This is a genomic window from Aporhodopirellula sallentina SM41 (assembly GCF_000346505.1).
GTDB lineage: Bacteria > Planctomycetota > Planctomycetia > Pirellulales > Pirellulaceae > Rhodopirellula > Rhodopirellula sallentina.
This window is the reverse complement of sequence record NZ_ANOH01000443.1, coordinates 1-57671: the sequence shown is the minus strand read 5'-3', so window position 1 is coordinate 57671 and position 57671 is coordinate 1. Positions and strand designations below refer to the sequence as shown.

General features: G+C 57.0%; 49 protein-coding genes and 2 tRNA genes (1 of these 51 running past the window's edge). 23 read left to right on the top strand and 28 right to left on the bottom strand.

Going from position 1 to position 57671, the window contains the following annotated elements:
• The 4 genes in view from RSSM_RS28915 to pdeM are tightly spaced (at most 44 nt apart) and all read left to right on the top strand, a layout consistent with a single transcriptional unit that may run on beyond the window.
• On the top strand, window positions 1-603 hold the 3' portion of the coding sequence (locus tag RSSM_RS28915) for a ligase-associated DNA damage response exonuclease (protein ID WP_008688224.1). 447 nt of this gene lie to the left of the window's left edge; the window shows 603 of its 1050 coding nt (coding positions 448-1050); its start codon lies beyond the left edge, outside the window; it ends in the stop codon at window positions 601-603.
• On the top strand, window positions 600-2201 hold the full coding sequence (locus RSSM_RS28910; protein WP_008688222.1) for an ATP-dependent DNA ligase: 1602 nt from the start codon (window positions 600-602) through the stop codon (window positions 2199-2201). The genes RSSM_RS28915 and RSSM_RS28910 overlap by 4 nt, the downstream gene beginning before the upstream one ends.
• Before the next feature lie 14 nt (window positions 2202-2215).
• The gene (locus RSSM_RS28905; protein WP_008688220.1) at window positions 2216-4705 is read left to right on the top strand and encodes a ligase-associated DNA damage response DEXH box helicase; all 2490 of its coding nucleotides are present in this window, start codon (window positions 2216-2218) and stop codon (window positions 4703-4705) included.
• A gap of 44 nt (window positions 4706-4749) precedes the next feature.
• Window positions 4750-5415, top strand: coding sequence for a ligase-associated DNA damage response endonuclease PdeM (pdeM, locus tag RSSM_RS28900; protein ID WP_008688218.1), 666 nt, complete (start codon window positions 4750-4752; stop codon window positions 5413-5415).
• A 6-nt stretch (window positions 5416-5421) separates the two neighbouring features.
• Here pdeM and RSSM_RS28895 read toward each other — a convergent pair whose 3' ends face one another.
• Both RSSM_RS28895 and RSSM_RS28890 read right to left on the bottom strand, forming a co-directional pair.
• Window positions 5422-5640, bottom strand: a complete 219-nt coding sequence (locus tag RSSM_RS28895; protein ID WP_008688216.1) for a hypervirulence associated TUDOR domain-containing protein — start codon at window positions 5638-5640, stop codon at window positions 5422-5424.
• Between the two features lie 337 nt (window positions 5641-5977).
• Window positions 5978-7111 (bottom strand): aminotransferase class V-fold PLP-dependent enzyme, encoded by a 1134-nt coding sequence (locus RSSM_RS28890; protein WP_236621459.1) that lies wholly within the window; start codon window positions 7109-7111, stop codon window positions 5978-5980.
• 178 nt (window positions 7112-7289) lie between these two features.
• Here RSSM_RS28890 and RSSM_RS28885 point away from each other — a divergent pair, with 178 nt between their 5' ends.
• On the top strand, window positions 7290-8183 hold the full coding sequence (locus RSSM_RS28885) for an SDR family oxidoreductase (protein WP_008688212.1): 894 nt from the start codon (window positions 7290-7292) through the stop codon (window positions 8181-8183).
• Here the strand turns inward: RSSM_RS28885 and RSSM_RS28880 are convergent.
• Together RSSM_RS28880 and RSSM_RS28875 are read right to left on the bottom strand one after the other, a co-directional pair.
• The gene (locus RSSM_RS28880) at window positions 8174-9610 is read right to left on the bottom strand and encodes an alkaline phosphatase D family protein (RefSeq protein ID WP_236621458.1); all 1437 of its coding nucleotides are present in this window, start codon (window positions 9608-9610) and stop codon (window positions 8174-8176) included. The two genes, RSSM_RS28885 and RSSM_RS28880, sit on opposite strands and share 10 nt — an antisense overlap.
• An 88-nt stretch (window positions 9611-9698) precedes the next feature.
• Window positions 9699-10493, bottom strand: coding sequence for a hypothetical protein (locus RSSM_RS28875; RefSeq protein ID WP_008688207.1), 795 nt, complete (start codon window positions 10491-10493; stop codon window positions 9699-9701).
• A gap of 278 nt (window positions 10494-10771) precedes the next feature.
• On the opposite strand from RSSM_RS28875, the gene RSSM_RS28865 reads away from it, so the two are divergent.
• Entirely contained in the window at window positions 10772-11311 is a 540-nt protein-coding gene (locus tag RSSM_RS28865; protein WP_008688204.1) for a hypothetical protein, read from the top strand.
• Between the two features lie 539 nt (window positions 11312-11850).
• On the opposite strand, the gene gmd is transcribed toward RSSM_RS28865, so the two are convergent.
• The 3 genes from gmd to RSSM_RS28850 form a co-directional block, all read right to left on the bottom strand.
• Complete coding sequence (gene gmd / locus RSSM_RS28860; RefSeq protein ID WP_008688199.1) at window positions 11851-12969, bottom strand: GDP-mannose 4,6-dehydratase; 1119 nt, start codon at window positions 12967-12969, stop codon at window positions 11851-11853.
• A gap of 486 nt (window positions 12970-13455) precedes the next feature.
• Window positions 13456-13529: transfer RNA gene (locus RSSM_RS28855), tRNA-Lys, on the bottom strand.
• 121 nt (window positions 13530-13650) lie between these two features.
• Window positions 13651-13739: transfer RNA gene (locus tag RSSM_RS28850), tRNA-Ser, on the bottom strand.
• Window positions 13740-13942: 203 nt separating this feature from the next.
• On the opposite strand from RSSM_RS28850, the gene RSSM_RS28845 reads away from it, so the two are divergent.
• From RSSM_RS28845 to RSSM_RS28825, 5 genes are all read left to right on the top strand, one after another.
• Window positions 13943-14809: a polyphosphate kinase 2 family protein gene (locus RSSM_RS28845; protein WP_008688197.1), complete on the top strand. Its 867-nt coding sequence runs from the start codon at window positions 13943-13945 to the stop codon at window positions 14807-14809.
• 96 nt (window positions 14810-14905) lie between these two features.
• Window positions 14906-16060 carry a (E)-4-hydroxy-3-methylbut-2-enyl-diphosphate synthase gene (gene ispG, locus RSSM_RS28840; RefSeq protein ID WP_008688195.1) on the top strand — a complete coding sequence of 385 codons (1155 nt, stop codon included), beginning with the start codon at window positions 14906-14908 and terminating at the stop codon, window positions 16058-16060.
• An 11-nt stretch (window positions 16061-16071) separates the two neighbouring features.
• The gene (locus RSSM_RS28835) at window positions 16072-17334 is read left to right on the top strand and encodes a glycosyltransferase (RefSeq protein WP_008688192.1); all 1263 of its coding nucleotides are present in this window, start codon (window positions 16072-16074) and stop codon (window positions 17332-17334) included.
• 158 nt (window positions 17335-17492) lie between these two features.
• Window positions 17493-18329 carry a hypothetical protein gene (locus RSSM_RS28830; protein ID WP_008688190.1) on the top strand — a complete coding sequence of 279 codons (837 nt, stop codon included), beginning with the start codon at window positions 17493-17495 and terminating at the stop codon, window positions 18327-18329.
• Window positions 18307-18522 (top strand): hypothetical protein, encoded by a 216-nt coding sequence (locus tag RSSM_RS28825; RefSeq protein ID WP_008688188.1) that lies wholly within the window; start codon window positions 18307-18309, stop codon window positions 18520-18522. The genes RSSM_RS28830 and RSSM_RS28825 overlap by 23 nt, the downstream gene beginning before the upstream one ends.
• Window positions 18523-18776: 254 nt before the next feature.
• On the opposite strand, the gene RSSM_RS28820 is transcribed toward RSSM_RS28825, so the two are convergent.
• From RSSM_RS28820 to RSSM_RS28810, 3 genes are all read right to left on the bottom strand, one after another.
• Window positions 18777-19109, bottom strand: coding sequence for a hypothetical protein (locus RSSM_RS28820; protein WP_008688186.1), 333 nt, complete (start codon window positions 19107-19109; stop codon window positions 18777-18779).
• 94 nt (window positions 19110-19203) lie between these two features.
• Window positions 19204-20010: a tRNA (adenosine(37)-N6)-threonylcarbamoyltransferase complex ATPase subunit type 1 TsaE gene (locus tag RSSM_RS34010; protein WP_008688184.1), complete on the bottom strand. Its 807-nt coding sequence runs from the start codon at window positions 20008-20010 to the stop codon at window positions 19204-19206.
• 9 nt (window positions 20011-20019) lie between these two features.
• Complete coding sequence (locus RSSM_RS28810) at window positions 20020-20214, bottom strand: hypothetical protein (protein ID WP_008688182.1); 195 nt, start codon at window positions 20212-20214, stop codon at window positions 20020-20022.
• Window positions 20215-20530: 316 nt separating this feature from the next.
• On the opposite strand from RSSM_RS28810, the gene RSSM_RS28805 reads away from it, so the two are divergent.
• On the top strand, window positions 20531-21067 hold the full coding sequence (locus tag RSSM_RS28805; RefSeq protein ID WP_144060206.1) for a malate synthase: 537 nt from the start codon (window positions 20531-20533) through the stop codon (window positions 21065-21067).
• 23 nt (window positions 21068-21090) lie between these two features.
• On the opposite strand, the gene RSSM_RS28800 is transcribed toward RSSM_RS28805, so the two are convergent.
• The gene (locus RSSM_RS28800; RefSeq protein WP_008688177.1) at window positions 21091-22395 is read right to left on the bottom strand and encodes a prepilin peptidase; all 1305 of its coding nucleotides are present in this window, start codon (window positions 22393-22395) and stop codon (window positions 21091-21093) included.
• 594 nt (window positions 22396-22989) lie between these two features.
• Here RSSM_RS28800 and RSSM_RS28790 point away from each other — a divergent pair.
• Complete coding sequence (locus tag RSSM_RS28790) at window positions 22990-24453, top strand: sulfatase-like hydrolase/transferase (RefSeq protein ID WP_081613920.1); 1464 nt, start codon at window positions 22990-22992, stop codon at window positions 24451-24453.
• A gap of 72 nt (window positions 24454-24525) precedes the next feature.
• Window positions 24526-26001, top strand: a complete 1476-nt coding sequence (locus RSSM_RS28785; protein WP_008688172.1) for a sulfatase family protein — start codon at window positions 24526-24528, stop codon at window positions 25999-26001.
• 285 nt (window positions 26002-26286) lie between these two features.
• On the opposite strand, the gene RSSM_RS32785 is transcribed toward RSSM_RS28785, so the two are convergent.
• Window positions 26287-26484, bottom strand: a complete 198-nt coding sequence (locus RSSM_RS32785) for a hypothetical protein (protein WP_081613919.1) — start codon at window positions 26482-26484, stop codon at window positions 26287-26289.
• A gap of 269 nt (window positions 26485-26753) precedes the next feature.
• On the opposite strand from RSSM_RS32785, the gene RSSM_RS28775 reads away from it, so the two are divergent.
• The 3 genes from RSSM_RS28775 to RSSM_RS28765 all read left to right on the top strand — a co-directional run bounded on the left by RSSM_RS28775 (window position 26754) and on the right by RSSM_RS28765 (window position 29019).
• On the top strand, window positions 26754-26987 hold the full coding sequence (locus RSSM_RS28775) for a hypothetical protein (protein ID WP_008688164.1): 234 nt from the start codon (window positions 26754-26756) through the stop codon (window positions 26985-26987).
• A 137-nt stretch (window positions 26988-27124) separates the two neighbouring features.
• Window positions 27125-28468 carry a hypothetical protein gene (locus RSSM_RS28770; protein WP_008688162.1) on the top strand — a complete coding sequence of 448 codons (1344 nt, stop codon included), beginning with the start codon at window positions 27125-27127 and terminating at the stop codon, window positions 28466-28468.
• 134 nt (window positions 28469-28602) lie between these two features.
• Window positions 28603-29019: a hypothetical protein gene (locus tag RSSM_RS28765; protein WP_144060205.1), complete on the top strand. Its 417-nt coding sequence runs from the start codon at window positions 28603-28605 to the stop codon at window positions 29017-29019.
• Between the two features lie 317 nt (window positions 29020-29336).
• Here the strand turns inward: RSSM_RS28765 and RSSM_RS28760 are convergent, their stop codons facing one another.
• The 3 genes from RSSM_RS28760 to RSSM_RS35075 are packed head-to-tail and all read right to left on the bottom strand — an operon-like array spanning window position 29337 to window position 30855.
• Window positions 29337-29804: a DUF1569 domain-containing protein gene (locus RSSM_RS28760; RefSeq protein ID WP_008688159.1), complete on the bottom strand. Its 468-nt coding sequence runs from the start codon at window positions 29802-29804 to the stop codon at window positions 29337-29339.
• Window positions 29801-30400 carry an NAD(P)-dependent alcohol dehydrogenase gene (locus RSSM_RS35080; RefSeq protein ID WP_236621456.1) on the bottom strand — a complete coding sequence of 200 codons (600 nt, stop codon included), beginning with the start codon at window positions 30398-30400 and terminating at the stop codon, window positions 29801-29803. The genes RSSM_RS28760 and RSSM_RS35080 overlap by 4 nt, the downstream gene beginning before the upstream one ends.
• On the bottom strand, window positions 30358-30855 hold the full coding sequence (locus RSSM_RS35075) for an alcohol dehydrogenase catalytic domain-containing protein (RefSeq protein WP_008688155.1): 498 nt from the start codon (window positions 30853-30855) through the stop codon (window positions 30358-30360). The genes RSSM_RS35080 and RSSM_RS35075 overlap by 43 nt, the downstream gene beginning before the upstream one ends.
• A 151-nt stretch (window positions 30856-31006) precedes the next feature.
• On the opposite strand from RSSM_RS35075, the gene RSSM_RS28750 reads away from it, so the two are divergent.
• Both RSSM_RS28750 and katG read left to right on the top strand, forming a co-directional pair.
• Window positions 31007-31666: a TetR/AcrR family transcriptional regulator C-terminal domain-containing protein gene (locus RSSM_RS28750; protein ID WP_008688153.1), complete on the top strand. Its 660-nt coding sequence runs from the start codon at window positions 31007-31009 to the stop codon at window positions 31664-31666.
• 350 nt (window positions 31667-32016) lie between these two features.
• Window positions 32017-34380 carry a catalase/peroxidase HPI gene (gene katG / locus RSSM_RS28745; protein ID WP_044303930.1) on the top strand — a complete coding sequence of 788 codons (2364 nt, stop codon included), beginning with the start codon at window positions 32017-32019 and terminating at the stop codon, window positions 34378-34380.
• Between the two features lie 331 nt (window positions 34381-34711).
• Here the strand turns inward: katG and RSSM_RS28735 are convergent, their stop codons facing one another.
• The 4 genes from RSSM_RS28735 to RSSM_RS28720 all read right to left on the bottom strand — a co-directional run bounded on the left by RSSM_RS28735 (window position 34712) and on the right by RSSM_RS28720 (window position 39813).
• Window positions 34712-35797 carry a hypothetical protein gene (locus RSSM_RS28735; protein ID WP_008688145.1) on the bottom strand — a complete coding sequence of 362 codons (1086 nt, stop codon included), beginning with the start codon at window positions 35795-35797 and terminating at the stop codon, window positions 34712-34714.
• A gap of 239 nt (window positions 35798-36036) precedes the next feature.
• The gene (locus RSSM_RS28730; protein ID WP_081613918.1) at window positions 36037-37467 is read right to left on the bottom strand and encodes a M14 family metallopeptidase; all 1431 of its coding nucleotides are present in this window, start codon (window positions 37465-37467) and stop codon (window positions 36037-36039) included.
• A gap of 308 nt (window positions 37468-37775) precedes the next feature.
• Window positions 37776-39128 (bottom strand): Gfo/Idh/MocA family protein, encoded by a 1353-nt coding sequence (locus tag RSSM_RS28725; RefSeq protein WP_008688141.1) that lies wholly within the window; start codon window positions 39126-39128, stop codon window positions 37776-37778.
• A gap of 262 nt (window positions 39129-39390) precedes the next feature.
• On the bottom strand, window positions 39391-39813 hold the full coding sequence (locus RSSM_RS28720; RefSeq protein ID WP_044303929.1) for an RrF2 family transcriptional regulator: 423 nt from the start codon (window positions 39811-39813) through the stop codon (window positions 39391-39393).
• 202 nt (window positions 39814-40015) lie between these two features.
• Between RSSM_RS28720 and RSSM_RS28715 the strand changes: the two genes are divergently transcribed.
• Entirely contained in the window at window positions 40016-41338 is a 1323-nt protein-coding gene (locus tag RSSM_RS28715) for a hypothetical protein (RefSeq protein WP_008688135.1), read from the top strand.
• Window positions 41339-41403: 65 nt separating this feature from the next.
• On the opposite strand, the gene RSSM_RS28710 is transcribed toward RSSM_RS28715, so the two are convergent.
• Complete coding sequence (locus tag RSSM_RS28710) at window positions 41404-41682, bottom strand: hypothetical protein (RefSeq protein WP_008688133.1); 279 nt, start codon at window positions 41680-41682, stop codon at window positions 41404-41406.
• Window positions 41657-42412 carry a TIGR04283 family arsenosugar biosynthesis glycosyltransferase gene (locus RSSM_RS28705; protein WP_081613917.1) on the bottom strand — a complete coding sequence of 252 codons (756 nt, stop codon included), beginning with the start codon at window positions 42410-42412 and terminating at the stop codon, window positions 41657-41659. The genes RSSM_RS28710 and RSSM_RS28705 overlap by 26 nt, the downstream gene beginning before the upstream one ends.
• A gap of 583 nt (window positions 42413-42995) precedes the next feature.
• Between RSSM_RS28705 and RSSM_RS28695 the strand changes: the two genes are divergently transcribed.
• Window positions 42996-46322: a response regulator gene (locus RSSM_RS28695; RefSeq protein ID WP_008688126.1), complete on the top strand. Its 3327-nt coding sequence runs from the start codon at window positions 42996-42998 to the stop codon at window positions 46320-46322.
• Between the two features lie 9 nt (window positions 46323-46331).
• Window positions 46332-47591, top strand: coding sequence for a protein kinase domain-containing protein (locus RSSM_RS28690; protein ID WP_008688124.1), 1260 nt, complete (start codon window positions 46332-46334; stop codon window positions 47589-47591).
• Between the two features lie 37 nt (window positions 47592-47628).
• Here RSSM_RS28690 and RSSM_RS28685 read toward each other — a convergent pair whose 3' ends face one another.
• Window positions 47629-48339 (bottom strand): ZIP family metal transporter, encoded by a 711-nt coding sequence (locus RSSM_RS28685; RefSeq protein ID WP_008688121.1) that lies wholly within the window; start codon window positions 48337-48339, stop codon window positions 47629-47631.
• Between the two features lie 515 nt (window positions 48340-48854).
• On the opposite strand from RSSM_RS28685, the gene RSSM_RS28680 reads away from it, so the two are divergent.
• Window positions 48855-50399, top strand: a complete 1545-nt coding sequence (locus RSSM_RS28680; RefSeq protein ID WP_008688118.1) for a sulfatase family protein — start codon at window positions 48855-48857, stop codon at window positions 50397-50399.
• On the opposite strand, the gene RSSM_RS28675 is transcribed toward RSSM_RS28680, so the two are convergent.
• The 6 genes from RSSM_RS28675 to RSSM_RS28655 all read right to left on the bottom strand — a co-directional run.
• Entirely contained in the window at window positions 50374-51390 is a 1017-nt protein-coding gene (locus RSSM_RS28675) for a patatin-like phospholipase family protein (protein WP_008688117.1), read from the bottom strand. The two genes, RSSM_RS28680 and RSSM_RS28675, sit on opposite strands and share 26 nt — an antisense overlap.
• Window positions 51391-51479: 89 nt before the next feature.
• A complete protein-coding gene (locus RSSM_RS28670) occupies window positions 51480-53321 on the bottom strand; it encodes an acyl-CoA dehydrogenase family protein (protein ID WP_008688115.1) in 1842 nt (613 codons plus the stop codon).
• Window positions 53302-53469, bottom strand: coding sequence for a hypothetical protein (locus RSSM_RS35070; RefSeq protein ID WP_236621455.1), 168 nt, complete (start codon window positions 53467-53469; stop codon window positions 53302-53304). Before RSSM_RS35070 ends, RSSM_RS28670 begins: the two co-directional genes overlap by 20 nt.
• Before the next feature lie 114 nt (window positions 53470-53583).
• The gene (locus tag RSSM_RS28665; protein WP_044303927.1) at window positions 53584-55809 is read right to left on the bottom strand and encodes a 3-hydroxyacyl-CoA dehydrogenase NAD-binding domain-containing protein; all 2226 of its coding nucleotides are present in this window, start codon (window positions 55807-55809) and stop codon (window positions 53584-53586) included.
• A 99-nt stretch (window positions 55810-55908) separates the two neighbouring features.
• Window positions 55909-57213, bottom strand: a complete 1305-nt coding sequence (locus tag RSSM_RS28660; RefSeq protein ID WP_008688111.1) for a thiolase family protein — start codon at window positions 57211-57213, stop codon at window positions 55909-55911.
• A partial coding sequence (locus tag RSSM_RS28655) for a class I adenylate-forming enzyme family protein (RefSeq protein ID WP_008688110.1) occupies window positions 57210-57671 on the bottom strand: 462 nt, incomplete at its 5' end. The genes RSSM_RS28660 and RSSM_RS28655, both read right to left, overlap by 4 nt.

The following is a 57671-nucleotide window of genomic DNA, read 5'->3' as shown; positions in this document are numbered from 1 at the left end:
ACCTCTGGGCAAATCAATCAGTGGTGGCGAGAGAGTCGCGACGCTGGGCTGTGTTGTGTTCTCTATGGTTATGCCGTTGGGAAGAGTCAACGACTGCTCGCCGGTCTCGATCCGTCGATCGGCACGATCTACACGCACGGCGCGGTCGAAAAAGGGAACGAGGCTTACCGGCGCACCGGAGTCAAACTTCCTGAAACGGTGTTCGTCGGTGACCTCGACCGAAAGCACAACTTCACCGGAGGCATGGTGGTCGCCGTGCCGAGTGCGAACGGAACGCCGTGGTTGCGTCGGTTCGGAAAGGTCAGCACCGCGATGGCGAGCGGATGGATGGCGGTGCGGGGTGCCCGTCGCCGACGTGCGGTCGACCGCGGATTCATTGTCAGCGACCACGTCGATTGGCCGTCACTGCTCGAGGCGGTTCGCTCGTGTGATCCGGATACGGTGTGGGTGACCCACGGTTATACCGCAGCGGTGGCGCGTTACCTGCAGGAAAATGGTCGAGACGCAGTGGCGATCGATTCACGGTCCCGCAGTGAAAGCGACGAGGATCGTTCGCAGGATTCCGACGACGCACCGAGCGAAGATGGGGCGGACGATTCATGATCCGATTTGCCGATTTGTATCACGCCCTCGATTCGACAACGAAAACGAACGTCAAAATTGCCGCGATGGCAAAGTACTTCGAATCCGCTTCGTCGAGTGATGCCGCGTGGGCGACCTACTTTCTGTGTGGCAACAAACTGCGGCGGATCGTTCCAACGAAGCTTCTCAGGATATGGGCGGCCGAGGAAGCAGGCATTCCCTCGTGGTTGTTTGACGAGTCATACCATGCCGTCGGCGACTTGGCTGAGACTTTGTCGTTGGTCGTTCCACCGGGAGACATCAAGGACGACGACTCATTGGCGTTTTGGGTGAACGAGCGGTTGGAGCCCCTGCGCAAAATGGATGAAGAAGCCCAACGGCAACATGTCGTTGAGATTTGGAATCAAACGCCGGCACAACTCCGTTTTGTCGTAATGAAATTGATCACCGGCGCGTTCCGTGTCGGTGTCAGCAAACGGCTCGTGACTCGCGCGATCGCGCAGCAGTCCGGTGTTTCGGCTGACGTGGTTTCGCACCGCTTGATGGGAAATTGGAAACCGACGCCGAGCTTTTTCGAAAGTCTCGTTGACCCCAATGTCCAAGACACGCTCGCGAGCCAACCGTATCCGTTTTGTTTAGCCCATCCGATCAACGTCGAGGACGGACCGCAGGCGATCGGTGACGTCTGCAATTACGAGGCAGAATGGAAATGGGACGGAATCCGCGGGCAAGTCATTCGCCGATCCGGGCAGACGTTTATCTGGTCGCGGGGCGAGGAGTTGATGGAAAACCGATGGCCGGAGATCGAATCCGCCGCTGAGTCTCTGCCCGATGGCACGGTCCTGGACGGCGAAATCTTGGCCTCCCAAAGTGACGGCACGGTGCTACCGTTCGCTCAGTTGCAGCGGCGGATCGGCCGTAAGACGGTGGGCAAGAAGTTGTTAACTGAGGTTCCCGTTGTCTTTCACGCATTTGACATTCTCGAGTGTGCTGCGGAAGACGTGCGCGAAGAGCCTTTCGCCGAGCGTCGGGGACGTCTCGAAAAACTGTTGTCCGATTGCGATCATCCGCACCTGCGTGTGACCGAATTGATCAGCGGTATGTCGTGGGACGAACTCGCAAAAGTTCGTGAGAAAAGCCGAGAGATGAACGCCGAAGGGTTAATGCTCAAACACAAAGACGCCACGTACGATGTCGGACGCGTTCGCGGAACATGGTGGAAATGGAAAGTCAAACCGTTCACGATTGATGCCGTGTTGATTTACGCGCAGAAAGGCCACGGCAGGCGAGCGAGTTTGTTTACGGACTACACGTTTGCCTTGTGGGACGGAGATCAATTGGTGCCCTTTGCGAAGGCGTACAGCGGATTGGACGATCAGGAAATCCGAAAAGTGGATCGCTTTGTCAGGCAAAACACACATGACACGTTCGGCCCGGTTCGCAGCGTCACGCCGAAGTTGGTGATGGAGTTGGCGTTCGAGGGACTGCAGCGTTCCAAACGGCATAAGAGTGGCGTTGCGACACGGTTCCCTCGCATCCTGCGTTGGCGGCATGACAAGCAACCTGAGGACGCCAACCGGCTCAGCGAGTTGCTCGAGATGCTCGGCGATCAGGAATAGGATTTCGTCGCAACATGCACTCCACACCAACACTCACGCCATCCAAACAAGTTGATTCCTATTTCGAATCGATCGGATGGAAGCCCTTTCGTTTTCAACGTTCGGTTTGGCGATCGTACCAGAAGGGCGAAAGCGGATTGATTCACTCCGCGACCGGAACCGGGAAGACGCTCGCTGCCTGGATGGGGCCGATTCTCTCGTGGCTAAAACAAAACTCGGACCAATCCCGTTGGAACCCCAAACGTCCACCATCGGTTCGTGTGTTGTGGGTGACCCCTTTGCGTGCGCTCGCTGGTGATACGGAGTCATCGCTGCGTGGCCCGCTCGACGGTTTAGGATTGCCGTGGAGTTTGGAATCGCGGACCGGGGACAGCAAAGCAGGTGCGAAGGCGCGTCAGCTCAAGCGGTTGCCGACGGCATTGGTCACGACGCCCGAAAGCCTCTCGTTGATGCTGACTCACGAGCGGTTATTGCCTCAGTTGGCGGGCGTCGAAGCCGTGATCGTTGACGAGTGGCACGAGTTGCTCGGGACAAAACGAGGGATCCAAACCGAGTTGGCGTTAGCTCGACTGCGTCGCCTGAATCCGCATTTGCGAACCTGGGGACTATCCGCCACGCTGGGCAATCTCGAGGAGGCACGCGATTCGTTATTGGGCGTGACCCCGACGACTCCGGCACGAATCGTGGAAGGATACAAAAAGAAACGCATGAAGTTGGAGTCGATCATCCCGCCGCGGGTCGATCGGTTTCCGTGGTCGGGACATATCGGGACCAAGATGGTTCCTCAGGTTGCGGAGCGTTTGGAACAGGTAACGAGTGCTCTGGTGTTCGCGAACACGCGTTCCCAGACGGAGATTTGGTATCAACACCTACTCAAGCAACGTCCCGACTGGGCCGGCAAGATCGCGTTGCATCACGGATCGCTCGACACGTCGGTTCGACGATGGGTGGAAGACGGGTTGAAAGACGGGACGTTGCACGCGGTTGTTTGTACGAGCAGTCTGGATCTCGGTGTCGACTTCACCGCTGTTGATTTGGTGTTGCAAATCGGGAGTCCCAAGGGGGCCGCGAGGTTGTTGCAACGCGCCGGACGCAGCGGGCACCGACCCGGCGCCGAAAGCCGTTTGGCGTTCGTGCCGACCAACGCGATCGAACTGATCGAACTCGCCGCGGCACAGGATGCAATTCGAAAAGGGCATCTCGAATCACGTCCGCTCATGAACAAGCCACTCGATGTCCTTGCCCAGCACCTTGTCACGGTTGCGATCGGGGGCGGATTCGATTCGGAGGAGTTGCTCGAGGAGGTTCGTTCTTGCCTAGCCTACGAATCTCTCACCGATGCCGAATGGCGGTGGGTTTTGGACTTTGTGGTTCACGGAGGCAGTTCGCTCTCGGCGTATCCCGATTTTCACCGGGTTGAACGTGACGGCGATCTTTATGTTGTCAAACAACGTCGCACGATGACGATGCACCGGATGAATATTGGAACGATTGTTTCGGACGCATCGATGAAAGTGAAGTATCTCAAAGGTGCCACGCTCGGCAGTGTTGAAGAGAGTTTCCTCTCCAAACTGAACGAAGGCGAGCGGTTTCTTTTCGCAGGCAAACTGGTTTCCTTGGTGCGGGTCAAAGACAACGTGGCCTACGTCAAACGAGCCAAGGGACAACCCGATTCGGTTCCACGCTGGATGGGCGGCAGAATGCCGTTGTCGAGCGAACTGAGTGCGGAGTTGCGACTGAAGTTACAGGAGGCGGCCGAAGGGAAATTAGTCGGGCGTGAGATGCGGGCGTTGAAACCATTGTTTGAGATCCAGGAACGCTGGAGTGCTCTCCCGCTGACGAACCAGGTGTTGATCGAACAAATCAAGACTCGCAACGGTCATCAACTCTTTGTGTTCCCTTTTGAGGGACGTCTCGTGCATGAAGGAATGGCAGCGGTGCTCGCCTATCGGATTTCGCAACTGCAGAAGACAACGTTCAGCATGGCGTGCAACGACTATGGCGTTGTGCTGCAATCTCCCCATCCTGTTGAAGTAAACCGAATGGTTGACGAAGGCGTGTTTGCAACCGGAGACCTCGTGGGGGACATCCTCAGCAGTATGAACTCGACAGAAATGGCGAAGCGACAATTTCGACAAATCGCACGCGTCGCCGGCCTGATCCATCCCGGCTATCCTGGCCAACGAAAAAGCACCAGCCACGTGCAAGCGAGCAGCAATCTGTTCTTTGACGTGTTCCAAGAATACGACGCAGGGAATCTCTTGCTGGAACAGGCTCGCCGTGAGGTGTTGGAATTTCAACTCGAATCAACCCGTCTCGCCACCGCTTTTTTGCGGATCGAAAACAGCGAACTGTTGTCAAGAAAGCCGGCGAAGGTCACTCCTCTGGCGTTTCCTCTGTTGGTCGACAAACTGCGAGAGCGTGTCAGCAGTGAATCCCTCTCTGAGCGTATCGCTCGCATGCAACAACAGCTAGAGAAAGCCGCTGATCAGACGGCGGGTTAGAGAGGAAATTGCCGTCGGCGGACACACCTTGAGAAGGAGCGAATATGGCGAACCGGATAAGCATCAAACTCAATGGGATTGAAGTGTGCTTGCATAGCGACGGTTCGGTCGAGTGGCCAGATCGCCAAACCCTCTTCATTGCCGACCCGCATTTCGGGAAAGAAGCAACGTTTCGAAGGCACGGAATCCCCGTGCCGATGGGCAGCACGCAAGGAACGCTGCAGAAGATTCAACGTCGCGTCTGTGAAACAGGCGTGTCCCGGTTGGTCATCTTGGGCGACATGTTTCATGCCCGGTCATCGTTATCGCGAGATGTTGTTGAATCGATCGAGGATTTCTTCTCTGCGTTCATCGACCTATCAACGGTTCTCGTGCGAGGCAACCATGATGCTCACGTCGGACAGTTGCCATCGTCCTGGCCGATTGAGATCGTCGATCCGTTTGAACGAATTGACGACTTGGTTATGACGCATCATCCGGAAGAGGTGCCCGAGGACGCACGCGTTCTGCTATGCGGGCATGTCCACCCGGCGGTCAAGGTAGGCGATGCGATCGGAAAGCTGCCCTGTTTCTTCTACCGTAATCGCATGTTGATGTTGCCAGCGATCGGGCAATTCACCGGCACGCACGTCGTTAAAATTAACTCCGGCGATCTCGCGTGGGCGATCGCCGAGAATGAAGTGTTTCCGGTCCATAGCGAGCGGCCCTGATGACCTCTACGCGTCGCTCAGTTCGCTTTCGCTTTTGAGTGCTTGATCGCCATCTTCCTGCTCAACCAAGTACGCCGGTTCATCATCGCTCGCGTTGCGGGTAACCTCGTTTCCTTTGATCGTCTTGGTCACTTTTTCCTTGTAGGATTCTTTGATCTGACCTTCTGCGGTTCCGTTGCCATAGTTCCATTTGACGTATTGATTGACTTGAAATTTTTGTGCCATCGTTTGTTTTCCGTTGTGTTGGAGCAGTTTAATGTTTTGAAAAGTCCAACCCTTGTATCCGGGCTCGCTACAATTCAGACGCTGACGTCAGGTGACATCCCTCTTTCCGGGGAATGGATCCTGTTAAAAATCCTCATGCAGCAGGATCTTTAACAAGATCCGCTACCGCCCACCCGATAACCAAGCAGCCTCGGGCCAGAATTCAAGCCAAATCGAGAACGTATAAGAGTTGGATGCATCATGCGACGTACGACACGCCGACTACCCAACTCATTGCAAACAGTGCGCCAGTTCCAGTCCGGATCTCAGCGAGCGAGGCTGAAGCGATCGATCGCGGCTAGCGTTCAACTTCTTTCAACGCTGCATTGATTCCCTCGATGGCGCGATCGATGTCATCCTCGGGCTGATCGATACCCACGGAAATTCGTACGACCCCGTTTGCTTGAGTGCCAAGCGATTGGTGGGATTGGGGTGAGCATTGAAAGCCACCCGATGTGATTACGCGGTGTTGCTTAAGCACGTTGGCTACTGTGCCGCTGGAGTGTCCTGCAACGCCGAACGCGATCGAGGGCAGTCGAGCGGTTTCGTCGGGATGGCCGTAGCAAAGTGCTTTTGAGTGTTGTTCAATCGCCTGTCGCAGACGTGTGATTTGTTGGCGAGCGATTGACAATCGATCCTCTCGGGCAGGATCGGAAAGCCATCGGCACGCAGCGGAGAGTCCTGCGAGTGAGAATTGGTCAACCGAACCGACGTCGCAGTACTCGAGCTTGGTCGAGAATCGTTGGTTGTCGTTCGATTTCGATACCGATCGTTGAGGCAACTCGCACTGCGAGGAAACGCAGTCCATGGGAACGTTCGAATTGACGAACAAGCCGCCGATGCCCCACGGAGTTTGCATCGCCTTATGACCGCCAAAGGCAACCAGGTCGGCGTCGATGTTGTTCAAATCTAGATCGACCCATCCGGCAATTTGGGCCGCGTCGATCAAAGTCATGCTTCCGTAACGACGGGCGAGATGGATAGTTTCCTTGTAAGGCAGCAAATCTCCGGTCACATTGCACGCCGCGGTGATCGCAACCAATTTGACGTTTCCGGCTTTGAGGCTTTCTTCGAGGTGCTCCAGATCAAAGGGACAGGAATTGTTCGCACGTACCATTTCAACCCGAATGCCACGGTTCTCCAGCTTGATCAGTGGAGCGTGCAATGCATGATGTTCCCAGCAACTCGTCAGGACACGATCCCCAGGTGACAATGGGACGTTGGCGATCGCCGTGGCTAATGAGGAGGTACAGCCCGGCGTGATCAGGAGTTGATCGACGGAGCCGACTCCGAAAAAACGGCAGATCGTCGCGTGCGCCTGTTCGAACAATTCTGGCCATTGATCCGGGGATGTGTGGATCGCCTTTTCAACCGCGCAAGCGACCGCGGGAGGTTTGGGCCAACTTGTGCCGGCATGGTTGAGGTAAGGCATTTTGATGATGGGTTTGAAATGTTCATTTGCGGACGTCAGAGAGAACCGATGTCCATGCGACGTCGCATGCTGAACTGCGAACATCGGATGGTCGAGCAACATCACCGTGTCCCCCTTCGAAATTTTTCCTGCGACGATATGGTATCGCTGTCATGTTTCGCGGACAGGAGTATCGAAAGTGTCACCCGACAGAGAGAATCAATCGCGTCCCAAAGTACTCGTCGTGGGAGCCACCGGATACCTCGGCAAACACATGATTCAATGTTTGCACCGGAGAGGTTATTGGGTTCGTGTGTTGGTCAGGGACGAGAGCAGACTCGCCGACGTGAAGGATCTGGTCGATGAAGTGTTCGTCGGGGAAGCGACCAAGCCGGAGTCGCTCATAGGGGTATGTGACGGGATCGAGATTGTGTTTTCTTCCCTGGGAATCACACGCCAAAAGGATGGCCTAACCTATCAAGACGTTGATTATGGGGCAAACAAGAATGTTCTCGATTTGGCGATCCGGTCGGGAGTTGAAAAGTTTTTGTACGTCTCGGCACTCAACGCCGACAAACTGCCTGACGTGAAGATCCTCGCCGCCAAAGAACATTTTGTATCAGAGCTTCGAGAGAGTTCCATCGACAGTATTGTCGTGAGGCCCAACGGCTTCTTTTCCGACATGAAAGAGTTCTTGTCGATGGCGCGTGGTGGCCGAGTTTATCTTTTCGGCGATGGCGAGTATCGTTCCAACCCGATCGACGGAACCGATTTGGCAAACTTCTGCATCGACCAATTCAGCTTTCGCAACACCTGTGTCGATATCGGCGGCCCGGATGTTTTGACTGCCAATGAGATCGCCGATTTGGCGTTTGCCGCGACCGGCCAGAAGCGACGTGTTACCTATATCCCGCTTTGGATCACGAAGGCGTTATTGTTTGGCATGCGAAAGTTTACCGGAGTGGAGACTCACGGTCCGATCGAGTTCTTCCTGACCGTGTTGACCATGGACATGGTCGCGCCGAGCACAGGGACTCGGCGGTTGGCAGACTTCTTTCAAGATGAAGCAAAGACAGAGCAATCTCAGCGATGACTCAATTCGCTCAGTTTTAACGGGAACTCTTTGACAACCTTTCCGCTGATGTCGACGCATTTGAACGTCATGACAGGATCCTCAGGTCGCAGGTCGAACGAGAGTTGTCCCCAAAAGTTGCCTTCGTTGTAGGACCACACGGCGTTGTCAAACGTTTGATGTGTGTGTTCGTTGGTCACTTTCGCGGAAACGAACTCATACAACGGGTAACCGTTCGGGCGGTCAATTCTCCAGATGTCGGTGCGGTGGCGGTCACCTGAGATAAGGATCACACCATCAATTTGGTGCTCGTTGATCCGGTCAAAAATTTCGTTGCGTTCATCACGTGACCAGGTGCCCGCCCATGAGTCTTTACCGTCCTTGTCGGCCCCGTCGGACCACATGGTTCCGGAAGCGAGGACTTTGAATTTGCCTTTGGCGTTTGCGAGTTGTTCGAGAAGCCACTCTTTTTGGTCGGGGCCGAGCATCGTTTTTTGTTTTTTGTCGCGGTAGAAGCGACCGTCTGTCATGAAGAAGTCGACATCGCCGAGAGAGAACGAATGCCACGTGCCCGGCATTTTGTCACCGCCGCCGTAGTGCGGGTTATTCCAATTCTGTCTGAACACGTTCCAATTGGGCCGTTTCCATGGCGCTGTCAATCCTGAACCGCCGGACGAATCATTCATCGCCATGTCATGGTCGTCCCACACGGCATAAATCCCAGTGCTGGCGGCGAGTTCGCTGAACGCAGGGCTGAGGTAACGACGGTAGTAGAACAAGCGTTGAGCTCCGCGGCGGTTCATCACGTCAATGTAGACGTTGTCACCCAGGCCTAGGTACGCGAGTGGTTGCGATTTCGCCACGTTGCTCCAGGCGTACTCGTTCACGGGAACGTAACGAGCACCGGACCCAAACGTCACATCGAACTGTACTTTCTGGCCGGATTGTGGAGCGGTGCGAAATTGAAAACTGTCGCGTCGGATCGGCTCGCCATCAACGACGACGTCGTATGCATACGTTGTAAATGGTTTCAAGCCATCGACTGTCATGACCGCGGTGAAGTCGTTTCCCTTGGTTGTTTTGACCGTGTTTGAATGAAGGTTGTCGATTTGAATCTCGACAGTTGCCGGTCCGGCTGTCCGCACCCAAAATTTCACCGACGTCGGCTTCAGGTCACCGACCATTGGGCCGTTGAACAGTTTCAGGTCGTGCTTTTCGATCAGCTGAACGAAGCCCGGTTCTGACAGCAGTTCCGACATGCCGCCCTCGGCGCCATGCCGGCCGGTCTGTCCTTGTGGATCGCTACCGTAGAGAGCGTCGATCATGTACGGATCGAGATCCTTCATCACCTCAGAGGTCTCGCCTTCGGTGATCGGCGGTTTCGCGGAAACGTTTGCTTGAAATAGCGTGATCAGAGCGAGGATGGCAACCCAGGAGACGGTTGCCAATGAATAGGATCGGATTCGCATCGTGATGAAAGGTGGGAGAGGTGGGGAGATTTTCGATACCAGGGGAGATTGCCCCAATGATAATCGATCACGAGGCCGGGGAAATCAGTAGACGGGCGCGTCCACCTTCGAGTTGTGACTGTTCTTCGCAGAACATGCGGATCTTTCCATGTTGACTCGCGTTCGCACGCAGCGACCACATCGCGGCACCTTTGTTCGCGATGTGCACGCGTTGCTCTTCGTTCATCAGTTCGAAAAACTGAACACAGGTCGGAATTTGGTCTTTGATTCCAAACCACAGAAGAACATCGATATCGCCGGGAGAAACGATCTTCCACTGCCCGTTGGTTTGCCCCAAGACGATACCGATCTTGCCGAGTTCACCGATGGCGTTGTCATCAACCGTGACCGGCGAATCGGTTTCCTTGGACAACAAAGTGTCGATGGTGTGGCGGGATCGGTCTTCTCGGTCCAACACCGCGACCACTTTTTCAATGGGCGATAATTCGCCGGTCACGAGAAACTCGCTCCAACACAAATCCATTTCGCCCGGTGATTCGATTTCGTCGGGCAGATACTCTGCGTTGCGAATTCCTGTGGGCGGATCGAGGATGAGTGCCATCGCGGATCGTTCAGGGCCTGTCGCTTCCGGCAGTTTGCTCGATAGGAATGCGTGAACATTGTCGTAAACTTCGGCGATGCGAACGAACATCATCATGATGGTCGGGTTCTTCGCCGGCAGTTCATGTCGAACCGCGAAACGAATCGCTCGCCAAACGGATTCGGGAACCACGTTGCGGTAGATTCCGTTGGTCACTTCGGCAAAGCAATCGGCATCCGGATCGGAGGTGGTTGAAGACTTTGCGTAGTTAGGATCTGACATGGACGTGATCGGATTGGGAAGTGCGGACGATGGAAGCAGCATAACGCAAACCCTCGGGATCGATGAACCGGTTGTTCGCGGCAGACGTGGTGCGTTTGGCGGTGCAGCGAGACTGTCCGGGAGCAGACACCTGGGCCTGCGGGGCTTTCAGGTTCTCTTGCCCGGTGGGAGCGATATTGATATAGACCGCGTCGACATCACCACCGTCGCCGACTCATCCGCAGGCTGCCGATGAAGCCAAGGCGGTTTTCTCTTTTTCGCATCGAGCCAGATTCACTATGGCGACTGAAACCTCGCAATCCGAAGCATCTCCGCAAGCACCCGACGCAGCACTTGAGGAGGAGACTCAGGCCGCTTCGTCGGATCCGCAAACTGAGGCACCGAAGCAGTCCGAAAAGACGCCCAGTGAGGTGGATGAGAAAACCGCGGCGTCGAAAACGGACGACACGAAGACGCCTTCTGCTGACAAAAGTAAAACGCCCTCAGCCAAAAGCAAACCCGCCAAGGACGCCGCTCCGCCGAAGTCCAACGCTTCTGCCGGCAAATCAGCGGGCACAAAGAAAGAAACGACCGCGAGGGCAAAGAAGGCTTCGGCGGGCGGAAAAAACGCTGCAGGTAAAAACTCGGCCAACAAGGGTGGGGCCGGAATGCTGCCCACGGAAGAACAACTCGAGAGCCTCAAGGCTGCCGTGGACGCGGCAGGCGGAAGCGAAAACCTGCTCGAGATTCTTCAGCACGTCGAAGACGCGGGTGGCCGAGAACAGGTCGAAGAAAGTATCGAAGCCTATCGCGTTTTGAAAACGGTGTTGGAGGAATAAGCTCGCGTTCAAACAGCGATCAACGTTTTCTGAATGACAGATTCCACCGCATTCGCCATCACCACTCTGTTTCCGGATGCCGACGTATTGCGGACCATAGTCATTGAACCGCCAATCAAAGGCTGATGTTTAAAACTGTTTCGCTGCCTCAATGTCGTTGGCTGAGAGATCCATGTAGTTTATCTCGTGGTGGACGCTGGCGGCATCGGTCATTTGTTATCAGTGGTGGTTGAGTCGGTTGATAGCGAAACGATGTTTCCACCAGGGAAAACGTGGATTCAATCGGATTCTCCAGAGAGGGCAGTCGCCATGGAAGACAAGCCATCGCAGTCTGCCGAATCCGGTTCACCAGTCAAGCTCGACCTGCGTTCAGATTCGAGGTTTGGTCGCCAGAGACCGCCTCGATAGTCGTTTGCATGGTTGGCTGCGCAAAGAACCAAACGATGCACTGGAGCGGGTGTGGGTGATCGCTGCCGACCCACCAAGCGAAAATAGATCCATGCGATCCATTCCCGCTAAGCTCTTTTGGGAAGGTGTTGTTATTCGATCGAGACGCTCACATCGTGTCCGTGGAGTTTCAACAGTGCGTGACGGCGGGCTTTGTCGAGGTCGCTGGCGACCATTTCCGCACACATCTCTTCGACGGTAATCTCACATTCCCAGCCGAGTTTGTCTTTGGCTTTGGATGGGTCGCCGAGAAGTGTTTCCACCTCCGCAGGGCGGAAGTAACGCGGGTCGACTCGGACGATGACATCTCCCACCGACACCTCGGGGGCTTTCTCGGTATCGGTCACATTGGTGACTGTTGCGATCTCGTCAACGCCTTCACCGCTGAATTCAACTTCCAAGCCCGCTTCGGCTGCGGACATTTTGACGAACTCGCGGACCGTGATTTGCTGACCGGTCGCGATGACGAAATCTTCCGCGGATTCTTGTTGCAGCATCATCCACTGCATTCGCACATAATCTTTTGCGTGTCCCCAATCTCGAAGAGCGTCCATGTTGCCGAGGTACAGGCATGGCTCGAGTCCTTGAGCGATGTTGGCGAGGCCACGCGTGATTTTACGGGTCACAAATGTTTCACCGCGTCGAGGCGATTCGTGGTTGAAAAGAATCCCGTTGCACGCGTAGATACCGTACGACTCTCGGTAGTTCACCGTGATCCAGTAGGCGTACATCTTCGCACACGCGTATGGTGATCGCGGATAGAACGGAGTGGTTTCTTTCTGCGGAATCTCTTGTACCAATCCAAACAGTTCGGAAGTGGACGCTTGGTAGAAGCGAGTTTTCTTCTCGAGGCCGAGGAAGCGGATCGCTTCGAGCAGACGGAGGGTTCCGATCGCATCGACGTCTGCGGTGTACTCGGGCGACTCGAATGAAACGGCGACGTGCGATTGGGCACCCAGGTTGTAGATCTCGTCGGGTTGGACTTCCTGGACGATTCGCGTCAGGTTGGAGGTGTCTGTCAAATCGCCGTAGTGCAGTTGGAAGCGTTTGTTTTCTGCGTGAGGCGATTGATAGATGTGGTCAATCCGCTCGGTGTTGAACGAAGACGCCCGGCGTTTAATGCCGTGGACTTCATAGCCTTTCTCGAGAAGAAGTTCGGCGAGGTAAGATCCGTCTTGCCCAGTGATGCCGGTGATGAGTGCGCGTTTCATGTTGCAGATGAAAAAGAGAGGCGTTGAGTTGAAGGACGAAGAGTCGGAGGACGGAGTGTTGAAGGATGAACCGGTGTGGTGGTAGATGAAGGCTCCTGGGGTCGAGCCCTCGTTGAGCAGATTGCCGATAACCTACAGCATAACTCTTCTCGAGAGATGCTGTTTTAGTTGTTTGTCGATCCGTGAAAAGGTCGCTAGTGAATTTGCGACTGTAGGCAATGTGAGGATGGCGCCGCGTGTGTCGAGTGGACAGGCTCGACCGCGATCAACGCTCCGCATCCATAGATCCATCGCCAACGTTCTGCGTAGTGCATCGGTCGAAGCGGTATCGGCCGGCGATGGCAGGTTGTCTGCCCGTGGCTGGCTCGGAGAGGAGGGCCCGCATGGAGATTGCCGGTGGCGGTCATCGGCTTTGGGGGCGGTGGACACCGCCGAGGGTCCGGCAACGCGGCGTGCGAGATCGACACCGCGGGGAAAGAAAAGAAGTGGAAGTGCTGGGACTCGAACCCAGGACCATCCGATTAAAAGTCGGATGCTCTAACCAACTGAGCTACACTTCCGGGGTGGTCGCTGAAAACAAAAACAGCACCGTCTGTTAGCACGGTGCTGCATTGCGATCAGCCAACCTTTGTACTCACCAGTATCTCATTCTGACAACTGCGTTTGGCAGTTGTTACAAAGCGGAGCGGACAGGATTCGAACCTGCGGACCCAGTTGCCCGGGTCACCGATTTAGCAAACCGGCGCTTTCGACCACTCAGCCACCGCTCCTCTGGTGGACTTTCGTCAGTGCGGAATTGTGCTGTATTGCCGCTCCCTTGGCAACCCATGTTCACAGGCACTTTTTGGGGACTTTGGACGGCTCGGATACCGCACGTTACACTGCGGCATTCTGACCGCGGTGATTCCGGTGACGACCCGATCGTTTTCGGCCGGAAGTCCGATCCACGTTCACTTTTTCTGGATTTAATTTGATGCAGCCGACTGAGTGGGATTTGAATCCAAAGTTCGACTTTCGCGACGAACACATGGTGCGCGAGGGGGAAAAGGTTTCGCTCGCCAAAATTCCGACTGAATTCGAAGGCCCATTTCGCGGTAAAGAGCACGGAAGAGCGTTCGCCGCTCATGCGATCGCCGAAATTCAAGAGCTGCAGTACCGGATGTATACCGAGGCGAAACAGTCTCTGTTGATCGTTCTGCAGGCGCCCGACGCGGCCGGGAAAGACGGACTGATACGGAAAGTTCTCGGGCGAATGAATCCTCAGGGGTGTCGAACGTACCCGTTCAAGGTGCCCAGTAGTTTGGAGCGTGCGCACGACTTTTTATGGCGGATCCACCAGGCAACCCCCGCGGCGGGAAAGGTTTCGATCTTCAATCGTTCCCACTACGAAGACGTTTTGGTGGTTCGGGTTGAAGATCTCGTTCCCAAATCGGTTTGGAAACAGCGGTATGAAATTATCAATGACTTCGAAAAACTGCTGCTGCATCGGGGGACGCGTATTCTTAAATTTTATCTGCACATCAGCCCCGAAGAGCAACTCGAGCGGTTCAAGAAGCGTCTCGATGAGCCGACCAAACACTGGAAACTCAACGAAGGCGACTACGAGGCCCGTGCGAAATGGGGCGACTACCGCGAAGCTTACGAGGACGTCTTCGAGAAGTGCCATTCCGAAGACGCCCCCTGGCACATTATCCCTGCGGATAAAAAATGGTACCGCGATGCCAGTGTCGCGGCGATCGTTCGCGACACATTTCGCGATATGGACCCGCAATTGCCTCCGCTCGACGCGGACCTCGACGAGATTCGCCGCCTCTACGAGCGTGAACTCGCAAAGCAGTAATCGGCAAGGGTTGGTTTGTCCGTCGTCCTGACGACGTCGCGGGCACCTGACACCGATTGGCACCTATCCTCCTCATTTTCCCTACGCAATCTCCCGATGTCGATCCAGCGAAACCCCACCCGCCCCGTAACCATCGGTTCAATCACGATCGGCGACGGCAATCCGATCGCGGTGCAGAGCATGACGGCGACCAAGACCCAGGATGTCGCGGCCACGGTCGAGCAAGCCGAGGCACTGCACGAGCGTGGGGCGGGCGTCGTCCGAATCGCGGTCGACAGCAAGAAAGACGCGGAAGCGTTGGCAGAAATTCGCAAGCAAACGAAAGCGAATCTGGCCGTCGATTTGCAGGAAAACTTCAAGCTCGCCGAGCTCGTCGCGCCTCACGTCGACAAGATCCGGTACAACCCGGGGCACCTGTACCACCACGCCCGGGAGACGCCGTGGGAGGAGAAGGTTCGGTACATCATCGACCTCGCCGGAGAGCATTCCTGTGCGGTTCGCATCGGGGTGAATTGTGGCAGCGTGGATCCGGCGAAGAAGGAGAAGTACGCGTCGGACGATTCGATCACGCCGATGCTCGAATCGGCTCTCGAGCATTGTGAACTGGTCGATTCGTTCGGTTTTCACAACTTCGTCGTTTCGCTCAAGGACAGCGATCCGTCGAAAGTTGTCGAGGTGAATCGCCGCTTCGCCGAGCAGCGTCCGGACGTGCCGCTGCACCTCGGCGTGACCGAAGCCGGCATGCCGCCGGAAGGTATCATCAAAACTCGGATCGCGTTTGAGCAGTTGATCGGCAAGGGAATCGGCGACACCGTTCGGGTTTCACTCACGCTGCCCAACCCCCGCAAACCCGAAGAGATCGATGCGGGACGTGAAATCGTCGAAGACATCTATGCCGGTCGAGTTCGCAGTGTGGTGCGTTTCGACGACACGAAACTGAATATTATTAGTTGTCCGAGTTGCTCGCGTGTCGAGAACGAAGCGTTTGTGGATCTCGCCGCGAACGTGAAAGAAATGACGGAGTACGCGAAGGAGCACGCGATCACGATCGCCGTCATGGGGTGCCGGGTGAACGGCCCCGGCGAAACCGATGACGCCGATTTGGGTTTGTGGTGTGGGCCGGCGAAAGTCAACTTGAAGAAAGGTGAAGAGCCGCTCGGTGCGTTCGGGTATGACGAAATCCTGCCGAAACTGAAGGCGGAGTTGGACGCGTTGATCGCAGAGAAGTCTGGATCGACGGCGGGCGTTTGAGTCGCAGCGTGATGTCGCCCTCGACAACGCAGCGCACCCGCGTGCTCTTGATGGCGACGTCGATGCGTGGTGGTGGCAGTGAACATCAAGTTGCGTTGCTCGCCGAGCATTTGCCTCGCGACCGTTTTGACGTTCATCTGTATCTCACCCACGCCGAGGGTGTTTTGCTCGAAAGGATTCCCGGCGACGTGCGGATTCATTCGTGGTCGCACGGGGTTGGCTCGGATTCATCCGGCAGGTCGGGCATCGAGCGATTGCTCGATCGATGGCCGGGAACGATCCTGCGACGCCAAGCACTCGATTTCGCCGAAATTGTTAACCGCGAGTGGATCGATGTGATCTACGATCGTGCGTTTCACAACACGATGATTGCGGGGCATCCGTCCATTCGCGGTCTGGTTCGTGCCCGACGCGTCTCCACCATTGTCAGCCCGCCGCACGTGGCTTTGCCGATGGTGGAGAAACGATTCGTCGGTGCCAAACGCCGTCTGTTGGCCGATGCTTATCGCCGCAGCGACCAAGTGATCGCGGTCAGCAGCGTGGCGGCCGATTCGGCGGCGCGGTACTACGGGCTGCCGCGAGAGCAGATTGCCGTCGTTGCGAACCCGGTCGACGTCGACGAGGTACGCAAAACCGCCGGCGTGCCGCGCGAAGTACCTCCGAGTGGCGAACCTGCGAACCAGCCGGTTTCGACACCGTCGCGGGCCGAACTTCGGTTGGTTTGCGTCGGGCGGATGACTCCTGAAAAAGGGCAGGCGGACTTGGTAGAGGCGATCGGGATGCTGCCGAGCGGGTGGCCTGAGGGGCTGCGAGAGCGTTTGGTGGTCCGGTTCATCGGCGATGGTCCGAACCGCCGAGCGTTGGAAACACGGTGGCGACAAATCTGCCGGGCAGACGGGACGGTCGACGGGCATCGGGCGGAGTTTGTCGGGGCGATTTCGCCGGCGGTGTGTGAAATAGCGCGAGCGGACGGATTGGTTTTGCCGTCGCATTTCGAGGGAATGCCCAACGTGGTTCTCGAGGCGTTTGCTCTGGGTGTGCCCGTTGTGGCGACTCGTTCGGGCGGGACGGTGGATTTGCAGGCCGACCCGTCATGCCCGACCTGCTTTTGGGCCGAACCAGGCGATCCGGCGTCAATCGCCAAGGCTTTGTGGGAGTTTGCGGAGGATCCGCAGCGTCGCGAGGGTCACGTCAGGGCCGCCGGCGAACTGATTCGGGGCGACCATGCGATTGGGAGGGCAATTGAGCGTATTGGCGGGTTTTTGCACGGATAATCCGGTCAATCGTTACATTTCCTCGCTCCTTTGAATTGCCTGTCCCCCTAAGCGTCAAAAGCGTGGATTTTGTTGACACCTGTTTTTTTCGTCAATTATAATTTCCGCTTGCTACCCGGCTTACCCCTTTTCTCTCGTCTCCTTGGAACCACTTTCCCATGAATCTACTCGGGAAATCCTTCTCGGTTTTGATCCTGCTGCTCAGCGTGGTCTTCATGGTTTTGGCCCTGGCGGTCAATGCTTCCCACCGCAACTGGCGTGACATGGTTCTCGCCGACGACGGTTTGAAGGCTCAGATCGAGTCTTATGAACGAACCAACGACCAGCTTCGCGAAGCCCGTGCCCGGACGCAGGCGGAGTTGGACCGCGAAAAAGCGGCTCGGCGAACCGCCCTGGCGGCTCTGCAGACGCAACTCGACCAACTCGAGTCACAGCTTCGCGAGAGCGAGTCGACCGTTCAGCAGTTGCAGGCCAAAAACACCGAGTTAGCCCAGCTCGACCGAAGCCGTGCCGAAGAACTCGAAAAGTTGACTGCGGAAACCACCATGTTGCGATCGCAGATCCGCAAGGAACAGCAAGATCGTGACACGCTTTTCGCCGAAACGCTCAAGCTGACCGACGATATGAACGCGTTGCGTGGCATCGTTCAGTTGCAGGAAGATCGCAACAACCAGTTGCTCGCTCAGGTGACCCGGTACAAAGAAGTGGTTGACGCCGCGGGTCTGAATATCAACGATCCGCTCGACGGAGCACCGCCGGAACGCAACGGAAACGTTCTTGTGATCAATCGTCCGCGAAAATTGGTCGAGGTTTCCATCGGATATGACGATGGACTCCGGGAAGGCCATTTCCTGGAAGTCACCCGCGGTGGACGGTACGTCACCCGGTTGCGTGTTCGGGATACTGAGCCTGATCGTTCGGTAGCCGAGATCCTGAACGATTACAGCGAAGGAACGATTCAGGAGGGTGATCGTGTCGACACAACCATCGAGTAGCGTTGGCCCGGGCAAACGTCCGGCGAGTATCTTCACCGTGATGTTGCTGTTGGCGATGTTGTTCATGATTATCGCCGTCGTGGCGATGTACATCGAACTGAGTCGCTGGGCCCCGGACTACTATAAAACCAACACAGCCCGGCCTTCGACGACGTCGATGGTGGCTCCCGCGAGTGACTATTTCCTCGCGTAGGATCTTCTCTATTTGCAAAACGCTCCATCGCGTGTGGCTTCGGCCGCATGCGATTTTTTTTGTTGGGGTCGTACGTTTCGGTGCGGGGCTTGTCAAAGCCAGCACCGCAGAGGCCACGGCGTTTTGCGGTTGGACGCGTCCGCTCCCTATCGCTGGACTCGCCAGAATTCCGGCCACCGCAGTCTCGCGACATCGGCTGCATCGTTCTTCAAAACGCTAGCATCGCATGTCGGCGGGATATCGCGACGAGGCGTTTATGCCAATGCCATTTGGTCGGTGTAGAGTTCGAGCATTTGGCTCTGGACTTTGACTGCTCGGAGCAGCGTCCACAATTGATCCGGTTGGAACTGGATCGGTTCGTCGCCGAAGAGTTGATCGAGTTCATCGACCACGGCGCCGTATTGGTCCGTGGCTGCGTCGAATCGAAAGCTCGCGTGTTGCCACGCAGCCATTCGTTTCTCTGGATCGGCGAGTTGTTCATCGCCTTCATCGGCGTTGAGCAAAATCAGGCACAGACGCGCGATCTCGATCGGCGGCAAATCCGGCCGTTCGCGGCTGAGGTGTTCGGCGAGCTCGTGACATTTCATACCCAACGGTAGGTTGCGGTTGGGCCGACGCCAGCGAAACGATGTGGAATATTGAGCGTTTTGAGAGGCTTTGCCAAGTTGATGCGGTTGGCGTTCAGCTCGTTCGGATTGTGCCGGTAAATCCGGCAACGCTCAGTTGAGTCTGGACTTCGCGGAGGAACTCATCGTGGACCGGTGATGCGGGGCGAAAGGTGATTTCGCGGAGACCGTCGTCGGGGGCGAGCGGTTCGTCGGCTGGCGATCCTTTGGCGAGCGATCGGTTTGCGTGATGATGGTTTGCGTGATGATGGTTTGCTGGGGAATCGCTGATTTGAATGTGAACCCAAATCGTATCAGTGGGCATGGCGTCTTCGAACCGATCGGCCCATTCGATCAGCGTCCATTCGCCGGGGGCTTCCCAAAGCTCGTCGAGACCGAGTTCCCAGATTTCGTCCTCATCATTGATCCGGTACCAATCGAGGTGATGGAGGCGCCGCGGTGCACAGAAACTTGGCGGTGCACAGAAACTTGGTGGTGCACTGAAACTTGGTGGTGCACTGACACGTTGTGGCGTGTTGAGAGGTTGAGGTGTGCGGAGAGGTTGCTGTGCCTTCGGCGGTTGTTGGGCACTCAGAGAGTGATCGGGAGAAGGCTGCGCTGCGTTTGCAGGCGGCGGGTGATCACTCGGGCAGGTGTAGCTTTTGAGCAGGGTGAACGTGGGGCTGGTCACTTCGGAGGAATCCACCCCACAGGCTCGAGCGATTTCTTGGCAAAATTTTGTTTTGCCCGCTCCGAGCGTCCCCACGATTCCAAAGCAACGGGGTGAGGCTGACTGCTGCGCCGCAACGACGCAGCGTTCTGCCGCGATCAGAGCATCGGCAAGCTGCGCAATTTGCTCAATGCCGATGTCTGACAAATGCATCAATCTGAACTACGGAGTTTCCGTGCCCGTGGTCATGTTGTCCGAGGGAACCTCGGTGACGGCGGTGGTGTTGTCGCCGACTTCAGCGGGAGCTTCGGTGCTGGTGTCAACTTCATCGCCCGTGGGAGCGGCTGGTGGTGGGCATCCAACCGTTGTTGTGAGCAAAGCCAACGCGAAAACGCTGTAGGTGAATCGTTTGATCATGGGTTTCTCTCGTCGTTCAAGAAAGGTGAATTGCCGGAACTGCCAGGCGAAGGACAACGCCAATAAGCCCGGCATCCAAGTCGGATGTTAAGATTAGCAGAGTCTGCTACTTTTGCACCCGTACGTCTCATTTTCTTGCAAACTTCGGTTTCATCAAGCCCGCAAAGTTTACGTGGTGTGAATGATCGGTATCACTGTGGCAGGTGTAGGTGGAAAACGCTTGGTGTCCCTTCATCAGCGGGGGCGTTCCAGACGATACAACGCGTGTACTGGACATATTCAATCGAACTGCACTGTTCTATCGGATCGCACTGTGATGAAAAAACGATTCCACCTGTCGAAGCCGACGCCGTTTTGGGTTGGGGCTTTCGTCATGACATGTTGCTCGCTCTCAACCGCAACGGGCGTTCACGCTCAGGGGCTCGACGACCTTTTCGCGACCCCTGCCGATAACCAGTACCAATTTTCCGACGCGCCGGTGGCTGAACAGCCCGTCGGCGATCAACACGCTGAACCCACCGGGTATCTTTCGCGTCCGAAGGCGATTCCCGCGTCGACCCGGACCAGCGAAGCCCCGTTGCCGATGAACGATGCTCATGCGGTACCGAGTCCTTCGGATCTCCGTTTGGAGAACACATCGGGGTCACACATGGTTCCACGGAAGCCAACCGCGATGGAACTCCGTCAGGCTCGTGCTCTCGAAGAAACCCGCGCCCGCATGGCTCGGCTCGAAGCGGCACGTTGGGGCCTGCGTCCAACGCTCCGTCCGGCATGGGCGTCCGACCCGATGACGTCGAGCCGGTATCCGAGCGGCGGACGTTACGTGGTTCCTTTCTACATGCTCGTTCGCTAATTGCATCGAGTATGGATCGCGGCTCAGGTGGAGAGTCGCGATTTGAACCAGCGGGAAAACATCAGCATCCCGCCGAGCAGTCCGAGCATCGCGAGGCCGAGCCACAGCAATAGATCGCCCATTAGTGCGATCGTTGTCCGCAGCCGAGCGTTGTAAACCTCATCCCAAAAGATCAACGTCAGCACAGTGCCCGCACACAGGTAGGGGCCGAACGGAGTTGCCCGGTCGCGGGTCGCGACGAATTGGATGAGGACGATCACGATCGCGGCGAGCGGAGCGAGAAAGAACGCCGTGATGGACGCTTGCCATCCGATGTAAGCACCGATCATCGCCATCAGCGTGACGTCGCCGAACCCCATCGCTTCCATCTGCATCGCCCACCCGCCGACCAAACGGATCGACCAAACGATCCCGCCGCCGATAGCGAGCCCCATGAGCGAACTGGCTAGACCGAGCCAGTGAATGCCACCGATTTGGTAGACGATCGATATCGCAACAATGCCGACGACCCAAATCACCGCTAGGATTTTCCAGCTCGGATGACGGACGAGCCGGGCGAGAAAATACTCGATCGCTTTTGACACTCCATGGCGCATGATCACCCGCCGGTCTGCCAAGGCAAAACACCATCCGCTCCAAATCGCCAAGCAGGTCAACAGCCCGCCGCCCGACATCCATTTGGGATTCAAACCGAGTGGGTGTTGCAGCGTCACCGGAGAGATGCCTTCGGCCAACTGCCCAGGCAAGAATACATAGGGTGTGATCGACGCCAGCACGAGAGCCAAAATGGTGCCAGGAATCGTTATCGCATCTGGGATTGTCCGTTCGTCAAAATCGATAAACGTTGCCGCGACCATCATCGCTAGCAAAGCCGCGTGAACAAAAAATAGCAACGTCATCCAGGACGACAGCGTGGCAACCGCCGCAGCGGGAACGCCCGAGGGTAGTAGCAGCCCGCCGACCCACTGTTGGTGCATGATCGGCAACGTGATCGCCATCCCGAGTTCGATCAATAAAGGGCGCACCCAAAACCCCGGTCCGTGCAGCGGTGCCTCTCGTCGAAGACGCAGCCAACCTAGCAACGGGATCCGGTCGAGTTGCGATCTCGGCGGCAGTTTGTTCGCGATCTGTTGATGTTCCTCGTCCAGGTGCCAAGCGTCGATTCGCACCCATGGTGAAATTGGACGCGGGTACCAGCACCACGTGGTGATGACGTGATTCGCAATAGCGCCGAGTAGAATGCCCAAAATCGCTAGCACGGTGAGTGCCACCGGTTCCGGCAAACTCTGCCATCCGGCGACGAGAGCGTTGAAGGGGCCGAGATTCATAGATAAGACGCTAATGAGCAAATGACGTGACGAGTGTCGACGGCGTGTCCACCGTTCACCTCCCCGAGAACGGCATTCTCGATTCAATGCCGATCCGCAGTCGGGGTCCGCTCGGCAAGCAAACGAGCAAGCAAACGACGTAGATGAAGAAGGTGATCGCGACCAAGAAGATTAACGTATCGGGCTCAATCTCGAAACATCGCCCCCGTCGAGTTCGGTCGCGAGCGGCGGATGAGAACGGCAGTCAAGCAAATGTCGCCCACGTGCCTTCGGGCAGAGAATGCTTCTTCCGGCAGACAGTCGTGCTTCCAACGCAGAACGATGCCTCCGCGATTCCCACGTAGAATGCCGGGCACGTCGATGAAAGGCCGAGCACCCACGTGGAACGCTGAGCAGATTAGAATGTTGGGGAGCGAATCGACCCTCGGTCCTTCCTCGCGACTCTCGGTCGCCTCCCCAACACTTCGTTTCCTCCCACCCGGTTTCCTTTCACCCAGTTTCCTCCCACCAAAACGCCCCGGCGTCGTTCACGCCGATTCCTCCCCACCGTTCACGTCTCCCCACGCTCCCACCATGATTCCCCACCAACCCATGATGACACGAATCTTGTCTCTGTTTGTGATCTTGCTATCCACTGCGGTCAGCCTAACCGCGGATGACACGCGACCGAACATTCTCTTTATCCTCGTCGACGATCAGTCGCCTTTGGACCTGAAGGCGTACAACCCTGATTCGATTTGTGATACGCCAACGATCGATCGGCTCGCCGCCGAAGGTGTCGTGTTCGACGATGCCTATCACATGGGTTCGTTCTCCGGTGCGGTTTGCACACCTTCGCGTCACATGATCATGACGGGCAGAACCGTGTGGCACCTGCCGAATTGGAACAAAGGCGAGCACTGTCCCGACGACATCCTCGACAACGTGATGGCGGAGGTTTTCAACCGAGCTGGTTATGACACGATGCGAACCTGCAAACGTGGGAACAGCTACGCGGGAGCGAACGCAAAGTTCACCGTGGTGCGTGATGCCACCAAACGTGGTGGCACGGAAGAAACAGGCAGTGCTTGGCATGGAAAGCAGGTCCTCGATTATCTCGCCCGGCGAGAGGCGGAGAAAGATGAAGACCCCTTCCTGATCTACTTTGGGTTTTCCCATCCCCATGACACTCGAGACGGCACGCCCGAACTGCTCGCCAAGTACGGCGCGGTCAACCACAAAGACAAGTCATCGATTCCCGCTCTCAATCCAAAGCAACCATCCCTGCCGGTGAACTATCTCCCCGAGCATCCGTTTCACCACGGGCATCCCGGCCTGCGTGACGAAAACTCAGTTTCGGGTGTCTGGAAGCGACGCGACGAGGCCACGATTCGCAATGAGTTGGGCCGTGAGTTTGCGTGCAATGAAAACATTGACCGACAAATCGCCAAGGTGCTCGATAAACTTCAAGCGATGGGTGAACTGGACAACACGTATGTGATCTACACCGCGGACCACGGGATGGCGATCGGTCGACATGGATTGCAAGGCAAGCAGAACCTTTATCAACACACGTGGCGGGTTCCTTTCATTGTCACCGGTCCGGGGATCCAACCGAACCGCGTTACCGCGAACAGCTACCTGCTCGATACGTTGCCAACGATCTGCGATCTCGCGGGTGTTGAAGTCCCCGCGTCGGTCGAAGGTGAGAGTCTGCGGCCGGTTATCTTCGGCGAGAAAGAAACCGTGCGTGACGTTTTGTACGGAACCTACTCCGGCGGTACCAAGCCCGGTATTCGCGCCGTCAAAAAAGGTGACTGGAAACTGATCAAGTGGGATGTGATGGACGGTGCCGTTCGCGAAACGCAACTGTTTAATCTTGCCGAGAATCCGAACGAATTTTTGACCGAGGACCTTGCGGAGGATCCAGCCTACGCTGAAAAACTCGCGGAGATGGAAGCGTTGCTGCTCGACGAAATGCGACGAGTCGATGACCCGTACCGTCTTTGGAATCAACCTCTGGACGAAGCCATGACCGACGTGAGAAAAACACGCCGGAAGGGTGCCGCTGCGAAGTAGCCGGCGTCGAGATCGACGTTCGCTTAACCCCGTTTCTTTCTCGAATATGTTCTAGGTTTCGGTGTCCGTGCTATGAAGAATTGCCTGTTCCTATTTCTGGTCGTCTTCGGTGCTCTTCCGGCGTTCGCCGAAAAGCCCAACATCGTCTACATCATCTGTGATGATCTCGGATACGGAGACGTTCATTGTTTGGCACCCGAGACGTGCAAAATCTCGACGCCTCATATCGACAAACTCGCTTCGCAAGGCATGGTGTTTACCGACGCTCATGGCGGTTCGTCAGTGTGCACGCCGACCCGTTATGGGATCATGACGGGGCGTTACGCGTGGAGGACGTCTCTGCAACGTGGCGTGGTGACGGGGTTCGCTCCCAACCTGATTGCCGAGGATCGTCCGACGGTGCCGGGGCTGTTGCAGGACCATGGTTACACCACGGGGATCGTTGGCAAATGGCACCTGAACTTCCAATACGTCGACCCGGAAACTGGCGAAGCGTATTCACGCAAGAAGTATAAGAAGCCGCCTGTTGGTGCAGTCATCCCTGACGGGCCGACGCAGCGAGGGTTTGACTATTTCCACGGTTTTCACCACGCCCGTGACATGGAGGCAGTGATCGAAAACGATCGCGTGATTGAACACGATAAGGTCGTCAACATGCTGCCTCGATTAACCCATAAGGCGAGCGAGTGGATCGACTCTCGGGCGGGCAATGACAAACCGTTCTTTCTGTACGTGCCGCTCGGTTCACCCCACACGCCGATCGTTCCATCGGAGGAGTGGAAGGGGAAAAGCGGGCTGGGCGACTACGGCGATTTTGTGATGCAAACCGATCATGCCGTTGGCGAAATCACGGCCGCCATCGAGCGAAACGGTTTTGCAGACAACACGCTCGTGATCTTCACGAGTGACAACGGTTGTTCAAAAGCAGCCGGAATCCCAAAGCTGGCTGCCCAAGGGCACATCGTTTCGGCGCATCTTCGTGGTTCGAAAGCAGACCTTTGGGATGGCGGTCACCGCATTCCGTTCATTGTCCGTTGGCCCGGTAAGGTCGCCGCGGGATCGCAGAACAATAGTTTGATCTGCCTAACCGATTTGCTCGCGACGATCTGCGAGATTCTCGGCACCGACCTGCCACCGGGCAGTGGCGAGGATAGCGTTAGTTTCCTTCCTGCCCTGTCAGGCGACCCGATTCGCTCGACACGAAATGGGATCATCCATCATTCATATAGCGGTCACTTTGCGTATCGGCATGGGAAGTGGAAGCTGTTGCTAGCCAAAGCGTCGGGAGGATGGTCGATGCCGAACGAGGCAAAAGCTCCCGCCGATGCACCGATCGCGCAGCTCTACGATATGGAGGCGGACATCGGCGAGCAGAACAATCTCTACACGTCCAAACCCGAGGTCGCCGCACAATTGCTGAAGCTCCTCGAAGAAGATGTCCGCCGGGGCCGAAGTACGCAGGGAGAGCCTGCATCAAACGATGTTTCCGAGATCGTTCTTTGGAAGACGAAGAACAAGAAAGCCAACGCGAAGAAGAAAAACAAGTGAACCGTGGGAGAAACGGGGACTTGCACTGGCAGCGCTGATTAACGGTTTCGAGCCTATCGAACACGTTCTCAGTCGGTTGGTTTTGGCCGCGGCGGATGCGAAACAATAGAGACCATCAATCGCGGAGAACAGCCCAACGGGACGATGCTATCTCAACCCAAGGCAACGTGTTGGGGCTGGCCCAGGAATTTGTTGCAAATGTTCCCGAACGAAACGTTCCTGCCGGCTGATTCGAATCGGCTGTTGGGAACCAGCCCTACGTTTCAAATCCTTGTTGGAAACGCTCTAGCCCCGCCCGCCTTCGCAGCAGGTTTCGCAGATTCGATGGCAGGCAGTGCATTGCAGTTTGCCGCGAATATCAATCAGCCGCCCGCCACAGACCGGGCAGGCTGGATCGGACAAACACGTGCCGGGACTGGCGTCGCGTTCGAGGGGGCGGTTGGAATCGGGGGTGCTGCGCGGCGGTTTGGAATCTTCTGACATGATTCCTGTTTACCGGATGAGGGCCCGCTTCACAATTAGGTAGTAGCCGCTGCGTTCCAAGTGGAACGTGTGATCACGACACTCGTCTCCCCGGCAATATCCAGCCCGTGCTCGGCACCTATTAGCTCAAGCCCGGGCGGGGCTTATACGTGAGCAAAAGTAGTTTGCTTGCTTTTTTAACATGAATACGTGGCGCCGGACGATCGATAGCGGCCTTCTATGGAAGAGATGTTTTCGGTGGTCGTTCTACTCATGGTGGGCTTTGTGCGATGTCGATGGGCGTTCGGTTGACTACGTCGGGACGCTCATATGCCGGACCGGTTGGCGACTGCGATGTGTCCACGCTCGCTCTCGAGCAGCGGGAAATGGATGCCTCGTTTGAAGAGCCGGCCGAGTGGTCGCGGTACGACTTCCTTTGGGCTGAAAACGAACTCGCCAAACTCGAACGATCTTTGGCGGTCGATGGTGTTGATGATTCGGCCGCAATGGTTTTTCGGTGGTGACTTGCTCTGTGGCGAGCCGGTCAAAAATGATCGCGAGTGACAACGGTCTGGAAAACTCGGACTCACTTAAGAGTGGCCATTCGCAAATCAGGTTTTGGTCCATGTGAAACGATTCCCCATTCAAAGGACCCTCAGCAATGAAATATCAAAAAACTCGACGACGCTTGCGTGGGATTGAAGGCCTCGAAACTCGGCGGGTGCTAGCCGCGGCAATCTCGGTGGTGGACGGTTCGCTGTTCGTGGAGGGTGACGCCGAAGGTGAGATCGCGATCGTTGATCAGGGCGACGGAACGTTGCAGGTGACCGAAACCGGGGCCGGTGCCGACGGTGAAGACCTCGTCGAAGTTGTTGAAGGGGTCAGTGATGATATTGTGATACACCTCGACGGTGAGGGAGCCGGTGCTGACGATTCCGTGTCGATCGATTTGTCGGCGAACTCGGTTGCCGTGGATTCCGTCTACGCCGCGCTGGGTGGCGGTGACAATTCTGTTAGCCTCGACGGCGGGACGATTTCCGGCGACGTCGCGGTCGCGACCGCTGGCGGCAACGATACTGTGTCGATCGCCGAGGGAGCGTCCGTCGGCGGTAGTGTCGCCGCCGCTCTCGGTGATGGTGACAACGCGGTGGTCGTCGATGGCGATGTCGAAGGAGACTTCAACGCGTGTGGTGGCGAGGGAGATGACGCTGTTTCCATCGGTGAGGATGCCGAAATCGGTGGCAACGTTCGTGTTGGTTTGGGCGACGGTGAAAATGCCGTTGATGTCGCCGGCCAGATTGCCGGTGATCTCAATCTCCGCGGCGGCATCGATGACGATACCGTCACTCTTCTCGCCGAATCGATTGTGGCTGGAAACGTGAACGCGTCGTTGGGTGAAGGCGAAAACAGCGTCACGGTGGACGGAACCGTTGAGGGTGAATTGACGGGGCCGGCATTCGATGAAGTTTCCGATAGCGAGGTCGACGGTGATGTCGAAGAGCAAATCGATGAAACCGATGGGGTGGATGAGGGCGACTCCTCAATCCTAGTCGATCACGGTGAGTACCTCGCTGGACATCGGGAACGCGGGCATCGCGGTTTCGATCAACAGGGGCTCGACCAAGGAGCGTGTGGGAATATCGACGGTGAAGCAGACACCGAAGAGACGGACGAAGGAGACGTTAGCGACAACACGACTACCACGACCGATGACACCGTCGATGAGACCACTATTGATGACGGGGACTCCGAACTGACCACAGTGGAGGATGTTGGCGATGAAGATGCTAGCGATGAAGATGCTAGCGATGAAGATGCTGGCGATGAAGATGCTGGCGATGAAGATGCTGGCGATGATTCGACGGATATCGACGATGTCATTGACGCTACCGATGACGAGACCATGCTCGCCGAAACCGATCTCGGCCTGGGCGATCAAGCCGCTCGTGAAGAGGTTCAGCGACGACGCGGCCGAACCGGACAAGCAAGAACCGAGCAATGCTAGGGGCCCACTCTTTTTTAGAACGGATAGCTTTCAATCGGATAGCTTCCAAACCGACAGTTATCCGAAACCTATGAAAAACGCTCTTTCCAATTTCAGACTCTTTTAGGAATCCAATGATGCGAAACTACTCAATCATGAATCTCTCAATCTGCTCGGCTGTCGTGTTGGTCTTCTCGATCGCGATGGCGTTACCCGCCCAAGCCCAACGTCCCCGTCGCGGTGGCGGGAATCAAACGGGACCGCCGCGGATGCAACGTGACGCTGAAGTTGATGAAACCCAGGCGATGTTGTCCCGTGCACAGCAAAACACGACAACGAGCCAAGCGAGTGCATTGACGTCCGCGACGCAGAGCATGCCGACCATTGAACAGCTCGCGACGATGATGCTCGCCAATTTCGATGCCGACGAAAGTGGCGGTCTTGATCAAACTGAATTGCAAAGTGCGTTGGCGGCGCTAAGGCAAATGATGCAGGCTCAAGCGACACAGACCACCGACGCGGCGATGCAGGCTCGCACGCAAGCAAGCGGATTTCGAGGTCGTGGTCGGTGACCGTCCCGAGATTCTTGGTAATTCGCGGGGCTCGCCGAAACTCTTGGCGGGCTGTTGATTTATTCGTTTAACGGGCAGCCAAAGGCGACCTGCTTGCCACTGCCACGTCGCCTACGGCTACCGGTTAAACGAAAACAGGTTGACTCTTGATTAAATCGACAATCCGTTGGCGAGTTTCGCTACCTTAGAGGATTTCGATACCCTGGTGGATTTTGGAATCTGATGTGCCTGATCTTGGTCGCTAGGCTCGCCAGGATTCAGGCCTCCCGACGCTTGGCGACATCGGGCACGTCACTTTTGAAAACGCTTTCGTCGACCTAGGAAGCCGGGTTTGACGGGGTAAGAAATCTGAGGTGGTGAGCGGCGTGAGCGGAATGAATTTGTTCGATCATGTCACGTGATTGTTTGCCAAACGCGGGATGCGGATGGTATTTGCCCACGTGGCGATGGACTCGCTCGACGCTCTTGGCAAACGCCTCGACTTCGGAGGCGTCGTCAACATTCTCGGGAGGAACAAACATCGACGAGGTGCGGATGCCGCGAGGGGAATCCTTGCTGAGTATTTTGGGCAGCAAGAACCGTCGCATGATCGGACGCATGAACGCGAACAGCGACATCCACTTTGGGTAGCCGTCAACACTCGGGTCTTGCACCAAGATCAAGTGTCGGCAGATCTGCCCGAGCGTCCAGTTGCCTTGGCGGGTGTAGCCTTCGCGAAGCAGCAGGCGGGCTTCCGCAACGGCGGTGTCGAGGTTTTCAAATTGCAGGTCGCGGAGATTGCTCATGAGATTGCTTGAGAGGAACCGGAGGATGGCGGTTTGTTGAGAACATGAATGATTGTTTTCCCTTTTGCATGTCCGCGATCAATGTTGCGAAGCGCCTCGGGGGTTTCGGCGAGAGGATATGTCTTTCCGATCAGCGGGCGGACCCCTTGGCTCTCGACGAGGTTCATGAGGACATCAAGATCGTCGTGATTGGGGACCGAGAGATAACGCCGCAAATTTTGCCGGGTCCAGGGCGATAGAAGCAACGGCCGGATCAATCGAACCATCATCGCCAGACCTTGGGCTCCCGTCCCACTGTTGAGGATCATCGTTCCGCTGGGTTTCAGGACCCGGCGGCATTCCGCCAAAGTGCGGTTCTCGATGTTGTCGAAGATCACATCGTACCGTGGTTCGCTCTGGGTGAAGTCTTCGCGGTCGTAGGCGATCACGTGGTCGGCACCGAGCGAACGCACTACTTCTGAGTTGGCCTCGCTACAAACTCCGGTAACGATCGCGCCGTATGCTTTTGCGATTTGGATTGCAAAGCTGCCGACGCCCCCGGAGGCTCCGATGACTAGCACGTGTTGGCCGGGTTGGACCTTGGCGACGTCTCGCATCGCATGCAGCGCCGCGAGGCCCGACGTGGGAAGCGATGCCGCGTCCGAAAAAGGGCAGAGGTAGGTTTCTTAGAGAGCGTCTTTTCATCCGCGACGGTGAATTCGGCACACGATCCCGAGCAGTAGCCGAATACCTCGTCGCCGCGTTGCAACGAGCGGACGTTGCAGCCAATCGCTTCCACCGTTCCGGCAACGTCGTATCCGGGCACGCCGTACTTGGGTTTCCACCATCCCGATTCGACACGCATCAAAAGCGGAGAACCTCGGACGCCAAAGCAATCGCCCACGTGAAGTCCGGCGGCATGCACACGGACCAAAACTTCGTTGTCCCGGGGGATTGGGGCTTCGATATCGGTCAAGCGAAGATCGTCAAACGAACCGTATTCTTCGTGATAGATCGCTTTCATCGTTTTGACAGTGGTGTGGTTCGAAGTGACGATGGTCGGTGAACGCATCGGTCGGTGAACGGATCGGTCGGTGAACGGATCGGTCGGTGAACGGATCGTTTTTGACTTGCGCTGTAAGTTGCGTTTTTTTGATAGTATGCTTACGCTGTAAGTGAGTCAAGCTGGAAATTGGAACGAGCCGGATATTCGAGGAGTGTGAATGGCGAAGATCAAACGGGAAGCCAAACGCCGTTCCGCGTTGACAAAGGACCGGGTGCTCAACGCGGCGGTGAAATTGGCCGATTCAGGCGGGATCGACTCGCTTTCGATGAGAAAGCTCGCGCAAAAGCTACGGGTCGAAGCGATGTCGCTTTACAATCACGTCGCCAACAAAGACGAAATTCTCGACGGGATCGTCGAAAAGGTGGTCGGAGAGATCGAAGTGCCGGTTGTCGGTGGCGACTGGCGAAACGAGATGCTCCGGCGAGCGAATTCCGCACACTTGGTTTTGATGCAGCACCCTTGGGCGACGATGTTGATCGTCTCGCGCCCAAACATAGGGCCCATGATGCTGCGATATGTTGATGCGACGATCGGATGTCTTGTCGAAGCCGGGTTTTCATATGCCGATGCCGATCACGCTTGGAACGCGATCGACAGCTTCACGTACGGCTTCACGTTGCAGAAACTCAACTTTCCGTTTGCTCCGGAGGAGTACGCAGACGTTGCCAAAGAGTTTCTCCCGCAAATCCCACAAGATGATTTCCCGTATTTGCACGGGATGTCCAAAGAGATCATCGCGAAGAGTCATGACGGGGTGCATGATCTTCAATTCGGTTTGAAGTTAGTTTTGGATGGCTTGGAAACGCTGCGGGGGTGAAGGACGGGGGAGCTGGCGTGGCAGCGGTCTGGGTTTCAACGCAGAGACGCAATAGCGCAGGGACGCCAAGGTTGTGTTTGGAAGCCCTTTCTTTGCGTGTTTGCGTTGAAAATCACCTCCGATCGCCAAGTAATCTCCGATGCTTCCAACGCTTCCAACGCTTTCGCCCGCGATTGGCCGGCATTTTCTTTAGGCAGCGACCCAGATATTTTCGGCGATGCGTTCTGTGCATGGCATGCATCTGAAGAATGCATTGGATGTATGGGGCGGTAGGGCCAATAATAGGGAGTGTCCAGTATCGGTCCGGTTGATCGACGTTGGAACCACGATCCCTATTCTTTGGAGAGAACATGCCCCACACAAAATTCTTGTCTCGATTGATGTCGAGCTGCGCGGTGCTGTGCATCGCCACGTCGGTTTCTGCGGAAGACGTCCCCCCGTCGTCGTCGGCGCCTCACGGTGCGGGAGCGTCGCTGGCTCAGTGTCCTGTTATGGGAAATGCGGCGAAACCCGCCGGTTCCGTCGGCGAAATGGCTTCTCACGGAGGAAGCATGACCGGCGGGAGTTACTCGAACCATGATTGGTGGCCGAACCAACTGAATCTGCAAATCCTGCATCAGAATTCGCTCAAGAGCAATCCGATGGGCGAGGATTTCGATTATGCCGAGGAGTTTCAAAAGCTCGATCTGGAGGCGGTCAAACGCGACATCAAGGAATTGATGACCACGTCACAGGATTGGTGGCCGGCGGATTATGGTCACTACGGTCCGTTCTTCATTCGGATGGCCTGGCACAGCGCTGGAACCTATCGTGTGACCGACGGGCGAGGCGGCGCGGGCTACGGCACCCAGCGATTCGCGCCGCTGAACAGTTGGCCGGACAACGCAAACCTGGACAAGGCACGTCGATTGTTGTGGCCGATCAAACAGAAGTACGGTCGTCAATTGTCGTGGGCCGATTTGATGGTGTTGACCGGCAACTGCGCGTTGGAGTCCATGGGATTCGAGACGTACGGATTTGCCGGAGGCCGCGAAGACGTTTGGGAACCACAGATCGATATCGACTGGGGACCGGAAACGGAGTGGCTCGGCGACAAGCGATACAAGGGCGAACGCGAATTAGACAATCCTCTCGCCGCGGTTCAGATGGGATTGATCTACGTCAATCCGGAGGGGCCTAACGGCAAGCCCGACCCGATCGCGGCAGCGAAAGATATTCGTGACACCTTTGGCCGCATGGCGATGAACGATGAAGAAACGGTCGCATTGATCGCCGGTGGTCACACGTTCGGGAAAGCACACGGTGCGGCAACGCCTCAAGGAAACGTCGGACCGGAACCCGAAGGTGCGAGCCTCGAGGAACAAGGACTCGGATGGAAGAACACGTACGGAACCGGAAACGCGGGCGACACGATCACCAGCGGTTTGGAAGGTGCGTGGACGAGCACTCCGACCGAATGGTCCAACGGCTACTTTGAAAATCTGTTCGAGTACGAGTGGGAACTGACCACGAGTCCTGCCGGTGCTCATCAGTGGACGCCGAAAAACGGGGCGGCCGATGGGACGGTGCCGGATGCGCATGATTCGAGCAAGTCTCACGCTCCGATGATGTTCACGACGGACATGGCGTTGAAGATGGATCCGATCTACGGGCCGATCTCCAAGCGTTTCTATGAAAACCCAGATGAATTCGAAGCCGCGTTTGCGAAAGCTTGGTACAAGCTGACGCACCGCGACATGGGACCCTACTCACGATGCCTCGGACCAGAAGTCGCGCCGCCGCAAATTTGGCAAGACCCGGTTCCCGAAGTCGATCATGAATTGATCAACGACCAAGACATCGCGGCGCTGAAGGCGAAAGTGTTGTCGTCAGGGTTGTCGATTTCGGAATTGGTTTCGACCGCGTGGGCATCGGCGTCAACGTTCCGTGGAACCGACAAACGTGGCGGGGCCAATGGGGCTCGCATTCGTTTGGCACCACAGAAAGATTGGAAGGTGAATAACCCGGCGGAAGTCGCCAAGGTCGTCGGTGTGCTCGAGACGATCGGGTCGGAGTTCAATCAATCGCAAACCGGCAACAAGAAAGTTTCGGTGGCCGACATGATCGTGCTCGGAGGCTGTGCTGCGGTCGAGGCCGCCGCAAAGAATGCGGGATACGACATCGTCGTCCCGTTCGAACCCGGACGTACCGATGCGTCGCAGGAGCAAACCGATGTCGAAGGGATGGCGGTTCTCGAACCGACCGCGGACGGATTCCGAAACTATGTCGGACGTGATGTTCGAACTCCACCGGAACAGTTATTGATCGACCGAGCACAGAAGTTGACGCTGACTGCGCCTGAAATGACTGTGTTGATCGGTGGGATGCGAACGCTCAATGCCAACACCGACGACATGCGACTCGGCGTGTTCACCAACAACACCGACGCGTTGACCAATGACTTCTTTGTGAACCTGTTGGACATGGGGACGCAGTGGAAGAAGTCCGAGGTTTGCGAGCACTTTTTCGAAGGTCGTGATCGTCAAAGTGGCGAGGTGAAGTGGCGAGCGACCGCGGTTGATTTGGTCTTCGGATCGAACTCGCAGTTACGTGCGATCGCGGAGGTGTATGCGTCGGACGATTCGCAGGAGAAGTTTGTCAACGACTTTGTTTCAGCATGGAACAAGGTGATGAACGCCGACCGGTTTGAGCTCGGCGAGTCATCGCGAAACTAAGTCGTTTGTAATCAGACGGAGCTGATGTTTTGATATGCCGGACCTCGGGGCTGAATTTTCGCGAATTCAGTTCCCGTGGTCGGGCACGTGCCGTCTGGCAAATGCTCCCGAGTCTCTTGCAACCGATCTGCTTCGGGGGATCGCCACGGTTGTCACGCGTGCGAGTGTTCTTAGGAATGATCTCGCCGATATCGCAAGATTTCGGTGGCTTCATGTCCGGCGAATCCAGCGACAGGAATCGGACACGTCAAACTTCAAAATGCTGTGAGCTGTTTAAGTGTTCTTTGGCGACGTGTGCTTTGGCGACTCAGCTCACTCTTTTCAATCGGTTCTAAGTCACTGCGGCCTTCACCGCGTCGAGAACCGTTTGGGACATCTGCAGGGCTGGCGAAGCTAGGAACGCGAGGTTGCCCCAGGCGAAGCGTTGGCGGACATCGGGAGCGAGCGGCCACGTCGGGAGGTTCTCGAGCGATGCGATTTGGTCGATCAAGCTCGCTCGGTCAGCGCCATCATCGGGTGGCTGGTTGGAATCTCGCGATGATTGTTGCAGCCGGTACAGACGCGCGCTGAGTTCATCGACGCGAGATTGCATCTGCTTCTTTTGCAGGGACATTTGTTGGTGAAAGAACCAAAGCGGCAACGCGAAGGTGAGCAGTTCGATGCCGATCGTGACCAAGAAGAAAATTAAATAGGTGTTCTTCCACTGAGATTCGAAATCGGAATCGCTCGCCGGCCAGATCTTGGTCCAGTTGGGCATGGCGAGCACCCAGAACGCGAAGAACAGTACGGGGAGAGCCGTGATCGTGGCTTGGTAGAAGTAGTAGTCGCCGATCGGTCGCAGCCCAGCGGCGGCATCGGAATGGCCTGGTATCAGGGTGAGTTTGATGCGTTCTTTCACCAATTGGCGGCCGAACAGCCCGTAGGCGATCCCGCGTCCCGCGTAACGCCCCACCAAACGTGCGGCGATGACTTCCAAGATTACCTCGCCGATAAACCACATTCGATCGGCCCGCGGAGTCGCCTGCCATTGCTCGCCAGCGTAGACGCCGATATAGGACGCTAGCAGAAACATAGGCAGGACGAGGCTGCCGACAGTCGCCGCGGTTCGGGCTCGTTTGCGAGTTTGAGCGAGCAGGCGGTCGAACTGGTCCTGCGAGGCGTCGATGGCGTTTCGTTTATGAAGCCGTTCGAGCATCGATTCGAACCGACCACCGAGCCGATTGGCGATGAAAATTCCGACAATCAACAGAAACCACGCCGAGACCGATGCCCAGTTGGCGGGATCCATCGCGATTAACGAATCTCGGTGAATCGCACAGACGATGAGCAGCGAAACGCACGCGAACACGCCTTCCGCGTCCGGATGCGGGTTCTTGTCGGGGGGACGATTCCAGTCGTGTCGACCACGCGTTTTCATCGCACTCGTCGGTTGAATCTTTTGGCGGCAGCAATCGAGGTCGGACGACTCCGCACCTACCTAATACGCAGCAATTTTCGTACTCGATTTCGCGGTTCAATCGCTAGATCGGTTTGGGGGGCTTGCTCTGACGCTCTGGCAATCCGGCGACGCTGCTCTCGACCGGCGACGTCCGATGGGCTGATGCTGACCGGTTCGTGCGTTTTGGATTCGTGCTTTCGCGAGGAGGATCCGGGCGACTACCGTACGACGGCAGGTTCACCATCAGATACACCGGAGACGAGCCGGATTTCCGGGTTTTGGTTTCGTGGTTGGCTGGGGAGTTGCCGGCGAGGTGTTGGGGGCGCGGTTTGTTGGTTCGCGAGCAATGATCCTTTTTCGCGGGATCTTTGTTCGTGGGATTTTCGTTCAGGGGATTTTCGTTCGGGGAGTTCGAGCAGCAACCGCATCATCTCTTCGGCGGCACCGGTGGCAACGCGTTGGATCGTGTCGCGGTCGGTTTCGTCACCGAACTCGTACGTCACTGCGGTGACTCCCAGGGTGCGATCCACCCAGGCTTTGCTGGTGCTGCGGTGTGCGTTGTGGTTGTCATCGACGGCCACATCGTATCGCGGGAAACGGTTTTGGATCGCGGCAAACCACTGTCGGGTGAATCCGGCAGGGAAGACACGGTCGTTTGGTGCGGGGATGTAAAAGACGTCGTCGTATGTGCTGTGAAAATCAACGAACAGGCACAACCGGTCTTCACCGGACCGTCGGCAATGAAGCAATTGCTCGCGAACGGCTTGCGTCTCCGGCTGAGTGAAGTGCGACCAGTCGCGGTTCAGGTCGACGCCGTTGGCGTTGCAACGCCAATGGCCGTGGTGGACACCATCGGGATTCACCGTTGGAACAACCAAAGCGGCGAACCGCTTGCGAAATCTTTGTGCGATTTCCGAATCGCTCGCCAAGGCGTCGACGAAGTGCACCATGCCGATCGCGCCGGTGACTTCGGGTGGGTGTTGTCGAGCGATGAGGTAGACGTAGTCGGGATCGTCGCTTTGAGTGATCGTCAGTTGTTCGACGTCGCGGCCTTGAACGGATCGGCCGATGCGTTTTTTAGCGACATAGGGCAACCGGGTGAGTTGATTGGACCACTGCGAAATTTCGTCGGTGGAGAGTAACTCTTGACCGGCGATCCACAGCGGTTCGGCATCAACAGGAATTCGCATCTCGACGTCTTGGCCGGAGTTGCTCGCGCTGCTGATCAGTTCGGTTGCCGACTGCCAGGTTTCGCCATCGCGGCTGATTTTGGGTTCGTAGCGATGCGAACCACCGACATAGTGCAACAGGACTCGGATGGTTTGTTTGCGTTGAGATTCAATACGAAAGGCGTACCAGGCGCTGTCGTTGATCGGGTCGGATTCCGGTGCGATGGTGATCGCAAACGTGTCGTCGTTGATCTGAGTGCAGCGATTCATCCGGCCGCCGGGGAACGCGCTGGTGATCGAGACGTCGCCGTTGCGGCTGCGGAAGTCCGCGTCGCCGCGTCGAAGGTCGGTGTCAGCGGCCGTGCCGATCAGTGTTGAACCGAACAACGCCGCGTACACACAGAGTGCCGATGCGGTCAGCAGTGCGGGGCGTTGAATGAGCGAAAAGAAAGCGAGGGCGTTCCGGTGTCGGGATCTCATGCTCGGCACTCCATGCCAATTCAATGTTCGTACAGCGCCGGCCGTTGGTGGTCGACACGTGATTCATTTCATGTGACCCACACGAGGTTTGCATCGGTGGGGAACCGATAACCTGTGCAGTGCGCGTTTCCCGTCCGGCGGTCAATGGCGATGCGTGGATCGTCGAATGCCGAAAGAGAATCAACCGGCCACCGCAGGGCCAACCGGGGAGGTTGGAGTGGGCCGGCTAGATGTCATCGCCTCGTGTTTCATTGCAAAAAACGAGGCGACCGCCGGACTGTAGGAAAACCACCGCGGCCGCGGCAAGATCAACCGGCCGGGTGTTGATAGGGCGCGCGGTAGGTGCGTTTCAGCGCGGCGGTGGCTTCCGCGTCACCCGGAATGGTGTGGGTGGCGGGATCGAACGCGAGGGTGCGACCGAGTTGCATTGCGTTATTGGCCATGAAACACGACGCGCTGCTGATGTGTCCCTGTTCGATGTCCGCCACCGGTTTGCTGCGGTTGTCAACCGCGTTTAAGAAGTCCCGCATGTGACCCCGGATCGCCGAGGCGACGTGCAGTTCCATCTTCCAGTCTTTGACGTCGGACTCGTCGCTGGGGTATTTGTCCAATTCGATCAGAGGTTCGCCGCTGAGTTTCTTCCCGCCCCCGCGTGGTTCGAAATCGTAACGTTTCACGCTGAGTTTCAACGTGCCGCGGTCGCCGTAAAGAATCGCTGCCCAGGGATACTGAGGGTCGGGAGCGCTGCCCCAGCTGCGGTGAGTCCAGACGACGTCGAGTTCGTCGAAATCGAATGTGGCGGTTTGCGTGTCAGAGGTGTTGGCGATCGATTCGGTTTGCACCTGAATGCCTCCCACGCTGCTGATCCGTCGCGGCCAACCGAGTCCGAGTTGCCATCGAACAAGGTCGAGCATGTGCACACACATGTCGCCGACGATCCCATTGCTGTATTCCATGAACGCTCGCCAAGAACGCGGATGGATGACTTCGTTGTACCCTCGCATCGGTGCCGGGCCGGTCCATGTTTCGAAATCGAGATGGGGTGGCGGTGCGATGATTGGCGGGTTCTTGTTGGCTCGCATATGGAAGTAACAGCACACTTCGGCGAAGGCGACATTCCCGAGCAAACCTTCATCGACGACGCGCTGTTTGGCTTCGATCAGGTGAGGCGTGCTCCGACGCTGCGTCCCGACCTGCACGACCCGTCCGGTCGCGCGAGCTGCGTCGAGCATCGCTTTGCTTTCGAGAGTATCAACGCCCGTCGGCTTTTGCACATAAACATCCGCGCCGGCGTTCACCGCCGCGATCATCGGAAGCGCGTGCCAATGATCGGGCGTGGCGATCAGCACAATGTCGAGGTCTTTCTCGGCCAACATGTCGCGATAGTGAGCGTACGTTCGAGGCCGGTTGCCCGACTTCTGACGCGATGCCATTAGGTCAGCGCACTCTTCGAGCAGTTTTGAATCAACATCGCATAGCGAGACGACTTCGACCGGTTCGACCTTGAGCAACTGCAACAGGTCACATTTGCCGTACCAACCGCATCCGATCAAACCGACGCGGCGTGGCGATGATTGAGGAGCCGCGTACGCTCGGTTCGCAATGGCGGTTGCGGTCGATGCGGCGAGAGTCGAACGGGTTAGGAATGCGCGTCGGTCCATGAGAGTGTTCACCGTGGGGAGAGGGGACAGAGAAAGATCGCAACATCAACACTCACGATAAAGCATTTTCAACGTCGACGGGTGAGTGAACGTTTGGCCCGCCTCGTGGTGAACCCCAGTCATCAATGGGGAAGCGTCATCAATGGGGAAGCGTCATTGATCGGGAAACGCGATCGAATGAGACGTTGTCACCGTCCGGTGGAGGCGACGTCCTATCGGTGGATTTCGGGTGGTGCCGCGGCGTCCTGTGATGCAGCGATGCTCAGATGCTATCGCAGAGCGGGTGGATCGGGCTCGCCGATTCGACCAGTTCGCGAATGGTCACTCCGGCAAACGCCGCCTCGGTCGCCGCGTAGGCTTTGTCCAGTTCCGCGTGCAGCGGGCAGAGCGACGTGTGCGACTTCAGGCCGAGCGGGCAACTGCGGATTCGCTCGATCGGTGCGACGGTGTTGACCACGTCGAGAATCGTCAGTTTGTCGATATCACGTGTCAGTTCGTATCCGCCTCCCGGACCCGGTCGGGAACTCACCAATCCCTCGGCGGCGAGGTCTTGCAGCACGCGAGTCAGGTAGCGGCGAGGCACCTTCGTGTGGACAGCTAAATGGTCCGCAGAAATCGGCTGCCCGACCTGACTGCCCATACAAGCGACGGCTCTCAATGCGTATTCGGCGGTTTTGGATAGCATGTTGATCGATAAAAGTCAGCGAAAGGTAGGACGCGCACATTGACGTGTCACATCCTATTCTATACCATGTTGTGCAGTTATTGGTTCGGGAATGCCCTATTTGAGCAAGTTCTGCGTACCCGTCCATGCTATCTGCCCATCAAGCATGAGCTCATCATTGCATGTGCCGTCCAGCCCCGCCTGAATTACTGGAAGCCCGCCCATGAATCGCGTCCGACGTTTGGTCCTCATTGTTGTCTGTGGATTCACCTTTTTGACGTATGACGGTGCCATCGGCAAGGCACAGTACGACTCGTACGAGCGTCCACCGATCGATTATTTGAACGCGGAGGTGCACGACCCGGTGGCTCGGCTCGCCGAACGAATCAAATCCGGCGAAACGAAATTGGAGTTTGACCCGTCCTTCGGTTACCTCCAATCGGTATTGAAGGAACTCGATATTCCGACGAGTTCTCAGGCACTCGTCTTCTCCAAAACGAGCCTGCAACTGACGCGGATTTCACCGCGACGGCCGCGTGCGTTGTATTTTAACGACGACGTCTACGTCGGGTTTTGCCAACGCGGGGACGTGCTCGAGTTTGCGTCGACGGATTCTCGGCAGGGAGCCACCTTCTACACACTCGAACAGAACGACGAGGACGAGCCGGAGTTTGTTCGCGATCGTGGCGGGTGTTTGTCATGCCACGCCTCGAGCCGGACACAGAACGTGCCTGGGTATCTGGTTCGAAGCGTGTTCGCGGATGCTGCCGGCCGCCCGAAACTCGGCAGCGGGACATTCACGACCGATCAAACGAGCGACTTTCACGATCGTTGGGGCGGGTGGTATGTCACGGGCCAACACGGATCGATGCGTCACATGGGAAACGCCATCTGTGCCGACGACGAAGCGAGTTTTGATCGCGAGTCGGGAGCCAACGAGATGGACCTGAGCGACCGGTTCAACACCGACGCGTACCTCACGCCGCACAGCGACATCGTGGCATTGATGGTGCTCGAACATCAGACACAAATGCACAACGCGATCGCGTCGGCGAACTACGAGACACGTCAGGCGTTGCATCAGTCGTATCAAATGAACGGGCTGTTAGAACGGCCCGAAGGTTTTATCAGCGACAGTGCCAAACGCAGGATCGCGGCATCGACTGAGCGGGTGTTGCGGCACCTGTTGATGTGCGAAGAATTTGTTCTGACCGATTCGGTGTCCGGTTCGACTTCGTTCGCCGAGGACTTTGAAGCACGCGGTCCGGTCGACGGTCACGGTCGGTCGCTGCGTGAACTGAATCTGCAGACGCGGCTGTTCGAGTATCCGTGCAGCTACCTGATTTATTCGGACGCGTTTGCCGGATTACCCGACGAGGTTCGCTCGCCGATTTTGTCGCAGTTGATCGAGATCCTCGTCGCGGAGGAAGTTCCCGACGAGTACGCTCATCTAAGCAAGCCGACCCGAACGGCGATCCTGTCGATCCTTCGCGACACGCTGCCTGAAGTTCAGCAGATGATTTTGGCGAGTAACAACGCCAACTAAGAATCCTGCGGCGTCTTGGTGGACCTGCCGAGTAGTTGCCATCGGGCTCTCACGTGGTGTTCACGTTACGGTTTGAGCCGGCCGATCCAATGTTTGGCAAAGTCAATCAATCCGCTGTAACGAAACGAATCGTCGACGTAGTGTTCGATCACGTAGAACGCGAAGTAGTACGCCCGGCAGAAACTCCAAATCGTCAGCCCGAGCAGAAACACGTTTCGAAACGAAATGATGGACGACAGCAGCAACCCGGCCGACAAACATCCGAGCAATAGAAACAGTCCGCCTTTGAGGATGATCATTGGTTTGGATTGCAGGTCGCTACTGCGTTCCGGATAGTTTCTCATACCGTTCTCGTAGTTCGTCAGGAGAGACGCCGCGGGCGAACGCGATTTGAAGTTGCCAATTCAATTGTGTTTGTCCGATCACACCACGGCGATGCCAACGTCGCGGATCGACCGAGACGGGGCCGCGTAGCAAACACGGTTTGCCCAATTTCCGCAACCGGGATGACAGCATGACGTCTTCCATCAACGGAACGGTGTCGAATCCGCCTACCTTTTCGTACCAATCACGTCGGACAAAGATGGCTTGGTCACCGAAAACGCGGCCGAGCGTTCGAACACGCAGCGCGTTGCCGCATTCCAACCATCGGAATCGCCAACGCTCATCGTCGATCCTTTGGTGAAAGCCACCCCAGTCGGGCCAGTTTGCGGCTCGCATTTGGTCGATTGCGTGCGGATCCAAAAGGCAGTCAGCATGCAAGAAGAGCAGGAAGTCACCGTTTGCGGCAGCCGCACCATGGGCGAGTTGTTGACCTCGTCCGGTCGGGCTGTCGAGTACGATCACTCGCTGGCTTTGACGCTCTGCGAATTGACGGACTTGTTGCACGGTGTCGTCTTCGCTTGCCCCGTCGCTGATGATGATTTCGAGCGGGTGCAGTGCCGCTGCCGACGTGAGGCAGTTTGTGATCACCTTGGATTCATTCCACGTCGGGATGACGACGGAAACCGATCGGCTCGATGAATGGTCTTGCTCGCGATTCACAATCCGGAACTTCCCTCCTCCCCGAAGCATTCGATTTCAGTACCAACTAGTCCAGCCAAGCAGACTAGTATTCCAATGCAGGGTGGCTTTCGGGTGGAGTCGTAGTGGATGACGCAAGGAATCCCCTTGCGTGACTATCGCATCAAGGACTCGTCGCCTCGTCCACTACCCGAAAATCAAGTTGACATGAAGTACTAGCCAATTGGTCCAGCCAAGTAGTCTAGGGAGTGATGCTCCAGAGGGTAACCTATTCAAAACGCTCGTCGTCGATTCGTCGGGGTTGCCTCATCGACGCAGATCAGATTTATGAGCGTCGATTGTTTTCGGCGCCGCGGCTCGCTGGTGGGAACCCGTTGATCGGCGGAGGTGGCGGGCACTGAGTTCTCGACCGATTCCGCAGAGGCAATTCGTTCGCCAGATTCATCAAGATGATATGTCTGTGATCCGTTTCGCGTGGGTGGCCACGGCGTTTTCTTGATTGCGGACGCTATGCAGGTATTCACGCAAGCGAATAGGATGGTTGTCGACGTGGTATGCAAACGATCGGGCGTGTGTGTCATTTTATCGGTGTGAATCACGCTCATGAATGCAACCCAACAGGAACAGGTGAGCGATGTTTTGGCAGGCGTGGTACGAATACCGAATCGACTACGTTCTTTTCTGCGCGATCATTCTGCTCGCTTACGCGTACGTGCTGCGACGTGTTGCTAAGGTCACGCCGCAGCGTCTCGTTGACGAGGCACCGCTGCCGCAGGAAGAAAGCGACAGCGAGGATCCGGTCTCGGCGGTTGAAAACCGCTTGCCACCGTTTCGTCTGCGATTGTCATTCTTTGTGCTGATCGCCACGTTGGCCGTCGGGTGTGTGTTGGTCGAGTGGGTCGATCGTCTGCAGCGAAAGATTCTGCGTGAACAACTGATTGGGATCGCGCCGACTTATGCGATCGAGTTGCAGAGTCTTGGGCACGAATTGATCACGCCTGAGACGCCCCCGGATGACCCCACTTACCTGGCAATGATCGAGGCTCAAAAGCGTTGGTTGTCGGTCAACCCACAGGTCGCGGACATCTACACGTTCCGAATGGCACCACCGGAAATTCGAGAGTCCTTTGAGAAGACCAACGAAGGACAACTCGATGACGGCCGAGACGTCTATCAACTGATCATCGATTCCGAGACAGACTACGATCACGATGGAAAATACACCGGCAAGCAGGAGTCTCGCACGGAGATCGGCGAGTTCTATTCGGACGTCAATTTTGAAGAGGTCCGGCGGGCCTTTGCCGGCCAAGTCGTGTTTGCCGATATCCCTCACCAGGATCGATGGGGATATTGGGTGTCGGCGCACGCACCGATTTGGGATAGCGAGGGGAACGTCGAAGCGCTCGTCGGGGTGGATTTCTCGGCGACGCGGTATGCACGCTCGGTTGTTTGGACGCGTTTGAGTTTGATCGCGATCCTCGCAACCGTGTTGTCGTTGTACCTGTCGGCGATCGCCATCATTGGAATTCTCAAAGGCAGTTTGGCGTCGCAGGCGATCGGACGAAAACAGCTTCGCACGCAACGTGACCGGGCGACCCAAGCGGCTGCGGAGGCTCGACGTGCGACGCAAGCAAAGAGCCAGTTCCTGGCCAACATGAGTCACGAGATTCGAACGCCCATGAACGGCATTCTCGGGATGACGGAGCTGCTTTTGCGGAGTCCGTTGCGACGGGAGCAACATCGATTCATGACGATGATCAAAACGTCCGCCAACGGATTGCTGAACGTGCTCAATGATGTGTTGGACTTTTCGAGAATCGAAGCCGGACGTATCGATTTGGAAGAGGTGCCGTTTGACTTGCATGAATTGGTTAACCAAACCGTGCAGGCGGTTGCGGGAGGTCGGCAATACATCGGCTCGATGGCCGAAGGCGGTGCCGCTCCTTCGCCGGCGAGCGATGTTGAGTTGGCGGTGCGAATCGCGCCCGGAACCCCGGAGCACTTGATCGGCGACCCGACCCGATTGCGTCAAGTGTTGGTGAACTTGGTCGGCAACGCGTTGAAGTTCACGTCGCAGGGCGAAGTGATTGTGGAAGCGAGCACCGATCACGATGGGACGATGTTCGATACTGAGGTTGGAGATCAGGCGGCTTCGGAGCGAGTCCGTTTGCTGATTTCGGTTAGTGACACGGGAATCGGTATGTCGAAGTCACAGAAGGCCAAGATCTTCGAAGCGTTCACGCAAGCCGATGCGTCGACTACGCGACAATACGGCGGCACCGGACTGGGATTGGCGATCAGTGCGAAGTTGGTCGAGCGAATGGGAGGACGACTCGGGGTGGAAAGCACGCTCGGCGTGGGCAGCCGGTTCGAGTTCGATGTGCCTCTGCGAGTGCAATCCGATTCCGAAGCGAAGTTCGCCTCTGCGAATGCGAACCTGAAAGATATCCGGGGCTCGCGTTTGTTGGTTGTCGATGACCACCAGATTAACCGGATCATCTTGAATGAGTTGTTGGTCGACGCCGGATGTCACGTCGACTGTTTGCAGGGCGGTGCCGACGTGGTCGCCAGTATGAAGGCTGCTGTTAAAGAGGGGCAGCCATATCATTTGGTGCTGCTCGATTTCATGATGCCCAACGGCGACGGGCACGACGTGGCACATTCGATTCGAGAAGATGAGGAAATCGGTGACACGCCGATCGCATGGTTGTCGTCGATGGGGGCCGAGGTCGAACACCGCTGGGTCGAGGACCTGCGGATCTTGCGTTGTTTGACCAAACCGGTTTCTCCCGGCGATTTGTTGAGTTTGGTTGCCGAGGCGGTCCGGATTCAATCCGATAAAAACGGCCAATTGGACACGGGCCATGGCGGGGATTTGGCCGGCGAATCGCTGTCGGGTGGATCGTCGGGGAATCTGTCGGTCGGTTCAAACGATATCGCAAAGACGCATCCCACGTTTGGTCGTTGTTCGGTTCGACGCAGCATATTGTTGGTAGAGGATGGCGGCATCAATCGCGTGGTTGCCGAAAACATGCTGCGGGCTCGGGGCCACGATGTGGTCGGTGTGGCCAGCGGTTTTCAGGCAATCGAACGGCTGCGAAGCGAAGCGTACGATGTGGTTTTGATGGATGTGCAGATGCCTGAGATGGACGGATTCGAAACGACGTCTCGCATCCGCACAACGCTGCCCGAACCGGCTTGCAGCGTGCATATTATTGCCATGACCGCCTACGCAATGAGCGGTGATCAGGTGCGTTGTCTTGACGCAGGCATGAACGACTATGTCTCGAAACCGTATACACCCGAGCGCCTATTTGCGGCGGTGGAAGCAGGAGACAACAATGAAGGAAGCAATGACACCGAAGACGATTTAACCAACGGAAGGAGCAGTGTCATGAAAGCGAACCGGGCGATGATTCTCGAAGAAACGATCGACGAGAAAGTCGCCAAACCGTCGGATTCGGAACCGTCGGAAGCTCCGGTTTCTATAGAAAACGTCGATGCGTTAACTCGACCGAATACGGATGTCGCGATCGAGGAGAATCGGCCGCCGATCGATTCGATCGATGAATCGGTTTTGCGGCAAAACGTTGGCGACGACCCCGAGTTCCTCAAAATCATGAGTGACACTTTTGCGGAACAATGGCCCAAACAATTACAGGCTCTTTCCGAGGCGATCGATCGGGGGAACGATGCGGATGTTGCAACGAGTGCTCATCAACTCAAAGGCACCGCGTCGGCGCTCGGGGCGACTGAGTTGCAGAAACTCGCAGGAGATTTGGAAGAAGAAGCACGGGACCGAATGGACTACGCCGAAGGTCGATTGCAGCCGTCCGATCAAACGCAGCAGCAATTGTTTGACATCTTCCCGACTGAAAAATGGTACACGACTAGGAATGTGCTGCGATCTGGAGGAGAATCAACCGCACGACGCTTGGACCATATCGCACAGTCTCAATAACTCTCACCCATGAAATTGCTGATCGCGGACGATAACCCGGTGTGGCGCAAGCTGATGCAGGCGGCGGTTGCGCCATGGGGTTACCGTGTTGTGTTTGCCGAGAACGGACGCGAAGCGCTCGAGGCGTTGCAGTCGGATGACCCTCCCCGGTTGGCTCTTTTGGATTGGTTGATGCCCGAAATCGAGGGCGTCGAGGTTTGTCGACGGATCAAACAAAATCCGGAAGCACCGTTCACCTACATCATCTTGCTCACCAGCCGCGATCGCGAAGAAGACATGATCGAAGGTCTCGACGCGGGGGCGGACGACTATCTGACCAAACCGATTGTCGCGGCGCTCCTGAAAAGTCGATTGGCATCGGCACGACGGATCGTGGAGGCAGTGCCGCCGGCGCAGTGGACCAAGCCCCAGGTTAATGGATTTGAAGTTCATCACCTGATCGGGAAAGGCGCGTTCGCAACCGTTTGGAGAGCGACGCATGTGGCCACCGGTCGGCTCGCCGCGATCAAGATCATTCGCGCCGACTTGGCGACCGATCTTGTCTTCGAGCGATTCGCACGCGAAGTTCAAGTGATGCGAAAGATGGACCATCCGGGCATCGCGGCGATCTACGCGAGTCATCTCGATCGGGAGTTCGCCTACTACGCGATGGAGCTGATCGAAGGCGAGTCGCTCGGCCACTATGTCGCGTCGCAAAAACCAAAGGCGACCAAGATCATCGAAATGATGGCCCAGGTTTGCGACGCGTTGCAGCACGCGCACTCGCAAAACATTATCCACCGAGACGTCAAACCGTCCAACGTGATGGTCGGTCGTGACGGGCAACCGAAGTTGGTCGATTTCGGGTTGAGTAAGTCGATGTTTCGTGCCTACTCGGCACCTTCGTCCAACGAGACCAGCGAAGGTGCCGTCCTGGGAACGCCGCTTTTCATGTCGCCCGAGCAGGCACGGGGCGAAGCCGAGCGGGTCGACCACCGTAGTGACATCTACGCGGTCGCCACCATGCTTTATCTGTTCTTGCTTCGCGAACATCCCCACGGAGTCAACTCCATGGGACGGGAAGAGACGATTCAAACGATCGCGACCACCGATGCGAAACGCGCCAGCAGCATCAACGAGAAGTTCAACCCGCAACTCGACGACATTCTCGCCAAGTGTCTGTCCACCGACCCGGACGCGCGATACCAAACGGCGGGAGAGTTCGCCAAGGCGCTACGAGATTTCTTGCACGACCGGGCCGCCACCCGGAGCGGAATCGGGCATTCCTGATCGTTGCCATGGGCGACGGGGGATCGATCCGCGTGCGCTAACCTTCGAGCAATTTGCCAAGTAGCCCGAGCAGAAACCCGAGGACGGCGCCCAGCGACGGGAAACTGCTGCGTTTGAGTGGGACTTGCGGTGCGATGTCTTCAAACACCAAGTACAAAATTCCCGAGGCCGCGAACACCTGCATCCACCCCATCACGCGTGGGTAATCCGACAGCATCCAGAAACCGAACGCACCGAGCAACGGTCCCAAGAATGCCGCGGCAAAGAACGCCCAGAGGATCTTCGATTTCGACATCCCACTGTCGAGGAACTCACGGAACGAGTTGAATCCTTCAGGCAGGTTTTGCAGCGCGATGATTGACGCCAACAACATGGCACCACCGCCGCCTGTCGCGATTGTTGCACCCAATGCGATGACCTCCGGAATAAAATCAGACAACATGGCGACCAATTGAGACGCCGACGATTTGGATCGATCCAGAAGGACCTGAAGTCCCCAGAAAAAGAGTCCGCCGCATGCAAACGCGACCACGGACTCTCCCGTCGAGATTGGTTTGATCCCTTCGGGAATCAGAACCAGAGCGACGGCCGAGATCAACGCCCCGCCGCCAAAGGCGATTACGGTGTGGCGAAATTCATTCTCGAGCCACTGGGGGCGGATGTGCTCGATCGACGCGATCAACCCACCCATCGGGATCGCGGCCCCCGCAATGCTGGTCAAAATAATCAGTTCTACGATTGGGGTCATGTGGATTGCTGGTGGTGAGGACGGATGGAATAGTGCGAGTCATGAAAAACACCACCGCGCCGGGGGCTTTCACTGGCGCGATTGCGACTGCGTTTCTGCAATAGAGCAAAACGATTGAGCAAAATCGGGGCCGGAAGGGCGTCGCGGCAATTTCCTCGAGAATTGACGCCGATTGGTGTCTGTGAGGAAGACGGAGTCAAGCGTTGCAATGCGAGGGGCCTTTTGCCACCGGGTAGTGTCCGCTTGCCACGGGCCGTGTCCGCTTGCCAGGTAGCATTGTCGACGCGCGATGTTGTTCGGTACGGCTATGCGAACTAACTTGTGAGGTTATTCGCCGCGGCGTGCCTTCCATGCAGGTTGGCATGCTGCTGCGGTCTATATATCACGTTTGGTGCGGTTGTTTTCGATTGGACCGGTCGCTTTGCCGGTTTGCTCCTGCGTTGCCCGCGTGATCACCACTTCAGATTGAAAAACGCTTTCACTCTCTGTCCCCACTTTCTCAAAAAGTCGTCAACATGAAATTCGCCGTTTTGCTATCGGCCCTTTGCTTCGTGCATTGTTTGTTGTCCCCTTCGTCCGACGCGGCGTCAGGGGATCGTCCGAATATTGTTGTCATCATGGCCGACGACCTCGGATACGGTGATCTTTCCTGTTACGGGGCGACGTCGATCGAAACTCCGAACGTGGACCGGTTGGCGTCGGAAGGACTTCGGTTCACCAATGGTTATTGTTCGGCGTCGACGTGCACGCCGACTCGGTATTCGATGTTGACAGGGACCTATGCGTTTCGAAAGCCGAAGACCGGCATCGCTCCTCCGAACGCGCCGGCGATCATCAAGCCCGGCACCGAGACGGTTGCCTCGCTGTTGAACGATGGCGGCTACACAACCGGAGTGGTTGGCAAGTGGCACCTCGGGCTCGGTGGTCCGAGTGGCCCGGATTGGAACGGCGATCTCAAACCAGGGCCGCTCGAGATTGGATTCGATTCGTGCTTCTTGTTGCCAACCACCAATGACCGCGTGCCGCAGGTGTACGTCGAGAATCACAAAGTGTTGAATCTGGACCCCGCGGATCCGTTGTGGGTTGGACGCAAGAGTCCGAGTCCCGAGCATCCCAATGGGATCACCAACCGTAGTTCCCTCAAACTCGATTGGTCGCATGGGCACAACAATACGATCCACAACGGTATCAGTCGGATTGGTTTCTACACCGGCGGAAATGCGGCCCGATTCCGAGACGAAGATCTCGCGGACAAATGGGTGGAGAAATCGAACGAGTTCATGCAGGAGCATCAGAACGAACCGTTCTTCCTCTTCTTTTCTTCGCACGATATTCACGTCCCGCGAATGCCGCATGAGCGATTCCAAGGCAAATCGAGCCTCGGATTGCGGGGCGACTCGATTCTCGAGTTTGACTGGTGCGTTGGCGAAGTGATGAAGACGCTCGACCGTTTGAATCTAGCGGAAAAGACGTTGGTGGTCCTTTGTTCGGACAACGGTCCGGTGCTCGATGATGGTTACCAGGACGAAGCGGTTGAGAAGATCGGATCACACCGTGCCGGCGGGAAGTTTACCGGCGGGAAGTACAGCGTCTACGAGGGTGGCACGCGGACGCCGTTCATCACACGATGGAAAGGGAAAATCCAACCCGGAGTCAGCGATGACATCGTTTGCACGATTGACTTCGCAGCCAGCTTTGCTGCCCTGACCGGATTGACGTTGCCCGAGGACGGGTGTTTGGACAGCATGAACGTGCTCGATGCCCTGTTAGGGAAATCGGGGGCCGATGGCCGCGAGTCGCTGATCCAGCAAGATAACGGTGGATCAGGGACGTTCGGTTACCGATCCGGAAAATGGAAACTGCATCGATACGATCGTCGCAAAGCTCGTAACGTCGTGGTGGAAACCAAACTGGTCAACACACCGGTTCCTCAGTACATGCTGTTCGACCTCGAGGCCGATCCGTCGGAGCAAAACAACGTCATCGATGAGCATCCGCAGGTGGCCGAACGCCTCAAGGGTGAGCTCCAACGGCTTATCGATAACGGACGTTCTCGCTAGGCGGTTGAACGTCGAGATGATTTCCCGTCGCCGCGTCGGCATGTCCGGTGCGGCCGGTACGGAAGAACGAGTGACGCGCGAATTCTTCGGACGCGGCCGTGCGTCCTCGTTCCATGACCTCTTCCGGGTTTTGGAAATCGAACCAGGAAACGCCGGTCAGTTCGGGGCGAATGTGAACGTCGGCGAGTTCGGTTTTCTCGCGCCGGAGGATTTGTTCGCCGATGTCTTGCATCCGCATCATCACATCCATCGCGGTGTCGAATTTCTCCATGCGTGCGTTGCGTTGTCCGATATCGACGAGGATCGTCAGGTCGCTGGCGTACGCACTCGCCACGGCGGTCGGTATGGAGTCGACAACGCCGATGTCACATAGCAGCATCCCGTTGTGTTCGACCGGTGGGAAAATGCCCGGCAATGCCATGGATGCGTGAATCGCGGTCCGCACCGATCCCGATTCGAGCACGACGCGGTGTCCACTGCGGAGGTCGGCAGCAACGATGCTCAGTGGCATCGACAAATCGGCAAACTCGATATCAGGAATCAATTCCTCGATCGAGGCGGTCAGCATGGCATCGTGCAACAACGATTGCTGAGTCACGGCACGGGTGAGTCGTCGGTGTGCGGAGTAGAGATACTTTGCTCGGTCGTACCACGCCATGATTCCGGTGTTGGCGTTTTCGTCGGGGACGTTGGCCGAGCCGAAGAGTTGTTGTTGATGATGGTCGAACCCCGGAGAGTCGAGAAAACCCATCACCTTTCCTTGGACACGCTGGATATTGTCGTCCACGGCACACATTGCTCCGATGAGAGCACCGATGCTGGTCCCGACGTATCGCTCGACCTGAACGCGAGTTTGTTTGAGGACTTCGAGAACGCCGAGGTGTGCCAACCCACGCGCACCTCCACCGCCCAATGCGACAACGGCGTTTCGCATGGGGGCGGGTTGTTCGGGATGGTCGCGACGAAAAGGGATTACTTTTGCCGTGTTCATGGGTGACTCGTTCCTCGTGAAATGAAGGGCTCCTGGTGGATTGGCGCACGCGTGTTGGAGCACGCGCGGTGATCGGGAAGTCACGGTGACTACTTGTAGGGCATCATGATTTGGCCGGACTGCACTCCGGTGAGTGCCGACCACCCGGTTTCCCCCGCGTTCCCCTCTGCCAAGTGAGCCTCGTCTGCAATTCGCGCGCCCAGTCGTGTGACGTTTCGGAAGTCTTGATCGCTTGGCTTGCCGCCTTCGATTCGCAATCGCAGTTCGCGACAGATCACATCGGCTGCTTGGCGAGTGATCGCATCGCCGCTGCGTCCGGCGTACAGGGCGGTCACCAAAATGACCACCGCCGATTGAATCTCGAGCGACAACGCGGACATGCGACATTGCCGGTCGGCCAGTTTCAATTGATAGGTTCGCATCGTCGAACTGACCCGCATTCCGCTGCCCGAGAGATATTTGCGGGCGAAGCGGACATGACGACGCAGTTTGGAATCGCTGACACCCGCGTCGGTCCATCGCGCCGGGCGGATCGTTTGCCGTGTGAACCAACCGGCGTACTTCATCAACGGACGACGCAGCGCCCACGCGTGTTTCGGGTTGAGCGGATTCGGTTTGGAAACGCCCAGGTCATGGAGTGCTTGACCGATCGGCTCGAAGTACTGCTTGCCGTGATGTTTGACCATCGATTTAAAGAACGCCATGCCGAGTACCTCGCCCTCGCCTTCATAAATGCAGGGCGCGAGGAAGTCGTGCACGTTGTCGCCGAACAGGTGTCCTTTGAGGAACGAACGCCCGCCGTGGGTTTTCATGAAGAGTTCGATCGCGGCCTCCTTTTGCATTTCGCTGCCGAAGATCTTCGCGATGATGCATTCCATCTCGCCTCGGTAACCTTGGTCGAGCAGGTCGGAGCACCAGGCGGACAAGGCATCGCAGGCCACAATCATCCCGGCCAACCTGCCGACACGACGTTGAATCAGTTCGCGACGTTCGATCGGTTGACCATAGGTTTCTCGGTAAGCAGCCCATGGCAGCATTTCGCTGAGCATCCAACGCATCGCACCGGCGGCATTGGCACACAGGGAGACCCGTCCGAGATTCAAGCCGTGATAGGCGATCGTCAATCCATCACCTTGAGCGGGCATCAAGCGATTCTCTTTCGGAACGCGGAAGTTTCGAAAGATCAGCCCGTTGTTGTGGGCTCGCCGCAACGCGTAAATGTCATACCGGTTCAGGGAGAACGTTTCGTCGGTCGTGGCGGGAAGATCGACCACCAGCACACTCGGCACATTGTCGATCATGCAAACCAGCCCGATCGTGCGTCCCGGTACCGCGTTGGTGATGAACAGCTTTTCGCCGTTGACGACGTAGTCATCTCCATCGAGTACCGCGGTCGTTTTCAGGGCCGTCAGATCGCTGCCGGCGCCCGGTTCGGTCAACGCGAAAGCGGACAGTGTGCGCCCGTCGGCGAGTTTCGGGAGAAAGCGTTCTTTCTGTTCCTGACTGCCGAACGAACGAACCGGATCGACGGCACCGATACAACCGTGGACCGAAGCGAGTCCGGCCACGGTCGGATCGATCGTCGCCATCCGAGTGATCATGTCGGTGAACTCACGCATGGTCGCGCCACTGCCGCCGTATTGTCGACCGACGAGCAGGCCCCAGTAACCGACCGACCCGAGTTCCGCGATGACTTTGTTCGTGATCTTGCCGTCGTCACCGAACAGCGTTTTTTCATCACGGTGTTTGCGGACAATACTTAGCGACTGTTCAACGACGAGCGAGACCGGCGGCGAGAAAGTTATCGGCAGAGATGCGAAGTCTTCCGTCGCGTTGTCCTTCTCCCAAACGGCACGATGGACGGGGCTGTTGACGGTTTGGTATCGCGGTGCGAAGAGTGCTTCGACCTCGTCATCGGCCGTGTCGAGCACGCCGGTCCGTTTGGCTTCGTCCGCCGACCGCCCCCCCGAGTCGCAGTGCGACCTCGGCGAAGGATTCCGGTTTGTTCGGCTGCGCGGGAGTATGGTCAGGTTGCTGAACGTCGTCGGGACGGGTGTGGCGGTGAAAGTCGGTACTCATCGGATGTTCCTATTCGGGCAATGGTTCAAAAAGAGGATCAACACGTCGCTCCTCGGTTGGCCTGCATCCAGGGGCGGTTGCGTCCAGGCTCGTTCCTTTCTTCGTGGGTTCTTCTTATGGCGTTCCTTCTTGCGTGTGTTCGCCGCGGGGCAGTTCCGATTCACGCGAATCGATCGAACCTTCACGCACAAAGAACCTTGTCCCCTTATTGGCCATGTCGGCCATCAACTGCGGTGGCGCCATGCGGGCCCCGTGGATCACCTGCAGTTGTCTCATGTTTTGGTAAACGGCCTCGATGCCGATCGAATCGATCACCCTCAATGGACCGCCACGGTGCGGTGCGAATCCGGTGGCGAGAACCATCGCGAGATCGATCATCCAATCTTCTCGAACGACTTGCTGCTCTTTGCATCGAACCGACTCGGCGAGCATCGGGTAGACCAGTCGCCGCTGGATCATGTTCAGACCGTCGATCGTGAAGCGGTCACTGACGTCGAGCGTCGACATCGGCACAGTGGTCTGGTCTTCACGAGCAGACGCTTTGCCGTCACGGTACCGATAAAAGCCGCGTCCAGATTTCTTACCAAGGTCGCCTGCATCAACGAAACGACCGAGAACGTCGACGACCGGATCGAGACCGACGAGAACATCACCGAGAGAGTTCGCGACATGCATCGCAACGTCCAACCCGACTTGGTCGATCAGTTGCAGTGGTCCCATCGGCATGCCGAAATGTCGCAGTTCCCGATCAATGTCGGCAGGAGCATGTCCTTCGCCGTACATCAAAACGGCTTCGCCGAGATACGGGAACAGGACGCGATTGACGAGGAAGCCGGGGGAGTCCTTCGTGACAATCGGTGTCTTGCCGAGCGAACGAACAAACGCAACCAACCGAGTGATCGTGTCATCGTTGGTGCGGCTGCCGCGAACGACTTCGACCAGTTCCATGCGATGCACCGGATTGAAAAAGTGCAATCCCGCGACACGTTCGGGTCGTTGGGTTTGACCAGCGATTGCGTCGACCGACAGCGATGACGTGTTGGTCGCGAGGATGCAATCCGAAGAAACCACGTGGTCGAGGTTTTTGAAAATCTCTTGTTTGACCTCGAGCCTTTCCACCGCCGCTTCCACAACGAGGTCGGACAAGACGATCGCGTCGTCGTCGGTTGCCACCGCGACGCGTTGGTTCAATTCGCTGCGGGCAGACAGCGACAACCGGTTGCGGTCTGCGTAGGTCTTGATCAGTTTCTCGATACGTTGACGTCCGGCCTGTGCGGCAGATTCATCGACTTCTCGCATCGCGACCTCGTATCCATGAGTGGCCGCGAATTGGCCGATCCCGGCTCCCATCGCTCCGGCACCGATGACGCCGAGGCGGCGAATCTCGTGGGAGTGCAGGTCGACTTTCTCACGTCGGCCCCACGTCTTGATGTCGCGTGCGGACTCGCGGGCGAAGAACAGGTTCAGCAGGTTTCGGCATGTTGCCGTGGCGAGCAGTTTGACAAACTCGCTGCGTTCGGTCACATAACCGGCGCCCTCACGACGCAATCCGACTTCGATCGCACTCATTGCCGCACCGAGTGCCGGGTATTGGTGTTCTTTCTGTTTGATTTGGCGGCGAGCGGTGTGCAGAACAAAGGAACTGCCGGGACGCGATAGCTCGAGCCAATTGGTGATTCGCCGGCGCATCGGTGTGCTGCGTCGGTAACGCGAATGCAGCAGTTCGCTGATGAAGTGCCGAACACCGTCCTCCCAATCGTCCGGTGAGATCGCCCGGTCAATCAGCCCGATCTTTGCCGCCGTATGCGCCGAGACGGCTTTGCCTTGCAGGATCATCTTCAAACTTTGGCTCAGGCCGACCTGACGCGGCAACCGTTGTGTGCCGCCCCAACCGGGGATGAGTCCGAGTTTGATTTCCGGCAACCCGATCTTCGTGCTGCTGTTGTCGCGAGCGATCCGGTAGTCACACGCGAGCGCCCATTCCAACCCACCACCGAGGCACGGCCCGTGAATGACCGCGAGCGTCGGCAGTTGAAGATGGTCGATCCGATGGAACAGTTGCTGACCGGCATCAATCAGCCGTCCGGCTTGGGAAGGACCGGCAATGCGAGCGATAGCTTTGACGTCGGCACCCGCTAGGAAGCCGCTTTCCTTGTTGCTGCAGAACACGACGAGTTTGACGTCGAGGCGTGACTCGATGTCCGTGATGATGTGATCGAGTTCATCAATCACCTCGACCGTGAACACGTTCATGGGGCGTTTCGGGACGTCCAGCGTAACCGTCAGGACACCCGCCGAATTCATGGTCACGTCGAAAGCCGTGTATTGTTTTTCGTTCATCGTTGTCTCCTTGAAACTGGTCACGTTGATATCTTTGTGCCCCGCATTGCGTCCGCACCGGAGGCGACATGGTGGCCGCCTGCGGGCGTTGAGCTGCGGTTATGCGGTTTCCACGACAATGGCGACTCCCTGGCCCCCGCCAACGCACAGCGTTGCGAGCCCCCGTCGTTTGCCCGATTCACGCAGCGCTCTGAGCAGTGTCAGAACAATGCGTGTTCCCGTTGTTCCCACCGGGTGTCCGAGTGCGATCGCACCGCCGTGGATGTTGACTCGATCCATGGGCAATTCGCCGACCGGTTCGGATTGCCCGAGTTCTTTTTCTGCAAACTCACGCGATGCCATCGCGCGTTCGCACGCGATTACCTGCGCGGCGAAGGCTTCGTTGAGTTCAATCAATTCGAAATCGTCGAACGTCATCCCGGTCTGTTTCATTAACTTGGCGACCGCATAGACCGGTCCGAGTCCCATGCGACGCGGATCACAACCGGCAATCGCAAAGCCGGTGATGTAACCAAGTGGTGCACGCGAGAAGCGTTCGAGACCTTTCTGCGATGAGAGCAACATCGCCGCAGCACCGTCGGTCACCTGGCAACTGTTGCCGGCGGTGACGGTTCCGTCTTTGGCAAAAATCGGCCGCAAACGTGCGAGTTGTTCGAGCGATTGTCCGTGTCGGATTCCGTCGTCTTTGTCGAACGTCGTGCCATCGTGCAGAGGCATTGGCGCGATCTCGCCGGAGAAGAAGCAACGCTCCTGCGTTTGGCTCGCCTTTGCGTGACTGCCGACAGCGAATTCGTCCTGTTCACGACGGGAAATGTGATATTCACGTGCGAGCAGTTCGGCCGTTTCGCCCATGTTCATTCCTGAAACCGGATCGGTGAGGCCTAACTGAATCGCAGGCACCGGAGTGAAGTGCCGAGGACGGAAATCCTTCAACACGCTCAAACGGGCCATCAGGGACTTCGCCTTGGCGAGTCGTCCCCACAGTTTGGTGGCATCATTCGGTACCAGCAGCGGAATTTGGGACATCGATTCGGTTCCGCCGGCGACGATGGTGTTGGCGTCACCGTGCGAGATCGCGGCGCACGCGGCGAGCAACGATTCCATGCCGGAGGCGCAGTTGCGGTTGACCGTGTGCGCGATTTGGGTGTGAGGGACTCCGGCTTTGAGCGCGATCACGCGGGCGATGTTCGCCGAGTCGGCCGGCCCCGCGACGTTGCCAAAGATAACTTGGTCAACCGCCTCGGGGCTGAGGCCGCACCGCCGGAGAGACTCGCTCACTGTATGGGTACCCAGGTCGGCCGCCGATACGTCGGCGAGCTTACCGAATGCCTTGGCAAACGGCGTGCGTACGCCATCCACGATCGCCACCGGTTTGAAAGGATGTGTGTCACTTTTCATCGTCATGCGTTTTCTCCCTTCGAGTCATCAACAGTCGATGTTTCCGTTTCACGCAGTTTGCGACGGATGATCTTGCCTAGGAAATTCTTAGGCAGTTCCTGTTCGCAGTGTTCGTAAATTGCGGGCTGTTTGTGTTTGGACAGATGCTCGCGACAATGCGCGCGGATCACGTCTTCATCCCACTCGGCGCCCGGAGTCATGACCACGAACGCCTTGACGAGCTCGCCTCGTGCGGGGTCGGGTTGGCCGACAACGGCGACCTCCGCGACGCCGGGGGCTGACTGCAGGACGGTTTCCACCTCGACCGGATAGACATTGAATCCCGACGTGATGATGAGATCTTTCTTGCGGCCCACGATCGTGTAGCGACCGTTCTGATCGCGGGTTGCCAAGTCGCCGGTGCGGAGCCATCCGTCGACGATCGCTTCCCGCGTGGCGTCCGCATCGTTCCAATAACCGAGCAT

What these genes read in the sequence shown, in the direction of transcription:
- ispG (WP_008688195.1), top strand. Translation starts at nt 14,906, where the DNA reads ATGTCGATCCAGCGAAACCCCACCCGCCCCGTAACCATCGGTTCAATC.
- RSSM_RS28865 (WP_008688204.1), top strand. Translation starts at nt 10,772, where the DNA reads ATGGCGACTGAAACCTCGCAATCCGAAGCATCTCCGCAAGCACCCGAC.
- RSSM_RS28765 (WP_144060205.1), top strand. Translation starts at nt 28,603, where the DNA reads ATGAATCTCTCAATCTGCTCGGCTGTCGTGTTGGTCTTCTCGATCGCG.
- RSSM_RS28790 (WP_081613920.1), top strand. Translation starts at nt 22,990, where the DNA reads ATGACACGAATCTTGTCTCTGTTTGTGATCTTGCTATCCACTGCGGTC.
- RSSM_RS28785 (WP_008688172.1), top strand. Translation starts at nt 24,526, where the DNA reads ATGAAGAATTGCCTGTTCCTATTTCTGGTCGTCTTCGGTGCTCTTCCG.
- RSSM_RS28715 (WP_008688135.1), top strand. Translation starts at nt 40,016, where the DNA reads ATGAATCGCGTCCGACGTTTGGTCCTCATTGTTGTCTGTGGATTCACC.
- RSSM_RS28685 (WP_008688121.1), bottom strand. Translation starts at nt 48,339, where the DNA reads ATGACCCCAATCGTAGAACTGATTATTTTGACCAGCATTGCGGGGGCC.
- RSSM_RS28895 (WP_008688216.1), bottom strand. Translation starts at nt 5,640, where the DNA reads ATGGCACAAAAATTTCAAGTCAATCAATACGTCAAATGGAACTATGGC.
- RSSM_RS28875 (WP_008688207.1), bottom strand. Translation starts at nt 10,493, where the DNA reads ATGTCAGATCCTAACTACGCAAAGTCTTCAACCACCTCCGATCCGGAT.
- RSSM_RS28845 (WP_008688197.1), top strand. Translation starts at nt 13,943, where the DNA reads ATGCAGCCGACTGAGTGGGATTTGAATCCAAAGTTCGACTTTCGCGAC.
- RSSM_RS28735 (WP_008688145.1), bottom strand. Translation starts at nt 35,797, where the DNA reads ATGAAAACGCGTGGTCGACACGACTGGAATCGTCCCCCCGACAAGAAC.
- RSSM_RS28835 (WP_008688192.1), top strand. Translation starts at nt 16,072, where the DNA reads ATGTCGCCCTCGACAACGCAGCGCACCCGCGTGCTCTTGATGGCGACG.
- RSSM_RS28910 (WP_008688222.1), top strand. Translation starts at nt 600, where the DNA reads ATGATCCGATTTGCCGATTTGTATCACGCCCTCGATTCGACAACGAAA.
- RSSM_RS28705 (WP_081613917.1), bottom strand. Translation starts at nt 42,412, where the DNA reads ATGCTTCGGGGAGGAGGGAAGTTCCGGATTGTGAATCGCGAGCAAGAC.
- RSSM_RS28775 (WP_008688164.1), top strand. Translation starts at nt 26,754, where the DNA reads ATGTCGATGGGCGTTCGGTTGACTACGTCGGGACGCTCATATGCCGGA.
- RSSM_RS28675 (WP_008688117.1), bottom strand. Translation starts at nt 51,390, where the DNA reads ATGAACACGGCAAAAGTAATCCCTTTTCGTCGCGACCATCCCGAACAA.
- RSSM_RS28830 (WP_008688190.1), top strand. Translation starts at nt 17,493, where the DNA reads ATGAATCTACTCGGGAAATCCTTCTCGGTTTTGATCCTGCTGCTCAGC.
- RSSM_RS28665 (WP_044303927.1), bottom strand. Translation starts at nt 55,809, where the DNA reads ATGAACGAAAAACAATACACGGCTTTCGACGTGACCATGAATTCGGCG.
- katG (WP_044303930.1), top strand. Translation starts at nt 32,017, where the DNA reads ATGCCCCACACAAAATTCTTGTCTCGATTGATGTCGAGCTGCGCGGTG.
- RSSM_RS28690 (WP_008688124.1), top strand. Translation starts at nt 46,332, where the DNA reads ATGAAATTGCTGATCGCGGACGATAACCCGGTGTGGCGCAAGCTGATG.
- RSSM_RS35070 (WP_236621455.1), bottom strand. Translation starts at nt 53,469, where the DNA reads ATGAGTACCGACTTTCACCGCCACACCCGTCCCGACGACGTTCAGCAA.
- RSSM_RS28695 (WP_008688126.1), top strand. Translation starts at nt 42,996, where the DNA reads ATGTTTTGGCAGGCGTGGTACGAATACCGAATCGACTACGTTCTTTTC.
- RSSM_RS35075 (WP_008688155.1), bottom strand. Translation starts at nt 30,855, where the DNA reads ATGCGTTCACCGACCATCGTCACTTCGAACCACACCACTGTCAAAACG.
- RSSM_RS28710 (WP_008688133.1), bottom strand. Translation starts at nt 41,682, where the DNA reads ATGAGAAACTATCCGGAACGCAGTAGCGACCTGCAATCCAAACCAATG.
- RSSM_RS28725 (WP_008688141.1), bottom strand. Translation starts at nt 39,128, where the DNA reads ATGGACCGACGCGCATTCCTAACCCGTTCGACTCTCGCCGCATCGACC.
- RSSM_RS28810 (WP_008688182.1), bottom strand. Translation starts at nt 20,214, where the DNA reads ATGATCAAACGATTCACCTACAGCGTTTTCGCGTTGGCTTTGCTCACA.
- RSSM_RS28820 (WP_008688186.1), bottom strand. Translation starts at nt 19,109, where the DNA reads ATGAAATGTCACGAGCTCGCCGAACACCTCAGCCGCGAACGGCCGGAT.
- RSSM_RS28750 (WP_008688153.1), top strand. Translation starts at nt 31,007, where the DNA reads ATGGCGAAGATCAAACGGGAAGCCAAACGCCGTTCCGCGTTGACAAAG.
- RSSM_RS35080 (WP_236621456.1), bottom strand. Translation starts at nt 30,400, where the DNA reads ATGCGAGACGTCGCCAAGGTCCAACCCGGCCAACACGTGCTAGTCATC.
- pdeM (WP_008688218.1), top strand. Translation starts at nt 4,750, where the DNA reads ATGGCGAACCGGATAAGCATCAAACTCAATGGGATTGAAGTGTGCTTG.
- RSSM_RS34010 (WP_008688184.1), bottom strand. Translation starts at nt 20,010, where the DNA reads ATGCATTTGTCAGACATCGGCATTGAGCAAATTGCGCAGCTTGCCGAT.
- RSSM_RS28730 (WP_081613918.1), bottom strand. Translation starts at nt 37,467, where the DNA reads ATGAGATCCCGACACCGGAACGCCCTCGCTTTCTTTTCGCTCATTCAA.
- RSSM_RS28660 (WP_008688111.1), bottom strand. Translation starts at nt 57,213, where the DNA reads ATGACGATGAAAAGTGACACACATCCTTTCAAACCGGTGGCGATCGTG.
- RSSM_RS28805 (WP_144060206.1), top strand. Translation starts at nt 20,531, where the DNA reads ATGAAAAAACGATTCCACCTGTCGAAGCCGACGCCGTTTTGGGTTGGG.
- RSSM_RS28905 (WP_008688220.1), top strand. Translation starts at nt 2,216, where the DNA reads ATGCACTCCACACCAACACTCACGCCATCCAAACAAGTTGATTCCTAT.
- RSSM_RS28680 (WP_008688118.1), top strand. Translation starts at nt 48,855, where the DNA reads ATGAAATTCGCCGTTTTGCTATCGGCCCTTTGCTTCGTGCATTGTTTG.
- RSSM_RS28890 (WP_236621459.1), bottom strand. Translation starts at nt 7,111, where the DNA reads ATGCCTTACCTCAACCATGCCGGCACAAGTTGGCCCAAACCTCCCGCG.
- RSSM_RS32785 (WP_081613919.1), bottom strand. Translation starts at nt 26,484, where the DNA reads ATGTCAGAAGATTCCAAACCGCCGCGCAGCACCCCCGATTCCAACCGC.
- RSSM_RS28800 (WP_008688177.1), bottom strand. Translation starts at nt 22,395, where the DNA reads ATGAATCTCGGCCCCTTCAACGCTCTCGTCGCCGGATGGCAGAGTTTG.
- RSSM_RS28770 (WP_008688162.1), top strand. Translation starts at nt 27,125, where the DNA reads ATGAAATATCAAAAAACTCGACGACGCTTGCGTGGGATTGAAGGCCTC.
- RSSM_RS28720 (WP_044303929.1), bottom strand. Translation starts at nt 39,813, where the DNA reads ATGCTATCCAAAACCGCCGAATACGCATTGAGAGCCGTCGCTTGTATG.
- gmd (WP_008688199.1), bottom strand. Translation starts at nt 12,969, where the DNA reads ATGAAACGCGCACTCATCACCGGCATCACTGGGCAAGACGGATCTTAC.
- RSSM_RS28760 (WP_008688159.1), bottom strand. Translation starts at nt 29,804, where the DNA reads ATGAGCAATCTCCGCGACCTGCAATTTGAAAACCTCGACACCGCCGTT.